Annotated in this window: 48 protein-coding genes, 3 tRNA genes and 1 riboswitch (1 of these 52 only partly in view); of the genes, 21 read left to right on the top strand and 30 right to left on the bottom strand. The window is 71.7% G+C overall.

What is annotated here, in order from left to right; all coding sequences use genetic code 11:
* The 3 genes from J2S22_RS10305 to J2S22_RS10295 all read right to left on the bottom strand — a co-directional run.
* Positions 1–87, bottom strand: partial view of a hypothetical protein gene (locus J2S22_RS10305; protein WP_272778997.1) — the 5' end (the start) only. It extends 219 nt beyond the left edge of the window; only the first 87 of its 306 coding nucleotides appear in the window; its start codon is at positions 85–87; its stop codon lies off the left edge, out of view.
* A 206-nt stretch (positions 88–293) separates the two neighbouring features.
* Positions 294–827, bottom strand: coding sequence for an isochorismatase family protein (locus tag J2S22_RS10300; protein WP_272778998.1), 534 nt, complete (start codon positions 825–827; stop codon positions 294–296).
* A gap of 165 nt (positions 828–992) precedes the next feature.
* Entirely contained in the window at positions 993–1,352 is a 360-nt protein-coding gene (locus tag J2S22_RS10295) for a hypothetical protein (RefSeq protein ID WP_272778999.1), read from the bottom strand.
* A 206-nt stretch (positions 1,353–1,558) separates the two neighbouring features.
* Here J2S22_RS10295 and J2S22_RS10290 point away from each other — a divergent pair, with 206 nt between their 5' ends.
* Complete coding sequence (locus J2S22_RS10290) at positions 1,559–2,449, top strand: SMP-30/gluconolactonase/LRE family protein (RefSeq protein ID WP_272779000.1); 891 nt, start codon at positions 1,559–1,561, stop codon at positions 2,447–2,449.
* Positions 2,450–2,506: 57 nt separating this feature from the next.
* Here J2S22_RS10290 and J2S22_RS10285 read toward each other — a convergent pair whose 3' ends face one another.
* Complete coding sequence (locus J2S22_RS10285) at positions 2,507–3,391, bottom strand: HpcH/HpaI aldolase/citrate lyase family protein (RefSeq protein ID WP_272779001.1); 885 nt, start codon at positions 3,389–3,391, stop codon at positions 2,507–2,509.
* Positions 3,392–3,404: 13 nt separating this feature from the next.
* Entirely contained in the window at positions 3,405–3,890 is a 486-nt protein-coding gene (locus tag J2S22_RS10280; RefSeq protein WP_272779002.1) for a MaoC family dehydratase, read from the bottom strand.
* A 138-nt stretch (positions 3,891–4,028) separates the two neighbouring features.
* On the opposite strand from J2S22_RS10280, the gene J2S22_RS10275 reads away from it, so the two are divergent.
* Together J2S22_RS10275 and J2S22_RS10270 are read left to right on the top strand one after the other, a co-directional pair.
* Positions 4,029–5,126: a transglycosylase SLT domain-containing protein gene (locus J2S22_RS10275; protein ID WP_272779003.1), complete on the top strand. Its 1,098-nt coding sequence runs from the start codon at positions 4,029–4,031 to the stop codon at positions 5,124–5,126.
* A gap of 221 nt (positions 5,127–5,347) precedes the next feature.
* Positions 5,348–6,514: a DUF2336 domain-containing protein gene (locus J2S22_RS10270; RefSeq protein ID WP_272779004.1), complete on the top strand. Its 1,167-nt coding sequence runs from the start codon at positions 5,348–5,350 to the stop codon at positions 6,512–6,514.
* Between the two features lie 83 nt (positions 6,515–6,597).
* Here the strand turns inward: J2S22_RS10270 and J2S22_RS10265 are convergent, their stop codons facing one another.
* From J2S22_RS10265 to J2S22_RS10255, 3 genes are all read right to left on the bottom strand, one after another.
* Positions 6,598–7,209, bottom strand: coding sequence for an Hpt domain-containing protein (locus tag J2S22_RS10265; protein ID WP_272779005.1), 612 nt, complete (start codon positions 7,207–7,209; stop codon positions 6,598–6,600).
* A 13-nt stretch (positions 7,210–7,222) separates the two neighbouring features.
* On the bottom strand, positions 7,223–7,771 hold the full coding sequence (locus tag J2S22_RS10260) for a response regulator (protein ID WP_272779006.1): 549 nt from the start codon (positions 7,769–7,771) through the stop codon (positions 7,223–7,225).
* A 146-nt stretch (positions 7,772–7,917) separates the two neighbouring features.
* Complete coding sequence (locus J2S22_RS10255) at positions 7,918–8,700, bottom strand: NAD kinase (protein WP_272779007.1); 783 nt, start codon at positions 8,698–8,700, stop codon at positions 7,918–7,920.
* A 65-nt stretch (positions 8,701–8,765) separates the two neighbouring features.
* On the opposite strand from J2S22_RS10255, the gene cutA reads away from it, so the two are divergent.
* Positions 8,766–9,101, top strand: a complete 336-nt coding sequence (gene cutA, locus J2S22_RS10250) for a divalent-cation tolerance protein CutA (protein ID WP_272779008.1) — start codon at positions 8,766–8,768, stop codon at positions 9,099–9,101.
* Between the two features lie 195 nt (positions 9,102–9,296).
* Positions 9,297–9,499, top strand: a riboswitch (cobalamin riboswitch).
* Positions 9,500–9,686: 187 nt separating this feature from the next.
* Positions 9,687–11,870, top strand: a complete 2,184-nt coding sequence (locus tag J2S22_RS10245) for a TonB-dependent receptor (protein WP_272779009.1) — start codon at positions 9,687–9,689, stop codon at positions 11,868–11,870.
* 218 nt (positions 11,871–12,088) lie between these two features.
* On the opposite strand, the gene J2S22_RS10240 is transcribed toward J2S22_RS10245, so the two are convergent.
* The 5 genes from J2S22_RS10240 to J2S22_RS10220 all read right to left on the bottom strand — a co-directional run bounded on the left by J2S22_RS10240 (position 12,089) and on the right by J2S22_RS10220 (position 19,846).
* Positions 12,089–15,490, bottom strand: coding sequence for an acyl-[ACP]--phospholipid O-acyltransferase (locus tag J2S22_RS10240; RefSeq protein ID WP_272779010.1), 3,402 nt, complete (start codon positions 15,488–15,490; stop codon positions 12,089–12,091).
* Between the two features lie 537 nt (positions 15,491–16,027).
* Positions 16,028–16,267: a hypothetical protein gene (locus tag J2S22_RS10235; RefSeq protein WP_272779011.1), complete on the bottom strand. Its 240-nt coding sequence runs from the start codon at positions 16,265–16,267 to the stop codon at positions 16,028–16,030.
* Between the two features lie 345 nt (positions 16,268–16,612).
* Positions 16,613–18,016: a TIGR03808 family TAT-translocated repetitive protein gene (locus J2S22_RS10230; RefSeq protein ID WP_272779012.1), complete on the bottom strand. Its 1,404-nt coding sequence runs from the start codon at positions 18,014–18,016 to the stop codon at positions 16,613–16,615.
* A 68-nt stretch (positions 18,017–18,084) separates the two neighbouring features.
* On the bottom strand, positions 18,085–19,182 hold the full coding sequence (locus J2S22_RS10225) for an NADH:flavin oxidoreductase/NADH oxidase (RefSeq protein WP_272779013.1): 1,098 nt from the start codon (positions 19,180–19,182) through the stop codon (positions 18,085–18,087).
* A 118-nt stretch (positions 19,183–19,300) separates the two neighbouring features.
* On the bottom strand, positions 19,301–19,846 hold the full coding sequence (locus J2S22_RS10220; protein ID WP_272779014.1) for an EF-hand domain-containing protein: 546 nt from the start codon (positions 19,844–19,846) through the stop codon (positions 19,301–19,303).
* A 247-nt stretch (positions 19,847–20,093) separates the two neighbouring features.
* Between J2S22_RS10220 and J2S22_RS10215 the strand changes: the two genes are divergently transcribed.
* From J2S22_RS10215 to J2S22_RS10190, 6 genes are all read left to right on the top strand, one after another.
* Complete coding sequence (locus tag J2S22_RS10215) at positions 20,094–20,678, top strand: hypothetical protein (RefSeq protein WP_272779015.1); 585 nt, start codon at positions 20,094–20,096, stop codon at positions 20,676–20,678.
* Between the two features lie 141 nt (positions 20,679–20,819).
* A complete protein-coding gene (locus J2S22_RS10210; protein ID WP_272779016.1) occupies positions 20,820–21,410 on the top strand; it encodes a Tll0287-like domain-containing protein in 591 nt (196 codons plus the stop codon).
* A gap of 54 nt (positions 21,411–21,464) precedes the next feature.
* On the top strand, positions 21,465–22,187 hold the full coding sequence (locus J2S22_RS10205; RefSeq protein WP_272779017.1) for an SDR family oxidoreductase: 723 nt from the start codon (positions 21,465–21,467) through the stop codon (positions 22,185–22,187).
* A gap of 261 nt (positions 22,188–22,448) precedes the next feature.
* Positions 22,449–22,745 (top strand): hypothetical protein, encoded by a 297-nt coding sequence (locus J2S22_RS10200; RefSeq protein WP_272779018.1) that lies wholly within the window; start codon positions 22,449–22,451, stop codon positions 22,743–22,745.
* 342 nt (positions 22,746–23,087) lie between these two features.
* Positions 23,088–24,098, top strand: coding sequence for an ATP-dependent DNA ligase (locus J2S22_RS10195; protein WP_272779019.1), 1,011 nt, complete (start codon positions 23,088–23,090; stop codon positions 24,096–24,098).
* Between the two features lie 84 nt (positions 24,099–24,182).
* The gene (locus tag J2S22_RS10190) at positions 24,183–25,577 is read left to right on the top strand and encodes a sensor histidine kinase (RefSeq protein WP_272779020.1); all 1,395 of its coding nucleotides are present in this window, start codon (positions 24,183–24,185) and stop codon (positions 25,575–25,577) included.
* A 9-nt stretch (positions 25,578–25,586) separates the two neighbouring features.
* Here J2S22_RS10190 and J2S22_RS10185 read toward each other — a convergent pair whose 3' ends face one another.
* The 4 genes from J2S22_RS10185 to J2S22_RS10170 form a co-directional block, all read right to left on the bottom strand.
* Complete coding sequence (locus J2S22_RS10185; RefSeq protein ID WP_272779021.1) at positions 25,587–26,309, bottom strand: MgtC/SapB family protein; 723 nt, start codon at positions 26,307–26,309, stop codon at positions 25,587–25,589.
* 104 nt (positions 26,310–26,413) lie between these two features.
* Complete coding sequence (locus J2S22_RS10180) at positions 26,414–27,691, bottom strand: carboxylate-amine ligase (RefSeq protein WP_272840507.1); 1,278 nt, start codon at positions 27,689–27,691, stop codon at positions 26,414–26,416.
* Positions 27,692–27,953: 262 nt separating this feature from the next.
* Positions 27,954–29,774, bottom strand: coding sequence for a malto-oligosyltrehalose trehalohydrolase (treZ, locus tag J2S22_RS10175; RefSeq protein ID WP_284701359.1), 1,821 nt, complete (start codon positions 29,772–29,774; stop codon positions 27,954–27,956).
* A 266-nt stretch (positions 29,775–30,040) separates the two neighbouring features.
* Positions 30,041–30,304: a hypothetical protein gene (locus tag J2S22_RS10170; RefSeq protein WP_272780865.1), complete on the bottom strand. Its 264-nt coding sequence runs from the start codon at positions 30,302–30,304 to the stop codon at positions 30,041–30,043.
* A 384-nt stretch (positions 30,305–30,688) separates the two neighbouring features.
* On the opposite strand from J2S22_RS10170, the gene J2S22_RS10165 reads away from it, so the two are divergent.
* Positions 30,689–30,764, top strand: a tRNA-Thr gene (locus J2S22_RS10165).
* A 201-nt stretch (positions 30,765–30,965) separates the two neighbouring features.
* Here J2S22_RS10165 and lpdA read toward each other — a convergent pair.
* The 5 genes from lpdA to J2S22_RS10140 all read right to left on the bottom strand — a co-directional run bounded on the left by lpdA (position 30,966) and on the right by J2S22_RS10140 (position 36,949).
* Positions 30,966–32,387 (bottom strand): dihydrolipoyl dehydrogenase, encoded by a 1,422-nt coding sequence (gene lpdA, locus J2S22_RS10160; RefSeq protein ID WP_307155823.1) that lies wholly within the window; start codon positions 32,385–32,387, stop codon positions 30,966–30,968.
* 204 nt (positions 32,388–32,591) lie between these two features.
* Complete coding sequence (locus tag J2S22_RS10155) at positions 32,592–33,584, bottom strand: Bug family tripartite tricarboxylate transporter substrate binding protein (protein ID WP_272779717.1); 993 nt, start codon at positions 33,582–33,584, stop codon at positions 32,592–32,594.
* Positions 33,585–33,656: 72 nt separating this feature from the next.
* Positions 33,657–34,640, bottom strand: coding sequence for an alpha-ketoacid dehydrogenase subunit beta (locus tag J2S22_RS10150; RefSeq protein ID WP_272779716.1), 984 nt, complete (start codon positions 34,638–34,640; stop codon positions 33,657–33,659).
* Positions 34,637–35,617, bottom strand: coding sequence for a thiamine pyrophosphate-dependent dehydrogenase E1 component subunit alpha (locus J2S22_RS10145; RefSeq protein WP_272779715.1), 981 nt, complete (start codon positions 35,615–35,617; stop codon positions 34,637–34,639). The genes J2S22_RS10150 and J2S22_RS10145 overlap by 4 nt, the downstream gene beginning before the upstream one ends.
* Positions 35,618–35,734: 117 nt before the next feature.
* Positions 35,735–36,949 (bottom strand): dihydrolipoamide acetyltransferase family protein, encoded by a 1,215-nt coding sequence (locus J2S22_RS10140; protein ID WP_272779714.1) that lies wholly within the window; start codon positions 36,947–36,949, stop codon positions 35,735–35,737.
* A 337-nt stretch (positions 36,950–37,286) separates the two neighbouring features.
* Here J2S22_RS10140 and J2S22_RS10135 point away from each other — a divergent pair, with 337 nt between their 5' ends.
* The 4 genes from J2S22_RS10135 (at position 37,287) to J2S22_RS10120 (ending at position 42,138) form a co-directional block, all read left to right on the top strand.
* Positions 37,287–39,200, top strand: coding sequence for a sigma 54-interacting transcriptional regulator (locus J2S22_RS10135; protein WP_272779713.1), 1,914 nt, complete (start codon positions 37,287–37,289; stop codon positions 39,198–39,200).
* Positions 39,201–39,256: 56 nt separating this feature from the next.
* Positions 39,257–40,246: a lipoate--protein ligase gene (gene lplA / locus J2S22_RS10130; RefSeq protein ID WP_272779712.1), complete on the top strand. Its 990-nt coding sequence runs from the start codon at positions 39,257–39,259 to the stop codon at positions 40,244–40,246.
* 196 nt (positions 40,247–40,442) lie between these two features.
* Positions 40,443–41,231 (top strand): molybdate ABC transporter substrate-binding protein, encoded by a 789-nt coding sequence (gene modA, locus J2S22_RS10125; protein ID WP_307155822.1) that lies wholly within the window; start codon positions 40,443–40,445, stop codon positions 41,229–41,231.
* Between the two features lie 148 nt (positions 41,232–41,379).
* Positions 41,380–42,138: a phosphatase PAP2 family protein gene (locus tag J2S22_RS10120; RefSeq protein WP_272779711.1), complete on the top strand. Its 759-nt coding sequence runs from the start codon at positions 41,380–41,382 to the stop codon at positions 42,136–42,138.
* 3 nt (positions 42,139–42,141) lie between these two features.
* Here the strand turns inward: J2S22_RS10120 and J2S22_RS10115 are convergent, their stop codons facing one another.
* Positions 42,142–43,707 (bottom strand): ArnT family glycosyltransferase, encoded by a 1,566-nt coding sequence (locus J2S22_RS10115; RefSeq protein ID WP_272840609.1) that lies wholly within the window; start codon positions 43,705–43,707, stop codon positions 42,142–42,144.
* Between the two features lie 80 nt (positions 43,708–43,787).
* Complete coding sequence (locus J2S22_RS10110; RefSeq protein WP_272779710.1) at positions 43,788–45,428, bottom strand: MFS transporter; 1,641 nt, start codon at positions 45,426–45,428, stop codon at positions 43,788–43,790.
* Between the two features lie 318 nt (positions 45,429–45,746).
* On the opposite strand from J2S22_RS10110, the gene J2S22_RS10105 reads away from it, so the two are divergent.
* The 3 genes from J2S22_RS10105 (at position 45,747) to J2S22_RS10095 (ending at position 47,667) form a co-directional block, all read left to right on the top strand.
* A complete protein-coding gene (locus tag J2S22_RS10105; protein ID WP_272779709.1) occupies positions 45,747–46,268 on the top strand; it encodes a hypothetical protein in 522 nt (173 codons plus the stop codon).
* Between the two features lie 132 nt (positions 46,269–46,400).
* The gene (locus J2S22_RS10100; protein WP_272779708.1) at positions 46,401–46,970 is read left to right on the top strand and encodes a hypothetical protein; all 570 of its coding nucleotides are present in this window, start codon (positions 46,401–46,403) and stop codon (positions 46,968–46,970) included.
* A 22-nt stretch (positions 46,971–46,992) separates the two neighbouring features.
* Positions 46,993–47,667: a class I SAM-dependent methyltransferase gene (locus J2S22_RS10095; RefSeq protein WP_272779707.1), complete on the top strand. Its 675-nt coding sequence runs from the start codon at positions 46,993–46,995 to the stop codon at positions 47,665–47,667.
* A gap of 90 nt (positions 47,668–47,757) precedes the next feature.
* On the opposite strand, the gene rlmB is transcribed toward J2S22_RS10095, so the two are convergent.
* Positions 47,758–48,708, bottom strand: coding sequence for a 23S rRNA (guanosine(2251)-2'-O)-methyltransferase RlmB (rlmB, locus tag J2S22_RS10090; protein ID WP_272779706.1), 951 nt, complete (start codon positions 48,706–48,708; stop codon positions 47,758–47,760).
* Between the two features lie 300 nt (positions 48,709–49,008).
* Between rlmB and J2S22_RS10085 the strand changes: the two genes are divergently transcribed.
* Positions 49,009–49,093 (top strand) — tRNA-Tyr (locus J2S22_RS10085).
* Positions 49,094–49,300: 207 nt separating this feature from the next.
* Here the strand turns inward: J2S22_RS10085 and J2S22_RS10080 are convergent.
* The 3 genes from J2S22_RS10080 to J2S22_RS10070 form a co-directional block, all read right to left on the bottom strand.
* Positions 49,301–50,467: a diguanylate cyclase domain-containing protein gene (locus tag J2S22_RS10080; protein WP_272779705.1), complete on the bottom strand. Its 1,167-nt coding sequence runs from the start codon at positions 50,465–50,467 to the stop codon at positions 49,301–49,303.
* A gap of 629 nt (positions 50,468–51,096) precedes the next feature.
* Positions 51,097–51,300 carry a hypothetical protein gene (locus J2S22_RS10075; protein WP_272779704.1) on the bottom strand — a complete coding sequence of 68 codons (204 nt, stop codon included), beginning with the start codon at positions 51,298–51,300 and terminating at the stop codon, positions 51,097–51,099.
* Between the two features lie 367 nt (positions 51,301–51,667).
* Positions 51,668–51,844, bottom strand: coding sequence for a hypothetical protein (locus J2S22_RS10070; protein WP_272779703.1), 177 nt, complete (start codon positions 51,842–51,844; stop codon positions 51,668–51,670).
* 587 nt (positions 51,845–52,431) lie between these two features.
* On the opposite strand from J2S22_RS10070, the gene J2S22_RS10065 reads away from it, so the two are divergent.
* A tRNA-Gly gene (locus tag J2S22_RS10065) sits at positions 52,432–52,505 on the top strand.
* 306 nt (positions 52,506–52,811) lie between these two features.
* Here the strand turns inward: J2S22_RS10065 and J2S22_RS10060 are convergent.
* Both J2S22_RS10060 and J2S22_RS10055 read right to left on the bottom strand, forming a co-directional pair.
* Complete coding sequence (locus J2S22_RS10060) at positions 52,812–53,570, bottom strand: outer membrane protein (RefSeq protein WP_272779702.1); 759 nt, start codon at positions 53,568–53,570, stop codon at positions 52,812–52,814.
* Positions 53,571–54,300: 730 nt separating this feature from the next.
* The coding region (locus J2S22_RS10055) for a YDG domain-containing protein (RefSeq protein WP_307155821.1) at positions 54,301–55,959 on the bottom strand (1,659 nt) is incomplete at its 5' end.

The raw sequence follows: 55,959 nt of genomic DNA, 5'->3' as shown, positions 1-55,959 counted from the left end.
TCGGTTGCGTTCGATGGTGCTCGCCGCCAGCGCGGCGGCCACGAACCCGCCGACCGAGGCCAGCAGGATCCAGTCCAGCACGATCATGCTCAGCCCCCCGACGAGCGTGAATCGTTAACCATGCCATGGTCGGCCGGAACTCGGGCGCCATTCGTGAGGGATCGCGGCGGCGGCGTGGAAGTTCGGCGACGCGATGGCCGCCCGGCGGCGGCACCGTGGTCCGGCAGGGCGACTTCAAGGCCGCGGTCCGGCGATGGAATTCCGGGAAACCGAATGAGGCGTGCGGCGCCCGCCTACTTCACCAGCGCCGCCACCTCGCGGAAGCGCGGGTGCTCGGCCGACTCCAGCCACTCGAACACCACCATCTCGGTGGTGACGATCTCGGCGCCGTGGCGCTCCATCCGGCGCAGCGCCGTCTCCTTGCTCTCGGCGCGGCGCGAGCCGACCGCGTCGCGCACCACATAGACCTGGCGCTTCTTGGTGAGCAGCCCGAGCACGGTCTGGCAGACGCAGACATGAGCCTCGCAGCCGGCGATCACCAGGGCATGGGCCGGGGCGAGGGCGGCGATGAAGCCCGGCGCCGGCACCGAATCGAAGGTCGACTTGGTCACCACCGGGTGGCCGCCGGTCGGCAGCGCCGCGACGGTCCGGCCGAGGCCCTTGGGGTTCTGCTCGGTGAACACCACCGGGATGCCGATCAGGGCGGCGGCGTCGAGCAGGCGGCGGGCATTGGCGATCGCCGTCTCGCTCTCGGCGATGGCCGGCATCAGCCGCTCCTGGAAGTCGACGACCACCAGGGTCGAGCGCTTGGAGTCGATGGTCGGCACGACACTCTCCGCGGCCAGGGCGACCGGTCGGCCGTGCTCGGTCCCGATCGGTCGATCCGGCCACCATCCAGAAATCCGAGCGCCAAATCTAGCCCCGAACAAGCGGATGCGACACCCCGTGTCGAACGGATCGGTGCGTGCCGGGCGATCGGCGGCCGCGGCGGCTCAGCGCCGCGGCACTGCCAAGTCGCCGCCGTCGCCGTCGATGTCCAGGAAGGCGCGGATCTTCTCCACCACCTCGGTGGCGTTCCCTTCGTCGGTGCTGGACAGCGAGACCAGCTGGCCGGTGGCGAGATGCAGCACCGGAATGTGGAGATGGGTGCCGGAGGCGGGGTCCTTGACCTCGCTGACGGTGACGTCCTCGACCGCGTCGAGCGGCGCCTCGATCGGCGAGCGCGGCCACAGCAGGACCTTGCGCTGCACCCGCAGGGTGCCCTCGGGCTTGTCGAGGATGCAGGTGACGGCGTTGGCGAATCCGCTCGATTGCAGGGCGAGACGGCTGGCGCGATCCTCGACCACTCTCATGGACGGCTCCCTGGCGAGGTGTTTGCGGGATGCCGCGGCGCGGCCGGGGACGGGGCGCGACCGGCGCGGCGCTGTCCAGAGGAAACCGGCCGGCCCCGGGAACGTGCCCGGCTCCGGCCGCCCCCGTACGATGGCGTACGCTCCTTCCGAAGCCGCTGCTGCCGGGCTACTCTGCGGCCCCGCCCGCAGCCGAAGCGACATCCGTCATGACCTGGTTCGCCCCGCCCGCCGACATCGAGAGCCGCGTCTTTGCGCGCCTCCCCGACAACTTCAGGACTCCCCGGCCGACCGAGTGGGGGGTCGCCAACAAGCCCGGCGTGTCGATCGACAGCTTCCTGGAAGGCCCGTGCTGCGCCCCGGACGGCACGCTCTACGTCGCCGACATCCCCTACGGCCGCATCTTCGCGATCGACGGCAGCGGGCGGTGGAGCCTCGTCCACGAGTACGACGGCTGGCCGAACGGCATGAAGGTCACGACCGACGGCAGCCTGCTGGTCGCCGACTATCGGCGCGGCCTGCTGCGCATCGATCCGGAGAGCGGCACCATCCACCCGGTGTGCACCAGCGTGAACAGCGAGAGCTTCAAGGGGCCCAACGATCTCGCGCTGCTGGCCGACGGCTCGGTGCTGTTCACCGACCAGGGCCAGACCGGCATGCACGACCCGAGCGGCCGGCTCTATCGTCTGTGGCCGGACGGCCGCCTCGACCGGCTGGTCGGCAACGCCGCCTCGCCCAACGGCGTCGCCGTCGCCCCGGCCGGCACCCACGCCTATCTGGCGCTCACCCGCGCCTGCCAGATCTGGCGGGTGCCGCTCGCCCCGTCGGCGCTGGCGTCGAAGACCCAGGTGTTCGCCCAGCTGCCCGGCGGCGTCTCGGGGCCGGACGGCCTCGTCGTCGACGCCGCCGGCCGGGTGATCGTCTGCGATCCCGGCCACGGCAGCGCCTGGGTGCTGTCACCGCTCGGCGAGCCGCTCTACCGGGTGCGCTCCTGCGCCGGCCGCACCCTCACCAATGCGGTGCTGCGGCCGGACGGCCGCACGCTCCTGATGACCGAGTCCGAGAGCGGCCAGATCCTGGAGGCCGTGCTGCCGCGGTGACGATCGCCGTGTCCGCCGCGCCGACGGCCGCGCGGTGCGCCGCGCCGGCTGTCACGGTCACACCGCCTCCTCGATCTCCTTCATGCGGGCGAGCAGGGCCTGGGCGCGCGCCAGATGGGGGCGGTCGAACATGACGCCGCCGAGGCCGACCACGCCGGCGCCGGGCTGCGCCGCGAAGGCCTCGACGATCGCCCGGGCCTTTTCCACCGCCTCCGCGGTCGGGGTGAACACCGTGTTGATCACCGGCACCTGGTCCGGATGGATTGCCATCTTGCCGGTGAAGCCGTCGCGCCGCGCCTCCTCGCATTCGCGCCGCAGCTTCGCCTCGTCGCGGAAGTCGACCGCCACCGTGTCGATCGCCTGCACCCGGGCCGACGCCGCGGCGGCGAGGCAGAGCGCGCGGGCGAGCCGGAAGGCGTCGAGGAAGCGCCCGTCGGCGTCGCGGTTCTGCTCGGCGCCGAGCTCGACGGCGAGATCCTCGGCCCCCCAGGTGAGGCCGGCGAGGCGGCGGCTCGACGCCCGGTAGCTGCCGGCGACGAACAGCGAGGCGGCCGTCTCGGTGGCGATGGCGTAGACCGTGACGTGGCCGTCGGAGAGGCCGGCGACCGCCTCGCGCACGGCCAGCTTGGCGTCGAGGTGGATGACGGCCTGGCCGCCCTCGGCCTTGGGCAGCATCACGGCATCGGGCCGGGCCGGGATGACGGCGTCGAGGTCCAGGTCGGTGAGGCCGGTCTCGAGCCCGTTCACCCGCACCAGGATGCGGGGCCGCGTCGGCCACTCCGACACGGCGGCGACGAACTCGGCGGCGGCGGCACGGGCCGAATCCTTGCGGTCGGCCGAGATCGAGTCCTCGAGGTCGACGATCACGGCGTCGGCGCCGCACTCCATCGCCTTGGCGAGCTTCTTCTCGGCGTCGGCCGGGACGAACAGCAGGGAGCGCATCTTCGGGGTCTCCTCAGGCGGGGCGCTTGAGCATGAAGGCCTGGCGCCGGCATTCGGCGACCAGCTTGTCGTTCTGATTGAAGCCGCGGTGGTGGAACTCGACGATCCCGGCGTTCGGCCGCGACGACGATTCGCGCTTGTTGATCACCTCGGTCTGCGCCCGCAGCGTGTCGCCTTCGAACAGCGGATGCGGGAAGATCACGTCGGTCATGCCGAGATTGGCGATGGTGGTGCCGACCGTGAGGTCGGAGACGGACATTCCGATCATCAGGCCGAGCGTGAACAGCGAGTTCATCAGCGGCCGGCCCCACTGGGTCTCGTTCTCGCAGAAGTGCCGGTCGATGTGCAGCGGCTGCGGATTCAGGGTCATGTTGGAGAACAACATGTTGTCCATCTGGGTCACGGTCCGCCGATAGCGGTGCTCGACGACCTCGCCGATGACGAAGTCCTCGAAATACAGTCCGCCGCGCGGGTGCCGGACGGCCGTCGCGTGGGACATTCCTCTCGCTCCCTCCTGGCTGTCGGCGCCCCCCGGCCGGGCCCGGCCGGCGGCGCCGATTCATAATTTGTTTACCATAAAGGGCGCAGCCTCGGACGTGTCTCACGACCCGACTCGGGCCCGCTCCGCAGGTTGCTCTTGCCAGTTTCCGGCACCAACGCCTCGACCTCCGGATGGGCCGTCAACGACGCCATCCGAAGCGCGTCGCGGTCCACCGGCACCAGCTTCACCTATCTTCTGGCCACTGCGAAGGTCGAATCGGACTTCAACCCTAACGCCGCGTCGACAAGCTCGTCGGCCCGCGGCCTGTTCCAGTTCATCGACCAGACCTGGCTGATGATGCTGAAGGAGGCGGGCGCCGCGCTCGGCTTCGGCCGCTACGCCGACGCCATCGGCAAGACCGCCTCGGGCCGCTACGAGGTGACGGATCCGGGCCTGCAGCAGGCCGTCATGGAGCTGCGCAGCGACCCGCAGGCGAGCGCCGCCATGGCGGGCGCCTTCACCCAGCGCAACGCCCAGAAGGTCGAGGCGCTGATCGGCCGCACGCCGACCGACGGCGAGCTCTACATCGCCCATTTCCTCGGCCCCGGCGGCGCCGCGCGGCTGATCACCGAGGCGGGCCGCAATCCCTCCGGCATCGCGGCCGAGACCTTTCCCAACGCCGCCGCCTCGAACCGCTCGATCTTCTACGAGCGCGACGGCACGCCGCGCAGCTTCGCCCAGGTCTACGGCGTGCTGGTCGGCCGCTACGACCGGGCGCTCGGCGGCGCCACCCAGGGGACCGCCACCGCCGCGGCGCAGCCGGCGCGGCCGGCGGCCGCGGGCGAGCGCCTCGATCCCGAGCTGTTCACGCCGGCGACCTACGAGCCCGAGGCGGCCCGCACCGCATCGACGGCGCCGCTGTTCCACAGCCTGTTCCAGAGCGATCCGGCGCGCGGCGCCGTGTCGAGCTATGTCAGCGAGCTGTGGTCGACCCGCCCGCATGTCGCGGCGGCGCTGTCGGGAGCGGGCGGCTACCCGGCCCCGCCGCCCGTGACGGCGACCAGGGCGGCGCCGACTGCCACGACACCGGCCGCCGCGACGGCCGGGACGCCGCCGGCCCCGCCGGCGCCGGCCACCACGGTCGCCGAGCAGGCCGCGCCGGCCGCGCTCACCGCCACCGACCCGAGCCGCGCCTCCGAGCTCTTCTCCGCCCCCGGCACCAATGCCGGCGGCCTGTTCGGCCGGCGGGGGTAGGGCGCGCGTCCGCGGCGGACCCGCTGCGCCCTCCGCCGAGCGCCGCGGACGGTCTCGCTCCGTTAACAATTCGGCAACGAACGCAAAGATTTATGGTGAACCCTTTGTTAAGGGCGCGCCGGTAGGCTGAGGTCTGTCGGGACTCGCCGGCCGTGTGGCCGGTTCCGGCCGGATCCCTCGAGAATTGTCCGTGCCGCCCTCCGTCGCGTTCGGGAAGTGACATGATCGTACGCCAGTTCCTGCAGTGGGTCCGTACCGCGCCCGCCGGCGAGCGGGCCGAGGCGACCAGCGCGCTCGCCCGCGCCTACCTCTATTCCGACCTGCCGGACGACGAGCGCGCCGCCATCGAGGGCGTGCTGGTGATGCTGGCCGACGACGTCTCGCCGCTGGTGCGCGCGGCGCTCGCCGGCGCGCTGGCGCCGAGCGCGGAGGCGCCCGCCACCGTCGTCCACATGCTGGCGCACGACCGCCCCGACATCGCCGCCGTGGTGCTGGCGCGCTCGCCGCTGTTCATCGACGCCGAGCTGGTCGATCTCGTCGCCACCGGCGGCGACACCGTGCAGGCGGCGATCGCCGGCCGCATGCCGCTGCCGCGGCCCGTCGCCGCCGCCATCGCGGAGGTGGCGACCGCCGAGGCGTGCCTGGTGCTGGTCGAGAACCCGCAGGCCGCGATCGCGCGGCTGTCGTTCGACCGGATGATCGAGCGCTTCGGCCATCTCGGCGCGATGCGCGAGGCGCTGCTCGCCCGGCCCGACCTGCCGGTGGAGAGCCGCCAGGCGCTGATCGCGCGCCTCTCGGCGACGCTCGCCGCCTTCGTCTCCGGCCGCGCCTGGATGAACGACAGACATGCCGAGACGGCCGCCCGCGAGGCCTGCGAGAAGGCGACGGTCGCGCTCGCCGCCGAGGTCGGCGAGGAGGCGGCGGGCCCGCTGGTCCGCCACCTGCGCGTCACCGGCCAGCTCACCGCCGGCCTGGTGCTGCGGGCGCTGCTGTCCGGCAACATCGCGCTGTTCGAGGAGGCGCTGGCGGAGCTCGCCGGGCTGCCGCTGCGGCGCGTCCGCCTGCTGATGTACGACCGCACCGGCGTCGGCTTCCGGGCCGTGTTCTCGCGCGCCGGCCTGCCGGCCTCGACCTTCCCGGCGTTCCGCTTCGCCCTGGAGGCGTGGCGCGAGGGGCCCGATCTCGACGGCTCGGCACGGCTGCACCGCCGCATGGTCGAGCGCGTGCTGACCGCCTGCGGCCAGTCCGACGTCGGCGAGGTCGAGCCGCTGCTCGCGCTGCTGCGCCGCTTCGCCGCCGAGGCCGCCCGCGAGGAGGCGCTGATCGCCTGCGAGAAGCTGGAGCAGGAGGTCGTCGCCGAGCTGATGCGGATCCGGATGGCGGCGTAGGCCGGTTGCGGAATCGAAGTCGTCCGGGGGAGGGGGAAGGCGCGGTCCGCGCCCGGCCCGCCTTCGTTACGGTCCGCCCTGCGCTACGGCCCGTCGGCGCGCGGCACGGTCGGCGGGCTCAGCACCTCGTCGTCGTCGGGCAGGCGGCCGCCGTTCTCGCTCTTGAGGAACGCGTCGACGATCTCGCGCAGCCGCGCCGTCAGCGCGTCGGCGACGATCTCGGCCCGGGTGGTGCCGTGCTCGCGCACGATCGCCCGCACCGCGTCGACGTGCTGGTCGACGAGGGTGAGGGGGATGCGGCGGGTGTCGGTGGTGCGCTCGATCAGCCGGCACAGGCTCGCCGCCGCCGTGGCGGCGCGCGGGAAGCCGAAGGTCGCGGCCTCGCCCTTGATGTCGTGGGCGGCGTGATAGAGCGCCTGCCGCGTCTCGGCGTCGAAGCCCTTCGCCCGCACCGCCTTGCGCGCCGTGTCGAGGCGCTCGCACTCGCTGTCCATCCAGCCGGCGAACTCGCCCGAGAGCGCGGCCAGCGCCCGCTCGGCGTCGGCGACCGGATCCGGCAGGCCCTCGGCGGAGTTGCGGGCCCACGCCTTGCGCAGCAGGTTCTTCGGCACGATCACGGCGTGGTCGCCGAAATTGGTGACCTTCGGAGCGTCCGGCTTGCCGGTCTTCCTGCCGCCCCGTCGACCGGAGGTCATCGCAAATCCCCGCTCACTCGCTGATCTTGACGCGCTCGAGCAGCGCCTGCTGCGGGATGATCTCGGCCTTGGCCGTTCCCTTGCGGCGCTCGACGCCGACATAGTTCGGATTCACCAGCCGCCGCCGGTCCGGCCCGAAGAAGGTCTTGGTCTTGATGAACGGGCGCGGGTTGACGACGACGGTGAGGACGCGCTGGTAGAGCGCGTTGGCCGAGATCGGCTTGACCAGGAACTCGGTGACGCCGCAATCGCGCGCCGCCATCACGCGCTTCTTCTCCGAGTGGCCGGTCAGCATGATGATCGGCACGAACGGATTGGCGTTGGCGCCCGGCTGGCGGATCATCTGGGTGAGCTCGAGGCCGTCGAAGATCGGCATCGCCCAGTCGGTGATCACGATGTCCGGGATGTTGTGGGTGAAGGCCTCGAGTCCGGCGGCGCCGTCCTCGGCCTCGTACACCTCGCGCGAGCCGAATCCGTGCAGCAGCGTGCGCAGGATGCGGCGCATGTGCGCGTTGTCGTCGATCAGGAGAAACCGCAGCCGGTTGAAGTCGATGCGGATCATGGCTCACGCGCACGGAACAGAGGTCCAGAAGTCGCGGCGATCCTGACGCGGAAGATTTAAGGAAGGGTTTAGGTTAATCCGGCGCGGCCCGGGGCTGCGGCGGCATCTGGGCGCGCCCCGCCGACGCGGGCCGCGCGGCGGTCGCCTCAGTGGCTGAACTGCTCGCGCAGAATCCGCTCGTCGAGGCTGTGGCCGGGGTCGAACAGCATCAGCATGTCGATGGCGTGGTCCATGCGGATGTCGACATGCTTCACCGAGCGCACCTCGTCGTGGTCGGCGACGGCGGCGACCGGGCGCTTGTCGGCCTCCAGCACCTCGATGGTGACCACGGCGGTGTCGGGCAGCAGCGCGCCGCGCCAGCGCCGCGGCCGGAACGGGCTGATCGGGGTGAGCGCCAGGAGCGGCGAGCCGATCGGGATGATCGGGCCGCCGGTCGAGAGATTGTAGGCGGTGGAGCCGGCCGGCGTCGCCACCATGATGCCGTCGGCGGTGAGCTCGCGCAGCCGCTGCTTGCCGTCGACCATCACGTCGAGGCGGGCCGCCTGATAGGTCTGGCGGAACAGCGACACCTCGTTGATGGCGCGGTACTCGTGGCCTTGGCCGGCGAAGTCGAGCGCGCGCATCACCAGCGGATGGATGACGGTCGCCTCGGCGGCGTGCAGCCGCTCCTTGAGGCCGTGCTCGTGGTACTCGTTCATCAGGAAGCCGACGGTGCCGCGATGCATGCCGTAGATCGGCTTGCCGGTGCTCATGAAGACGTGCAGGGTCTTGAGCATCAGGCCGTCGCCGCCCAGCGCGACGATGACGTCGGCGTCCTCGGGCTCGGCGTTGCCGTAGCGCTTCGCCAGCCGCTCCAGGGCGGCGTGTGCCTCGGGCGTCTGGCTCGCCACGAAGGCGATCCGCTCGATCTCGGCGGGCAGGCGGGTCATGCGCGGCTCGTGCGGCAGCTGGTGCGGTCCAGGCGCCGCACCGCCGCCGGCGAGAAGGAGTGGCGATGGAACGCGTGGTGTTCGTCTATACGACGTTTCCGGGGCTTGTCGAGGCGGAGGAGACCGGACGGGCCCTGCTGGAGGCGCGGCTCGCCGCCTGCGTCAACATCCTGCCCGGCATGGTCTCGCTCTACCGCTGGGAGGGGGCGATCGAGCGGGCCGAGGAGGTGGTGATGGTCGTCAAGACCCGCGCCTCGCTCGCCGAGCCGGTGCGCGCCGCCGTGAAGGAGCGCCATTCCTACACGACGCCGGCGATCCTGGTGCTGCCGATCGAGAGTGTCGACCACACGTATCTCTCCTGGCTGCTCGCCGAGACCGAGCAGGACGACAAAGCCGACTGAGCCGCGCGACCTCTTTGGCGCAGCATCGCCCCTGGCTCCGCTCGTCCCCGCTGGCGCGCGGATGAGCGGAGGAGGGGGCGGCTTCGGCCGGCCCCGCTCGACGGTCGGCCTCGGGGTGTGTACGGCGGGCAACACCTGCCCGCCTAATGCGTCCGGGTCGGGAGCTGTACGCTTGACGCTCGGGGGGCGTGCGCCCGAATGTGACGCCGTGCTGGTTCTCCGCGGGCGACCGCGGAGAGGAAAGAGGGAACACGGGACGCGGCTCCGGCCGCGAAGCCGTGGCTGGTCCCGCAACTGTGAGCGGCGAGCCGCATCCGACACGGCCACTGGGAAACCGGGAAGGCCGGATGCAGCGACGACCCGCGAGCCAGGAGACCTGCCGGCACGGTCACCCAACCGGTGGGCGGGAAGCCCCATACGGAGCGGTCTTTCGCAGCGGTGACACCGTGACCGGCGCGGGGACCGCAATGCGCGTACGTCTCTTCGAGCAGCAGCACGTCGAACGGCCCGTCCGGCCGCTCGGGCGTTCTTCGCGTCGGCTCATGCAGCACCAACCGCATGACGCTTCAGCGAAGGACGACCGGAATGATTCGTCTCGACCGATACACCCCTAGGGCGGCCCGCGCCGCCGGCCTCGGAATGCTGCTGGGCAGCAGCGCACTGATCGGCAGCAGCGCGCTGCTCTGCGGCGCCGCGCTCGCCCAGCAGGCGACCACGACCGAGGCGACGCTGCCCGACCTCTACGTCACCGCGACGCGTCTCGACGGCGGCTCCGGCGGCATCGCCGGAGCGTCGACCACGGTCGTCACGGCCGAGGAGATCGAGCGGTCGCCCGAGCAGACCATTCCCGGAATCCTCTCGCGCGTGCCGGGCGTCCAGGTTAGCAACATGTACGGCGGCGTGAACGGCGCGCGGTCCACGGTCGACCTGCGCGGCTTCGGCGCCACCGGCATGTCGAACACCCTGGTGCTCGTCAACGGCCGCCGCGTCGACGTCCCCGACCAGCAGGGCTTCGACTGGGGCTCGATCCCGCTCAACAGCATCGAGCGGATCGAGGTCACGCGCGGCAACAGCGGCGCGGTGCTGTACGGCGACGGCGCGGTCGGCGGCGTCATCAACATCGTCACCAAGGCCGGGGCGGGGGCGACGCCGAGCGCCCGGGTCGAGACGGCGTTCGGCTCCTACGGGCAGGTCGAGGGCCGCGCGTCGGCGACGATGGCGAGCGGCGCGCACGCGCTCGCGCTGTACGGCAACGCCGTCCGCTCCGACGGCTATCGCGACAACAACGCCTATCACCAGACCAACGCCGTCGCCGACTATCGCTACACGCGGGAGTGGGGGAGCTTCTATCTCACCGCGACGGGCAGCGACCAGCATCTCGGCTATCCGGGCGCCCGCCGCGTCGACCCGTGGAACGGCGTCAACCAGCTCGGCACCGACCGGCGCGGCACCGACACGCCCTACGACTACGGCAACCAGCAGCAGGCGAGCGCCACGGCCGGCCTGACCTACGATCTGCTGCCGGGGATCGAGCTGATCCTCGACGGCGGCGTGCGGGCCAGGAAGCAGCAGGCGGGCTTCTTCGTCTCCTGCTTCGACTACACGTCCAACGTCTCCGTCCCGGGATGCGCGCGCACGCCGACCAGCTACATCGACTCGACGCTGGTCACCTCGTCGGTGACGCCGCGCCTGCGCGTCGACACCAGCGTGCTCGGCGTGCCGTGGAAGGCGACCATCGGGGTCGACTACTACTACACGGACTACGGGTCGCCGCGGAGCTACTTCGAAGGCGCCGCGCCGATCCACACCTACGATCTCGCGCAGACCTCGCTCGCCGCCTACGCGATGAACACCGTCACGGTGCTGCCGAGCACCGACCTGTCCTTCGGCGGGCGCGTGCAGCGGACCCGCGTCACCGCGACCGACAGCCTGAACACCGCGGCGCCCGGCTACTATGTCTGCGACCCGGTGTGGGGCTGCTACGCCAACGACCGGCCGCAGGCGAGCCCGCTCGACCAGACGCAGACCAACCACGCCTATCATCTCGGCTTCGAGCACCGGTTCAACACGATGCTGACCCTGTTCGGACGCACGGCCCAGAGCTTCCGGGTGCCGAACGTCGACGAGCGGGTCGGCAGCTCGCCCTACTACGCGGTGGGGAACTTCGACCTGGAGACCCAGACCTCCTACGACTACGAGGGCGGGATCCGCGTGTCCGCCGGCCCGCTGTGGATGCAGTGGAGCGTCTACGACATGTATCTCGACAACGAGATCTTCTACAGCCCGGCCACCTTCACCAACATCAATCTCGATCCGACCCGGCGCTACGGCACCGAGGCGATGGCGACGTTCCAGCTCAACGAGGCGGTCAAGCTCAAGGCCGGCGTCGCCTACACGCGCGCCGTGTTCCGCGAGGGCGACTACGCCGGCAACGACGTGCCGCTGGTGTCGCGCAACACCGCGAGCGCCGGCGTCGTCTGGTCGATCCTCGACAAGCGCCTCGTGTTCAACGGCGACGTCCGCTACGTCGGCTCGCGCCGCATGGACAACGACTCGGCCAACCGTCAGCCGCTGATCCCGTCGGTGGTGCTGGTCGACGTCAAGCTGGGCGGCGAGTGGGACCGTTACTTCTGGTCGGTCGCCGTGCAGAACCTGTTCGACGAGGATTATTTCGACTACGCGATCGCCTCGGCCTCGACGATCGGGATCTACAACGCCTATCCGCTCGCCGGCCGCACCTTCCTGGTGCGGGCCGGGGCGAATTTCTGACCGCGGACGGCTGCTCGGTCAGGCGGCCTCGCCGCTCTGCCTTGCTTCCCTCTCCCCTCGCGGGAGAGGGTGGCTCGGACCGAAGGTCCGAGACGGGTGAGGGGGCGGTCCGCAAGCTCCGAGCCCGCGGCGGCCCCCCTCACCCCGGCCGCGCACGTCGTGCGCGCCCGACCCTCTCCCGCTAGGGGGAAGGGTCGGCGACGCGGCTCGTCGTGCCGCTATGCCACGCCCTCCAGCTTGGCGCGCTCGCGCACCATCTGGACGACGGCGAGGTTGTCGACCTTGCCGGAGCCGAGCAGAGGCATCGTCTCGACATGGACGATCTCGGCCGGGATCAGCATCTCGGAGGCGCCGCGCCTGCGGGCGAAGGCGATGAAGTCGGACCGGCTGGCGCCCTTCTGGGTGGTCAGCATGATCAGCTTCTCGCCCTTGCGGGCGTCCGGCACGGTGGCGACCGCGTGCAGGGCGTCCGGCCACAGGTCGGACGCGATCGTTTCCACCGCGGCGAGCGAGATCATCTCGCCGCCGACCTTGGCGAAGCGCTTGGCCCGGCCCTTGATCGTCACGTAGCCGTCGGCGTCGATGGCGACGATGTCGCCGGTGTCGTGCCAGCCCTCGTGCGGCGGCTCGATCACGCCGGGATTGTCGACCTTGAGATACCCGACCATCACGTTGGGGCCGCGGATGAACAGCCGGCCGCCCTCGTCGACGCCAGGGACCGCGTCGAGCCGCGCCTCGATGCCCGGGAACAACCGGCCGACCGTGCCGAACTTGTTGAACATCGGCGTGTTGAGGGCGATCACGGGCGCCGCCTCGGTGACGCCGTAGCCCTCGAGGATGCGCACGCCGAACTTCTCCATGTAGGTCTTGCGGGTCGCCTCCTTCACCGCCTCGGCGCCGGCGAAGATGTAGCGCAGCGACCGCAGGTCGTAGGGATTGGCGGTGCGGGCGTAGCCGTTGAGGAAGGTGTCGGTGCCGAACATGATGGTCGCGTTGGTCGCGTAGACCAGCTCGGGCACCAGCCGGTAGTGCAGGGGCGAGGGATAGAGATAGACGTGCACGCCGTTGACCAGCGGCAGGATGAACCCCGCCGTCAGGCCGAAGGCGTGGAACACCGGCAGCACGTTGAACAGCTTGTCCGAGTAGCCGAAGTCGACGATCGCCTTGGCCTGGGCGGCGTTGGACAGCACGTTGCGGTGCGACAGCACGACGCCCTTCGGCACGCCCTCCGAGCCGGACGTGAACAGCACCGCGGCCGGATCGGTCGGCTGGCGGGCGACCATCGGCTTCTGGAACTCGCGCAGGCCGCGGAGCTTGTCGAGCGTCGTCACGGTCGGCCGCACGTCCTCCAGCCAGACGATGCGGTAGTCGGGCTTGAGCGCCGCGATCACCGGGCCGAGCCGCCCCTTCTCGATGAAGGTGCGCGACGTCACCACGGTGGTCAGGCCGGCCGCCTTGCAGGCCGCCCTGATGTTGGTCGGCCCGGCCGAGAAGTTGAGGATCGCCGGCACGCGGCCCGCCCACATCAGGCCGAGCAGCGTCACGGCGGCGCCGTTGGCGTTGGGCAGCAGCACGCCGATATACTCGCCCGGACCCGCATAGGCGCTCAGCTTGCGGCCCAGCACGGCGGCGCCGACCAGCATCCGCTTGTAGGAGAGGGCGCCCGACACCGGATCCTCGATGGCGATGCGGCCCATGCCGTGGAACTGGGCGGCGTGCACCATCGCCTCGGGCACCGTCACGTCCATCTCGGTGGTGCGGAAGATGAGGTCCGACATCACCCGGTAGAGCGCCGCGCCGGCGGCGACGCGCCGCTTCTTTCCGCGCAGCTCCTCGGGCACCGAGATCCGGACCGGCGGCAGGATGGTCAGCGAGATCTTCGGGAACCAGCGGCGGCGGACCTGGTGGTCCTTCAGCCGCGAGAACGGCGTCTGCTCCAGCCCCTTGATGCGCACCGGCAGCACCATGGCGCCCGACTTGTCGGCGATCAGCCCGGCGCCGTCGTAGATCTTCATCAGGCTCCCGGTGACCGTGATGCGGCCCTCGGGGAAGATGATCAGGCTCTCGCCGCCCTGCACGGCGTGGATGAGCTGGCGGGTGCCCCACGGATTGGTCGGGTCGATCGGCATGGCGCGGGTGAAGCGCAGGAACGGCTTCACCCACCAGCGCTCGGCGATGTGGCAGTCGATCGCGAACACCGGGTCCTTGGGCAGCACCGAGAGCGCGAAGGGCGCGTCCAGGAAGCTGACATGGTTGAGCGCGATGATGGCGTTCGACCCGGCCTTCTCGAGGTTCTCGAGCCCGTGCACCTCGGCCCGGAAGAAGGCGCGGAACACGGTGGAGAGGAAGTCGCGCACCGGGTTGGTCGGCAGCGTCTTGAAGATCGCCCAGCCGACCACGAGATTGGCGGCGCCGAGCAGGATGAACAGCATCGACGGCGCCAGCCCGGCGAGCTGCAGCAGCGCGACGAACAGGCCGGCCGCCACCATGAAGGCGGCGTTGAGCACGTTGTTGGCGGCGATCACCCGGGCGCGGTGGTCGGGCCCGGCCCAGGCCTGCATGGCCGAGAAGGCCGGCACGATGAACAGGCCGCCGGCGACCGCCATGCCGAACAGGTCGAAGCCGACATGCAGGCCGCGCACCGAGCCGAGCACCTCGCCGATGCCGCGCCCCGTCACCGGGCTCGCGACGCCCGACATCCACCATCCGAGGTCGATGCACAGGATGCCGAGCAGCGCCGCGCCCAGCACGGTCGGCAAGAGCACGATGCGGCCCGAGGCGAGCCAGGCGGCGAGCGCCGAGCCGGCCGCGATGCCGATCGAGAACACCGCGAGATAGACCGTGATCACCTCCTCGGCGGCGCCGAGCGTGGTCTTGATCAGCGGCGGCATCAGGGAGAGCGCGATGGCGCCGGTGAGCCAGAACCAGCTCACCACCAGGGCGGCCCACCACAGCCGCCGGTCGGCCCTCAGCTCGCCCATCAGGCGGGTGGTCGAGCGGACGATGTTGGGATCGATCCGCAGGGTCGGCGCGCCCTGGCCGGTGCGCGGGATCAGCAGCGCGGCGAGCCAGCACAGGATGGCGACCACCATCATCAGGCCGGCGAAGGAGGCCGGGTCGCCGCCGTCCTTGGCGGCGAGGCCGCCCACGATGGTGCCGAGCAGGATCGCCAGGAAGGTCGCGGCCTCGACCAGCGCGTTGCCGGCGGGCAGCTCGGAGCGCTCCAGATGGTCGGGCAGGATGCCGTACTTGATCGGCCCGAACAGCGCCGCGATCACCCCGACCAGGAACAGCGCGACGAACAGCAGCGCGATCGAGTGCAGCCAGAAGCCCAGCACGGCGAACAGCGCCACCGGGATCTCGGCGAGCTTCAGCCAGCGCGCCACGATCGCCTTGTCGTAGCGGTCGGCGATCTCGCCGCCGATCGCCGACAGCACGAAGAACGGGAAGATCAGGGTGGCGCCGGCGAGCGTGATCAGGGCCTCCGAGTTGGAGCCCGTCATCCGGTAGAGGATCAGGAAGACCAGCGAGTTCTTGAGGAAGTTGTCGTTGAAGGCACTGAAGAACTGGCACCAGAACAGGGGCGCGAACCGTCGGGTGGTCATCAGGTGCGAGAACATCGGCGGTCCTGTGCGATGGCCCGGCCGACGGTCGGCGGCGGCCGGGCTCTTGATCGGGGCCGTGGAGTTAGCCGGGTTTTACGGCGTTCGGCAATACCGCGGCGTAGCGCGAGGACATGGAGCGCCGATGTCGCCGACCGGAAGGCCCGGCGCCGTGCGCGGCGCCGCGGCTGCCCCGCGGCGACGGGGCGGCGGCCCGACCGTTCCGCTCAGCGGAATGAGCCTGCCGGGCTCGCCGCCGCATCCCGATGCGCGACGCGTCGACACGTTTCTCTCGGGTTGCATCGCTTTCGCGTCGATGTCATGCCCCGGGCACGCGACCATCATGCCCTCGGTCGCACCAACGGGCTCGCCGCGGGACGGGGACGGCCCGGGACGGGCACACCCCGGGAGAGGCGCTGCGCGACAGGCACGCGAACAGGATGCACGGACGATCGGGAGCGAATGGCGCGGAGGGCCGAATGGCGCGATGCGACGCCGCGGCAGGCCGGGCGGCCTGCCGGACCGACGTCGATCGTCGTGTGGCGTGGCCTGCCGTCAGGCCGCTTCGGCGCACTGCGGAACGCAGTGCAACTCGCCGAGCTCCGGCTGGAACTTGACCCAGGTGCTGAACCCGGTTCCGCAGGCCTCGCAGGTCCACATGTGCCGCACGACGCGGTCGGCGATGTGGTGGGACTCGTCGGGCGCGACGAGCAGATAGGAGCATCGCGGGCAGTGCTGCTTTCCGAAGAGTGGCCTCTCGGGCCCCCGCACCTCGAGGCCGCCGCTGTTCATCATGATCTTCCTCCCTGTCGACCGCCGGCGGTGGCGCGGCCACGGCACCGGCATCCGTATCGCGGCTCGAGGGTGCCGCACGGACACAGTACGGATTCCGGCCCGGCGCCTGAGGCGACGACCGAAATCCCCCGTAGCGTTGCCATTTTTTTGGAAGACTGCCAGCCGAGGCGATGTTCGACTGCAGCTTGGACTTTAGTCTAACAGATGAGCCGGGGATTGTGCCAGCAAGAAATCACTGGTGAACGCGGAAATCTGCTCTCGATCGTCGCAGCGGGCTAGTATCAGGTGCTTGCTGCAATGCAGTTTTTCGTCGCGTTGCCACGACGAGCCGGCGGTCCGGCGGGCTCACGAAACCTTATTACCACTTACTGAGAGATGCGGATAACGCTCGGCGCCGCCGGCCGCCAGATCTTCGGTCACCGGAACCTTGTGGTCGAGCCCCAGGATGGCGCCGCGCCGGCTGCCCGAGATCACGTTGTTGGCGACGAGGGTGCTGCGGGCGCCCGGCACCACGGTCACGCCGATGCCGATGCCGCACTCGCGCACCACGTTGCCGGTGAGGGCGACGTCGCGCAGGTAGCGCCCCCAGCCGGCCGCGATGCCGACCGCCGTCGCCCGCTCGACCACGTTGCCGGTGACGGCCGTGTCGGCCTCGACCGAGATGCCCACCCCGAGCAGGAACTCGGGGTCCGGATTGACCGGGCCGGGGGCGAGGTTGCGCAGGATGTTGCCCTGGACGACGGCGACCCGTCCGCCGCTGGCGTAGTTGGCCACCGAGACGCCCATCTGGGCGCCGTCGACGATGTTGCCGGCGATCACGGCGGCCTCGAACTCGAACTCGGAATAGAGCGCCGTCTCGCCGACCCGGGTGACCGTGTTGCCGACGATCTGCAGATTGGAGGCGGAGTTGCCGCGCACACCGGAAAAGGCGCAGTCGGCGATGCGGTTGCCGCGCACGATCACGCCGTTGGCCCGGAACACGTTGATGGCGTTGCCGAACTGGCCGGTGCCGCCGGACCGGTTGCGGATCCCGGTGAGGCGGTTGTCGACCACCAGCGTGCCGTCCTCGCCGGCTTCGAAGCGCAGCACCTGGATGCCGGCGTTGCCGGCGCCGGCGATCACGTTGCGGGCGATCACCAGACCGCGGCTGTCGCGGGCCTGGATCGCGACGTCGCCGGCATCGGCGATGCGGGTGTCGGCGACCGTGCCGGCGCAGGCGTAGAGATAGGCCGCGGTGCCGTCGGCGCCGGCGATCGTGCAGTCGGTCACGGCGAGCGCGTCGACCCGCTCGCAATGGAGGAGGGCGCGGTTCTCCGGCAGCGGCCGGCCGTTGCCGTCGAGCACCAGGCCGTCGAGCGCGACGCGCCCGACCCGGTCGGCGGAGAGCAGCGAGGCGCCGCCGAGAAACACGAGCTTCACCGCGCCGGGCGTCCCGACCAGCCGGGCGCCGTCGGGCAGCCGCACGCCGCCGACCCTGTAGACGCCGGGCGGCAGCGCCAGCGGCGCGCCGGTCGCGGCCGTCCGGTCGAGGGCGCGCTGGAGCACGAAGGTCTGGTCGTCGGGGCTGCCGGGGCGCAGCCCGAGCGTCGCCGCGTCGACGCCGAAGGCGGAAACCGGTCCGCCCCCGGCGGCTCTGGGGGGGCGCGGCTGGGCGGCGGCGGGCGCTCCGGCGATCGTCAGGCCGGCGACGCCGGCGAGCCCGCCCAGGAGGGCGCGGCGGAGCGGGTCGGGCGGCGGCTGGTGCGGCATCCCGACAGCATAGCCGCCCCGGGTTGCGAATAGCTACCCGGCGCGCCCGCGTCGCCGGTCGCGCGGGCTCAGCCGCGTGCCGCCGGGGCCCACAGGCTCGGACCGGCGCGGAGATACTGGGGCGGGCGGCGGGTCTCGGCGCCCAGCGCGCGGGCGGCGTGCCAGCCCCAGTGCGGATCGTCCAACATGGCGCGGGCGAGCGCCACCATGTCGGCCTTGCCCTCGGCGACGATCGCGTCCGCCTGCTTCGGATCGACGATCAAGCCGACCGCCCGGGTGGTCAGGCCGGTCGCGTGGCGCACCGCCTCGGCGAGCGGCACGTTGTAGCCGGGCGTGGTCGGGTTGCGCGCGTCGGCGGTGAGGCCGCCCGAGGAGACGTCCACATAGTCGTAGCCGATGTCCTTCAGGGCACGGGCGAAGACGATCGCCTCGTCGATGTCGATGCCGCCGTCGAGCCAGTCGCTGCCGGTGATGCGGGCGCCGAGCGCCACGTCGCGCGGTACGCTCGCCCGCACCGCCTGGGCGATCGCGAGCGGAAACCGCATGCGGTTCTCGCGCGAGCCGCCATAGGCGTCGGTGCGCCGGTTGGAGACCGCCGACAGGAAGGCGTGGACCAGGTAGCCGTGGGCGGCGTGCAGCTCGACCGCGTCGAAGCCGATCCGCACCGCCCGCGTCGCTGCCTGGGCGAAGGCGGCGACGACCCGCTCCATGTCGTCCTCGGTCATCGCCTGGGGGACGTGCCAGCCCGGCCCGAAGGGCAGCGGCGAGGCGGCCTCGGTCGGCCAGGCGTCCTGGTCGGCACCGAGCGCCTTGCCGCCCTCCCAGGGCCGCTGCGACGACGCCTTCCGGCCGGCATGGGCGAGCTGGACGCCGAGTCGGGCGGTGCCGATCCGCCGGCAGTGGGCGACGACGCGGGCGAGCGCCGCCTCGCAGGCGTCGGAGTACAGGCCGAGGCAGCCATGGGTGATGCGGCCGCGCCGCTCCACATGGGTGGCCTCGACGACGACCAGGCCGGCGCCCGAGTTCGCCAGCATGCCGAGATGCGTCATGTGCCAGTCGGAGGCGCAGCCGTCGTCGCCGCTGTACTGGCACATGGGCGCGACGACGATCCGGTTGTCGAAGGTCCGGCCGGCGATCTCGAGGGGGGTGAACAGGGCACTGGTCATGGGGGTGAACTCGATCGGGGTAAGGGCATGCGAAGAGGGCCGCACCGGCGGCGCGGCCCTCTGGTAGCACAGGCGCCGGCCGTCCCGGCAAGCGGCGCGGCGTCGACCGCTCCGGCGGTCAGAACGGAACGCCGATGCTGCCGCCCATGCCGCCGCCGCCGAGGCTGGGCCGCATGCTCGGTCCGCCGCCGCTCCCGCGGCCGCGGCCCTCGCCGCGCAGCTCCTCGGCCGTGACCCGGCAGTCGCCGTTGTGGTCGAAGCGGGCGAACAGCGGGCTCTTGCGCTCGATGAACTCGGCGCGGGCGATGCGGCCGTCGCGGTTGTCGTCGAAGTAGCCGAACTCGGCGTTCTTGAACGACGGGTCGGCGCGGCGGATGCCGTCGAACTCCTTGCCGTCGACATAGCCGTCGCGGTTGAGGTCGGCGGTGTTGAAGATCCGGGTGGCGTACTGTTTCCACTCGTCGCAGGTGAACACGCCGTCGCGGTTGGCGTCCCAGGCGGGCGCCGACTGGCGGACCGGATCGGTGCCGGGCCGGTTGATCGCGCGGATGTCGGGCGGCGGCCGCTCGCCGACGCCGGGCAGGCCGGGGGCGCCGCCGGACGACTGGGCCGAAGCGGCCGTGGCGGTCGCCAGGCACATCAAGGTCGCAAGCACGTATCGCATGAAAGATCTCTCCCGCCCGTCGGGGCCGACTGACGCCGCCAAGGCGGCAGCAGTTTGGCGAAATCCCGGCCGCCACCCCGGGCAGCCCGCGTGCAGCGAGCCCGGCCGGGGCCGCCGGGTCGCGGGTGTCAAGCTGGCGCGACATCTCGGATCATTCCCAGCTTGACAACCCGGCGGCCGGAAGCGCGAGGATCCCGGTGCCCGCCGGCAGGATCCTGCGCCGGCGACGGCGCGATGGGACGACCAGATGATCCGCTTGATCTCCTTCTTCTTCACCGTCGGCGCCTCCGCCTTCGGCGCGGCGCTCGTCGCCATTCAGGGCCTGATGTTCATCCGCGGCGACGGCGGCAACGCCCTGGTGCTCGGCGCCGCGCTGGTGGCCATGGTGGTGGGGCTGGTCGGCCTGCGGGCCGACATCCGCCGCAGCAAGGCCGCCGCCGAGGCGATGCGGGAGGGCCGCTTCCCCGACCAGTGGGCGCCGCCGCGCGGCACGCCGAAGCGCAACGCACCGGTGGCCCGGGCCGTCCAGCTCGCCGCCGTGCCGGCCGATCCGGTGCCGGTGGTCCCGGCCTCGGGCGGCGCGCCGATCGCCGACATCCTGGCGGCCGAACGAGCCCGCACCGACGCGTTCTGGCGCGACGGGGTGGCGCGGCTCGCGGCCGAGGCCGAGGCACACGGGATCGGCGACGGCAGCGCCGTGCTGCTCGACCTCGCCGCCCGCGATCTCGCCCGCACGCTCGGCGCGCGCCCGGTGGCCCGCATCCTTCGCGAGGCGTCGGACCGCTACGCCGCCGAGGCGGAGGCGCCGATGCGCGACGCCGGCGCCGCCTGAGCCGGTCCGCCCGTCCGCGCCGGGCCGCACCTGGCCACCGCGCCCGATGCGGCCGGTGACTCCGTCACAGACCGGGGCCCGGCTTCGCGCCATGCTGCCTGCTGGGCCGGACGACAACCCTCCGGCGAGACGGAGGCGCGGATGGTCGTCACGGTGAGAGCCCTCGTGGTCGCGGCGGCGGCGGTCGCGGCCGTCGCGTTGTTCCTGGCGGCCGAGCGCGAGCGGGCGGCGCGCGAGACGCGGCTCGCCGCCGAGGCCGGCAGGGTCGCGGCCGACTACGGCGCGACGCTGCTCGGCGCCGTGAAGGGCGCCATCGAGACCTCCGGCCTGGTCGGCGCCATCGGGTTCTGCAAGGAGCAGGCCCCGGCGATCGCCGCCGAGCAGTCGCAGCGCACCGGCTGGCGGATCGCCCGCACCAGCCTGAAGCCGCGCAATCCGGCCTCCGCCCCCGACGACTTCGAGCGCGCCGCCATGGCGGACTTCGCGGCCCGCATCGCCCAGGGCGAGGCGGTCGCCGCCCAGATGCGCAGCGCCACCGTGGAGACCGCGGAGGGGCCGCTGTTCCGCTTCGTCAAGGCGATTCCGACCGGCGAGCCCTGCCTCGCCTGCCACGGCGCCACGCTGAAGCCCGACGTCGCCGCCGCCCTGAAGCAGCTCTATCCCGAGGACACCGCCACCGGCTTCAAGGCCGGCGACATGCGGGGCGTGTTCACGCTCGCCCGCCGACCGTAGGATGTCACCGCATGCCGGGCCGCCGCTCGGGCGGCGCCGGCCAGCGGGGGCGCCATGACGGTCTCGTACGACTTCTCCGGCCGCCGGGCCGTGATCACGGGCGGGGCGCGCGGTCTCGGACGCGGCGTCGCCGAGCGGCTGCGCGCCGCCGGGGCCACCGTGGAGGCATGGGACGTCGACCCGGTGCCGGTCGAGGGCATCGTCCCGGTCGGCGTCGACGTCACCTCGGCCCACCAGGTCGCCGCCGCGACCGCCCGGGCCGTGGCGGCCGGCGGCATCGACATGCTGGTGCTCGCCGCAGGCTATGGCGGCACCCGCCGGCCGGTCGAGGCGGTGACCGAATCCGAATGGCGCCAGGTGATCGACGTGACGCTCACCGGCGTCTTCCAGGTGTGTCGCGCCGTGGTGCCGCACATGCGGCGGGCCGGCCGCGGCCGCATCGTCACGGTCGCCTCGCTGGCCGCCAAGGAGGGCCGCGCCGGGCTCGCCGCCTTCTCGGCGGCCAGCGCCGGCATCGTCGCCTTCACCAAGGCGCTCGGCCGCGAGCTCGCCGACACGCCGGTGCGGGCCAACTGCATCGCCCCGGCCGGGATCGACACCGAGTTCGTCCGCGCCATGGCGCCGGCCGTGGTCGAGGCCATGGTGGCGCGCAGCCCGATGAAGCGCCTCGGCGACGTCGCCGAGTTCGCCGAGCTGGTCGCTTGGCTGTGCTCGGACGCCTGCAGCTACAACAGCGGCGCCGTGTTCGATCTCTCCGGCGGGCAGGCGAGCTTCTGAGCGGCCGCCACGTGCCGACCGCGCGCGAGCCTGAGGCCTGCCGTGGCGGTGCCGCCCGTCCGGCCGACCTCTTTCGATAATCTTGACGTCCGACGGAACCGGCCGCGCTCTCCGCAGTTGTAGTCGGGAGTTCGGCCCGGTCCGAGGGGGACACGCCGTCTTCCCTCGCGTTCTCGACCGGCCGCAGTGTTCTCGCGGACCCACGCCGATCCCGTCCGGCCACAGGGCCCGACGGCGGCGCCTATGCACGGGAGGTGGACCATGAAGACCCTGACCCTTCTGCTCACGCTGGCCGGTCTCGGCATCGGTGCCGCGAACGCCGAGACGCTGGACGTGCGCCAGCTCATCGATCAGCGCTGGATGGCGGCGGCGCCGACCGGCGAGAGCTGGACCTGCCCGACCGCCGACGCCGCGACCATCCAGGCCGCCTTCGAGGGCCAGGGGGCAGCGGACCTGACGGTCGCGCTCAACGACGATCCGCGTCCCGACGATTTCCGCGGTCCGATGGCCGCCGACATTCCGGTGCTCGCCTTCGGCAGCGAGGCGACCCCGCAGTAGACCGGCGCGCGGGCACCGCCCGCGCCCGACCGTGACGCGTGCCACGAGCGGCGCGCGCGGGCAGCACAGGCCCGCGGGCGCCGTTTCCATGTCGGGGGTCCCGCCGTCGGCCGTCGCGCCGTCGCCGTCGCCATGACGGGCCGGCGGAACGTGGCGTGATGCCTCCCGTTGAGTCCCGTCGACAGTCGATCAGACAGGACCGCAATGCCCGCACGCGGAGACCGCGGCGTGAGCCGCAGCAGACGACGGGCGGCCGATGCCGTCCGGGCACCGGCCGTTCCGGCGCCGGCCGGGCCGGCGTCACCCGCCGGTGCCTCGGTTTCGCCCGACGCGCTCCGGCCGATGGAGGCGAAGGCGGTCGCGGCACTGCCGGACGAGCCCGGCTGGCAGTACGAGCCGAAATGGGACGGCTTCCGCTGCCTCGCCTTCTGCGGAGTCGTCGACGACGGAGCCGTCGACCTGCGGGCGCGCTCCGGCAAGCCGCTCGGCCGCTATTTCCCCGAGATGGTCACGGCCCTCGCGCCGCTCGCCGCGCGCCGGGTCGTGCTCGACGGCGAGCTGGTGATCCCGCAGGGCGACAGCCTGTCCTTCAATGCGCTGCAGATGCGCCTGCACCCGGCCGCGAGCCGCGTCCGCAAGCTCGCCGCCGAGACGCCGGCGCGTCTGGTGCTGTTCGACATGCCGGTCGGGCCGGGCGGGGAGAGCCTGCTCGATCGTCCGCTCGCCGAGCGCCGCGCCCGGCTCGAGGCGTTCTTCGCGGCGCAGGCCGGGCCGGCGCTGCGGCTGTCGCCAGCGACCCGGGATCGCGACGAGGCGGAGGCGTGGCTCGCCCGCGCCGGCGGCGCGCTCGACGGCGTCGTCGCCAAGCGTCTCGACGACGGCTACCGGCCGGGCGAGCGGGCGATGCTGAAGGTCAAGCGGCGCCGGACCGCCGACTGCGTGGTCGGCGGCTTCCGCTACGCGACGGGAGGCCGGATCGTCGGCTCGCTGCTGCTCGGCCTGTACGACGCCGCCGGCCGGCTCGATCACGTCGGCTTCACCGCCTCGCTGCCGCGCGACGAGCGGACGGCGCTGACGTCGCGGCTGGAGGCCCTGATCGCGCCGCCCGGCTTCACCGGCCGCAGCCCCGGCCCGAGCCGGTGGAGCAACGGCGAGGTCGAGGCCTGGCAGCCGCTGCGGCCGGAGCTGATCGCCGAGGTCGGATATGATCAGGTGACGGGCGACCGCTTCCGGCACGGCACGACGCTGCTCCGCTGGCGTCCCGACAAGGCGCCGCATCAGTGCCGGTTCGATCAGCTCCAGGTCGAGGCGCGTCCCGCGCGTCTCGTCGCGGAGCTGTTTCGCGACAGCTGAGGTTTTTGATCGCCGGCCATCGTCTGGCACGATGGTGTCGTGTTAGGACGTCGTGCTGCTTCCAGACGTGGCGCGAGGTCGTCGATGCCGTCACGACGTTTACGGAATGCCGGGTCGGCCGTCGCCTGGGCGGTCTTCGTCGCCGCCGCGTCGGTCACGGTCGCGGCGGGCCTGCGTGTACTGCTCGGGCTAGTTCTTTCGACCGATTTGTCCTTCACCGCGATGCTGCCGGCCGTCGTCGTCGCGGCGCTCGCCGGCGGCCTCGGCGCCGGCCTGCTCGCCGCGATCCTGGGCGGCGTCGTGAGCCAGTGGGCGTTCGTCGAGCCGTACTTCGTGCTCGCGGTCCCGAGCTTCAGGGATGCGGGCAATCTGATCGCCTATGCGATCCTGTGCATTCTGGTGCTGTGGGCCGCCGGCCTCTACGAGCGCGCCCGCCGCCGGGCCGAGAGCAACGCCGCCGCCGCCGCCCGGCTCGCCTCGATCGTCACCAACAGCACCGACGCGATCATCGGCTTCGACCGCGCCGGCATCGTCGAGGACTGGAACACCGGGGCCGAGCGCCTGTTCGGCTATGCCGCCGCCGACATCGTCGGCCGGCCCGCCGGCGTGCTGTTCGGCGCCGACGGCGAGCCCGACGCCGGCGGGGCGCGCCGGCTGCTCGCCCGCGACAGCGCGCAGTTCGCCGCCGTCTGCATCACCCGTGACGGGCGCCGGATCGACGTCGCCGTCGCCACCGGGCCGGTGCGCCTCGCCGACGGCACCTGGATCGGAGTCGCCGCCATCGTGCGCGACATCAGCCGCGAGGTCGCCTCGGAGCAGGCGCTGCGCGACGCCAACCGGCACAACATTCTGCTGCTGTCCGAGATCCATCAGCGCACGCGCGACACCCTGCAGACGGTCGCCGGCCTGATCTGGACCTGCGCCCGCGAGGTCGAGGACGAAAGCGCGCGCCGCCGCATCACGGCGCTCGAGCAGCGCGTCGGGGCGATCTCCCGCATTCACGACCAGCTTCACCGCAGCGCCGACTTCGGCACGATCGAGATCGGCGCCACGCTGCGTCAGCTGGTCGGCGACCTGGTCGGCATCGCCGGCCGCCCGGCCGACATGGAGATCGTCGGCACCACCGAGGTGCGGCTGCGCAGCGATCTCGCCGTTCCGCTGATCTTCGCCACCACGGAGCTCGTCACCAACGCGCTCACCCATGCGGGCAGCGCCCGGCCGACCGTGCGGGTGCGCTGTGGGCGCGACGACGGCGCGCTGGTCATCCGGGTGTCGGACAACGGCCGCGGGCTGCCCGAGGGCTTCGAGATCGGCCGCGGTCGCGGCCTCGGCCTGCGCATGGCGACGAGCGCGCTCGACCAGCTCGGCGGGGTTCTGCGGGCGCTGCCGGGCACCACGGGCGCGGCTTTCGAGATCCGGGTGCCGCTGACGGCGGAGATCGACGCGAGCCCGACCGCTCCGTCCGCCGCCGCCGGGTGAAGGGCCGGGTCAGTCGGCCGTCCGCATCGCCCACGACGCGTGATCGACGCCGGGCAGGGTGCCGATCGCGTCGACGATCTCGTCGAGCTCGCCCGGCCGTGCCGACGAGCCGGCCAGCGTCACGGCGAGCTCGAGCGAGTCCTCGGTCTGCTCCGCCACCGCGGTGCCGCGCACCGCGTAGCTCTTGGCGTCGAGCCGGTCGAGCAGGGCGCCCCGCACCACCGGCATCTCCTCGGGCGACACCGTGATCCTCAGCTCGTAGGTGGCCTCGGTGGTCGCCTCGTCGAGCGGCTGGCGGTTGATCCGGTCGACCAGCGGCCGCAGGGCCGTGTTGGCCATCAGCACGAACACCGCGATGACCACCGCCTCGCCGATCAGGTCGGCGCCCGCCGCGCCGCCGGCCGCCGCGGATCCCCACAGGGTCGCGGCGGTGTTGAGGCCGCGGATGTTGAGGCCTTCCTTCATGATCACGCCGGCGCCCAGGAAACCGACGCCGGACACCACATAGGCCAGCACGTGCACGGCCGCGGCGGTGCCGTTCAGCCGCATCCCGATGTCGACGAAGGCGGCGGCGCCGACCGCGACCAGCGCCGCGGTGCGCAGACCGGCGGTGCGCTGGCGCCACTGGCGCTCGGCCCCGATCGCGGTGCCGAGCACGAAGGCGGTGGTCAGGCTCACCAGGGTGTTGGCGAACTGGGCGACGTCGAAATTGGTCAGGGCGGCGACGCTCATGCGGGCTCCGGCCGGCGGCGACGGGAGAACTCGCCGAGCTTCTAACCCAGCACGGAGATTCGCAGAACGCGCCGCGTGTGCCGGCGCCGGTCACGCCGGCGGGTTCAGCCGCCGGGGACGGGCAGGGGCGTCCCGCCGGGCTGGATCGAGCAGGCGGAGACGGCCGGCAGGATCTCGGCCGGGCCGCGCCGGCCGGACCGCGTCTCCTCGACCAGGGCACGGGAGACCGCCCGCAGCGCCTCGCGATGGCCGGCGATCTCCGCGTGCCGCTCGTAGACGGCGAGCTGCGCGTCCGCCGATGTGCCGTCGGCGACGATGCGGCTGCACCGGGCGAGCTCGGCCGTGCAGCCGAGGATCTCGGCGTCCTCGGCCGTCTCGTGCAGGAGCCGTTCGAGCAGCGCCGCGACCGGCTCCGGTCCGTCGCGGGTCACGAAGCTCGTCTGCACGCCGTAGCGCTGCGCCCGCCAGAGATTCTCGGCCGCGAAGGCGGCGGCGAGAGCCGGGCTGTCGCCGCCCTCCGGCGCGGTGCGATACAGCCGGCGCGCCAGCACCCGGTACAGCGCCGCGATGGCGATCGCGTCGTCGAGCCGCGGGCAGGCGTCGGGCGCGCGCAGCTCCAGCGTCGGATGGCTCTCGGAGGGGCGCATCGCCCACCACAGATAGGAGGCGTCGGGGATCGCGCCGGCCCGCGCCATCGCCTCGACATAGGCGCGGTACTCGGCCTCGTCGGCGAAGGCGACCGGCAGGCCGGTGCGCGGCAGCTCGCTGTAGGCGGAGAGCCGGTAGGCCTTGAGGCCGGTGCGGATGCCGGCCCAGAACGGCGACGAGGCCGACAGCGCCAGGAGCAGCGGCAGCCACGGCAGCATGCGGCCCATCAGCTCGACCCGCCGGGCCGGGTCCGGCAGGGCGACGTGCACGTGCAGGCCGCACAGCATGTCGCGGCGGCCGATCATCTGGAGCTGGTCCATCACCCGGTCGTAGCGCGGTGCCTCGGTCTGCTGCGCGTCGCGCCGCCAGTCGGCGGTGGGATGCGTGCCGGCCGCCAGGACCGCCAGCCCGTGCTCGCCGGCGATCTCGGCGACGGAGTCGCGCAGCTCGGCGAGCTCGCGGCGGGCCGCCCCGAGATCGTCGTGCACGCCGCTGACGATCTCGATCTGGGCCTTCAGGAATTCCGGCTTGGCGCGGCCGCCGGTGGCGGCCGCGGCGCGGGCGAAGAAGGCCTCCGGCACCTGCGCCGGCACGGCCAGGCTGTGCGCCTCGACGAGGAAGAACTCCTCCTCGAGGCCGACCGTGAAGGACCCCGCGGCCGGGGCGGCGGCGCGCGGCGCCGGACGGTCCGGGCGGGTTCGGGTCAGGGCCGGGATGATGCGGAGCTTCGTCATGACGATCCTGTCGGTCGCGGCGCCGCGGACCGTCGGTCGCGGGCGTCGAGGGCTGCGGTGTCGTTACGAAACGTGTCGGCTGCGTCCGCAGCCGGTGCGACGGCCCGATCCGGCGGCGCGGCCCGCTTCGTGCGGGTCTCGGCATGCGGTTCCGTGGCCGCGGGGGCGTGAAGGTCGCGGGTCAACGTGCGACGGCGGGAAGCGTTCCACGCCGCGCCGCGATCGTGATCACGTCGGATCCGGTGAAGGTGTCATGGCACCGTTATGGGGCGGTGCCGTCGTCGATCGCCCACACCACGCTCCACGGACCGAGGCCCTGCGGGCCGACCGTCCCCTCGGTCCACAGGCGCCGGCCGGCCGGAAGGCCGATCTCCGCGCGCGGGCCGGATGCGAGATTGGCGACCAGCCGCAGCGTGCCGTCGCGCAGCATCCAGTCGACCGCGACGGTCCCCGGACCGAGGACGGTCCATCGCCCGGCGCCCGCTCCGGCGAGCCGCGGCACGATCTCGCGATGCCGCACGGCGAGGAGGTCGCGATAGACGGCGAGCCAGCCGGCGTGCTCCGGCTGCGCGAGGGCGCTCCAGTCGAGCTTCGCCGACAGGAAGGTCTCGGCGAGCGTCGGATCGGGGATGCGGTCGCGCTGGGCGGGATCGTGGAACTCGGGAAAGCGGGCGAACTCGGCGCGGCGTCCCTCGCGCACCGCGCTCGCCAGCGGCTCGGTGAAGTCGCAGAAGAACGGGAAGGGTTCCGTCGCGGCCCATTCCTCGCCCATGAACAGCATCGGCACCTGAGGGAGGAGCAGATAGACGGCGGTGACCGCGCGCACCGCCGCGGCCGGCGCGAACGCCGTGATGCGGTCGCCGAAGGCGCGGTTGCCGACCTGGTCGTGGTTCTGGACGAAGGACACGAAGGCGGTGGTCGGCAGATCCGCCGACGGCTCGCCGCGCGGCGAGCCGCGATACGGCATCTCCTCGCCCTGGAACGCGAAGCCCTCGGCCAGCGCGCGGCCGAGCTTGTCGGTGTCGCCGGCGTAGTCGGCGTAATAGCCGGCGCACTCGCCGCTCGCGGCGCAGTGCAGGACGTGATGGACGTCGTCGTTCCACTGCGCCGTGTAGAGCGACGCGCCGCCGTCGGCGTCGCGGGCCAGCAGATGCGCCTCGTTCTCCTCGTTCTCGAGGATCAGGTGCACGTGGCGCTCGGGCGCCGCGGTGCGGGCCGCGGCGGCGATCGCGTGGAGGACATGCTCGTCGCTGTCGTCCAGGATCGCGTGCACGGCGTCGAGCCGCAGCCCGTCGAAACGGAACTCGTCGATCCAGTGGAGCGCGTTCTCGATCACCAGGGCCCGCACCATGTCGGCCCCGTCGCTGTCGAAGTTGACGGCTGCGCCCCACGGCGTGTGGTGCCGCTCGGTGAAGATCGGCGCATAGGCGGCGAGGTAGTTTCCGTCCGGCCCGAAGTGATTGTAGACGACGTCGAGCAGCACCATCAGGTCGCGGCCGTGCGCGGCGTCGATCAGCGCCTTGAGATCCTCGGGCCGCCCGTAGCCGGCGTCGGGGGCGAACGGCAGCACGCCGTCGTAGCCCCAGTTCCGCCGGCCCGGGAAGTCGGCGACCGGCATCAGCTCGATCGCCGTGACGCCGAGATCGACGAGATGGTCCAGCTTCTCGATCGCGGCCCGGAACGTCCCCTCGGGCGTGAAGGTGCCGACATGCAGCTCGTAGACCACGGCCTCGTGCCACGGCCGGCCGTGCCAGCCGGCCGTCGTCCACGCATAGGCATCGGGATCGATCACCTCGCTCGGCCCGTGCACGTCGTCGGGCTGGAAGCGGGATCCGGGGTCCGGCACCGCGAGACCGTCGGGCAGCAGGAAGCGGTAGCGCGTCCCGGGGCCGGCGTCGGCGACGAACGCCTCGTGCCAGCCGTCCGCACCGGGCGTCATGGCGATCCGGCGGCTCGTCTCCGGCAGGTCGACGTCGATGCGGTCGTGACGGGGAGCCCACAGGCGGAATCGCACGCCGCCCCGATCGAGCTGCGGCCCGAACCGCGGGGCAGGGCGGGTCGGTGTCGGCCTGCCGCCGGACATGCGCGTGCGGGAGGACGAGGAGCCGAGAGACGTGATGGACATGAAACCCGTCGAGTGGATGGTTGCCGGTGTGCAACACCCCGTGGCGCACTATCGTTCCGTGCAGCGCCCTGCGAGAGCCCGGCGGGACGACGACGACAAAGCCCATGCGGCGACGGTGACTGCGGGCGGCAGTCCGCCGGCCGGCTCGAAGGGTCGCAGAAATCGAGGTCGGGCGAAAGCGGCCGGGCGAGCCGGGCGCTGCCCGAAGGCCGCGGCCCGACGTCTCAGGTCACCCGACGGATCGCGGCGGCGAGCTCGAGAACGATCAGCAGCGTCAGCATCGCCGTGACGGCGGCGAGCGGAAGGCAGAGCGCCTGCGCCAGCCAGGACCCCGCCTCGACGACGGTCGTCGCCGCCAGGCCGGCGAACAGCACCGCGAAGGTGGCGCCGACCAGGCTGTTCATGCGTTCGACCGCGTTGCTGCGAACCGGGTTGCGCGTGATGGTCTCGACGAGGGCGGTCCCGTAACGGCGGGCGAAGTCTCGCATGCGGCGTCTCCGTGGCGAACGCGACGCGCGGCGGCGCATCACCGCCGCGCTCGCATCCATGATCGTCGAACGACAGAGCATGATCCGGGTTCCTCGAGCGGAACCGAAGACGAGCCGAGTAGAGAAGGGATGTCGTCCTTGTGACGAACGTCAACTGATCCTGACGAATACTTCGGAGCGGCGGATTGACACAGTCGTCGCGCCCTTCGCCCGCGGACATCGCTTTGGCCGCCGGCGGGGTGGCCGCCGGTCGCCGGTGGCGCGTCCGGCCTCGGCCGACGTGGCGTCGCGCAGCGCGCTTTGGTATAGAGCGCGAGGTCGCCGGGCGGCCGGGCCGCCCGTGCGGCCGAATCCGCGCCGCGACCGCCGCCGAATCGTCGGCGCGCCGGCTTAGCTCAGCTGGTAGAGCACCTGATTTGTAATCAGGGGGTCGGGGGTTCGAATCCCTCAGCCGGCACCAGAAGACGACTTCTTCAAAAATTTCAACGAGTTGCTTCACCGGGGCGGCGCCCGGGCGGGCGCGTCTCGCGGCGGTTCGCCGGGCGAGGGGGCTCGGGTGCCGGCGGCCTCGACCGGTCGCCGGAAGGCCTTCGGGGCGCCGGCCTCGAGCCGCGACGGATGCGAGTCGCAGGCGCGCCGCCGGCCGACCGTCTCCCCGGCGTCAGGCGTTGAGCACGCGCCCATAGGCGTCGAGCACGGCTTCCTTCATCATCTCAGACAAGGTCGGATGCGGGAAGACCGTGTGCATCAGCTCTTCCTCGGTCGTCTCAAGATTCATCGCGACGACGTAGCCCTGGATCAGCTCGGTCACCTCGGCGCCGACCATGTGGGCGCCGAGAAGCTGGCCGGTCTTCTTGTCGAAGATCACCTTGACGAGGCCCTGGTCCTCGCCGAGCGCGATCGCCTTGCCGTTGCCGGCGAACGGGAAGCGGCCGACCCGGATGTCGCGCCCCTGCTCTTTCGCCTTGGCCTCCGTCAGGCCGACCGAGGCGATCTGCGGCGTGCAGTAGGTGCAGCCGGGGATCTTCGCCTTGTCGAGCGGATGCGGGTGCAGGCCCTTGATCGCCTCGGTGCAGATGACGCCCTCGTGCTCGGCCTTGTGGGCCAGCATCGGCGGGCCGGCGAGGTCGCCGATCGCGTAGAGGCCCGGCACGTTGGTCCTGCCGAGGCCGTCGGTGACGACGACGCCGCGCTCGATCTTCACGCCGAGCTTCTCCAGCCCGAGATTTTCCACGTTGCCGACGACGCCGACCGCGGAGATCACCCGGTCGACCGTGAGCGTCTGGGTGCCGCCCTTGCCGTCGTCGATGGTGGCGGTGACGCTGTCGGCCTGCTTGTCGAGCCTGGTCACCTTCGCGCCGGTGAGGATCCTGAAGCCCTGCTTCTCGAACTGCTTGCGCGCGAACGCCGCGATCTCGGCGTCCTCGACGGGGAGGATCTGCGGCAGCACCTCGACCACCGTCACCTCGGCCCCCATGGTGCGGTAGAACGAGGCGAACTCGATGCCGATCGCGCCCGAGCCGACGACGAGGAGCGACTTCGGCATCTTCTCGGGGACCATCGCCTCGAAATAGGTCCACACCAGCTTGCCGTCCGGCTCCAGGCCCGGCAGCACGCGCGGCCGCGCGCCGGTCGCCAGGATGATGTGCTTCGCCTGGTAGCTGCCCGGGCCGAGCGCGCCCTTCGGCGCCTCGGTCTTCGCGGCGGCCACCGTGATCTTGCCGGGCGCGTCGAGGGTCGCGGCGCCCCAGATCACCGAGACCTTGTTCTTCTTCATCAGGAAACCGACGCCGTCGGCGAGGCGCTTCGACACGCCGCGCGAGCGCTTCACCACGGCGGCCGGATCGAAGCTCACATTGTCGGCCTTCAGGCCGTAGGCCTCGGGGTGCTGCATGTGGTGGTAGATCTCGGCCGAGCGCAGCAGCGCCTTGGTCGGGATGCAGCCCCAGTTCAGGCAGATGCCGCCGAGATGCGACTTCTCGACGATCGCCGTCCTGAAGCCGAGCTGCGCCGCCCGGATCGCCGTGACGTAGCCGCCCGGGCCGGAGCCGATGATGATGACGTCGAAGGTGGTGTCGGACACGGGTGAAGTCCTGTCATGCGGCCGACCGGCACCGCCGGGGCCGATCGGCCGAGCCTGAACGGGGGTGGGGGGACGCCGGCCGCCGGGCTCCGGCTGCGGGATCGTCAGGAGCGCGGCCGAGCCGGACGGAAACCCGTCCGGCCGGCCGTCGGGGGCACCGTCAGGCGGAGCGGATCCGCCGTGACGGGCCCGGAGAGCGCCGGCTCACTGCGCCTTGGCGCCGGAGATGCGCACCACCTCGGCCCACTTCTTGCGCTCCTGGTGGAGGAAACGCTCGAGCTCCTCGCCGGTCATCAGCTGGGGCGTCGCCCCGAGCGCGATGGTGCGGGCCCGGAATTCGGGATTCTCGATCACCTTCGCGGTCGCCGCCTTCAGACGGTTCACCACGTCGGCCGGGGTGTTGGCCGGCGCGAACACGACGAACCACGAGCCGGCCTCGAAGCCCGGGATGACGGTCTCGTCCACGGTCGGCACGTTCGGCAGGCTGTCGAGGCGCTTGCTCGAGGTGACCGCGAGCGGCCGCAGCAGCCCGGCCTGGATGTGCGGCAGGCACGACGGCAGGTTGTCGAACATGAGATCGACGTTGCCGGCGATCATGTCGTTGAGGGCCGGCCCGGCGCCCCGATAGGGAACATGCACCATGTCCACCTTCGCCCCGACCTTGAACATCTCGCCGGAGAGGTGGATGGAGGTGCCGGCGCCGGACGACGCCATGTTGAGGGCGGTGCCGGACTTCTTGGCGTCCTCGACGAACTGCTGGACCGTCGTCGCCTTGACGCGCTTGGGGCTGACCACCAGGACGTTCGGCACGCTCGCCACATGGGCGATCGGGATGAAGTCCTTGTCGGGGTCGTAGCTCACCTTGTCGTAGATCGCGAGCGCGATCGCATGCGTGCTGATGGCGCCCAGCAGCAGGGTGTAGCCGTCGGGCGCGGACCGGGCCACGGCGGTGGCGCCGACCGTGCTGCCGGCGCCGGGCCGGTTGTCGATGATGACCGACTGGCCGAGAACGGCCCCCATGTAGTGGGCGTACAGGCGCCCGATCGAGTCGGTCGTCCCGCCCGCCGCGAACGGCACCACCAGCGTCACGGCACGCTGCGGGTAGTCCTGAGCCGAAACCGGCGCGACGCCGGCGGTGAACGACAGGGCGAGCGCGACGAGACCGAAAGCGCAGCGCACGGCAGACTTCACGATCATGACGAACCTCTGATGCTGAATGACACGGCTATCAATTCATTCGACCATCCGCCACCGATGCTCCGTCGTTCCTCAGGCGAAGCGTCGGCCGAGCATGCGCTTCGCCTGGGCCACGATCTGCGCCGGCTGGGGCAGGAACGCGTCCTCGAGCGAGGCGCTGAACGGCACCGGGCAGTCGGGGGCGGCGACGCGCTCGATCGGTGCGTCGAGGGCGTCGATGGCGTGCTCGGCGACGATCGCGGCGATCTCGGCCCCGATGCCACCGGTCTTGCAGGCTTCGTGGGCGACGAGCAGGCGGCTCGTCTTGATCACGGAGTCGAGGATCGTGTCCTTGTCCAGCGGGCTGATCGTGCGCAGGTCCACGACCTCCGCCTCCACGCCCGTCTTCTCCAGCTCCTTGGCGGCCTGCAGCGCCTTGCCGACCAGGGCGCCGCACGCGACGATGGTCAGGTCGCGACCCTCGCGCCGGATCGCCGCCTTGCCGATCGGCGTGACGTGGTCGCCGTCCGGCACCTCGCCGCGCGCCCCGTAGAGCATCTTGTGCTCGAGATAGATGACCGGGTTGGGATCGCGGATCGCGGCGAGCAGGAGGCCCTTGGCGTCCTCGGGCGTGGTGGGCATCACCACCTTGATGCCCGGGACATGGGCGAACATGGCTTCGAGATTCTGGCAATGATGCATGCCGGACCGCATGCCGCCGCCGAACGGCGCCCGCAGGACCATCGGCACGCTCATCTCGCCGTCGTAGGCGTAGCACATCTTCGCGGCGTTGTTCAGGATCTGGTCGAAGGCCAGCGGGATGAAGTCGGCGAACATGATCTCGAGGACGGGACGCATCCCCATCATGGCGGAGCCGATCGCCGCGCCCGTGATGACGACCTCGGAGAGCGGCGTGTCGAAGACGCGATCGGGACCGAACTCGTCGAACAGGCCCGCCGTCACCTGCAGGGTCCCGCCGTAGGCGGCCACGTCCTCGCCGAGCACGAACACGCGGGAATCGCGGCGCATCTCCTCGGCCAGCGTCTGGCGCACGGCCTCGCGAAGGGTGATCTTCATCGGTCGGTCCTCGGTTCGGCGTAGACGTGCAAGGCGGCCTCCTCGGGCGGCGGCAGCGGGCTCTGCTCGGCGAACACGATGGCGTCGTCGACCTCCGCCGCGACCCCGGCCCGGATGTCGTCCAGGGTCGCCTCGTCGGCGAGCCCGTTGGAGAGGAGATGGTCGCGGAGCCGCTTGATCGGGCACTTCTCCCGCCAGGCCGCGATCTCCTCGGCCGGCCGCAGGTCGCGCGGGTCGCGTTCCGAATGGCCGAGCCACCGATAGGTCTTGCATTCGATGAGCGTCGGGCCCTCGCCGGCGCGCGCCCGCGCATAGGCCTCGCGCGCGGCCGCGAGCACGGCGAGGACGTCGTTGCCGTCGACGACGACGCCCGGCATGCCGTAGCCCTGCGCCCGGACCGCGATGTCGCGGACCGCGCAGTGCACGTCGAGCGGCGTCGAGATGGAGTAGCCGTTGTTCTCGCAGACGAAGACGACGCCGAGCTTCATGACGGCGGCCATGTTCATGCTCTCGTGGACGTCGCCGCGATTGCTGCCGCCGTCGCCGAAATAGGCGACCGCCACGTAGTCCTTCTTCTGCAGCTTGGCGGCCAGGGCGACCCCGACGGCGATCGGCAGATGGGCCGCGACCACCCCGGACCCGGCGACGACCCCGACCTTGGGATCGCCCATGTGATGCGACGTGTTCTTGCCGCGCGCCGCGCCCGTCACCTTGGCGAACGCGCCGGCCATCATGGTGCGCGACGAGATCCCCTTGAAGATGAAGGCGCCGCGGGTGCGCAGCGACGGCAGGATCTGATCGTCGATGCGCAGGTCGAGGACCGTCCCGGCGGCGATCGCCTCCTGGCCGATGCCGGCATGCGGCAGCTCGGGCAGCGGCGTGTGCTTGTGATAGTCCGTCATGCGCTCTTCCGTGATGCGGGAGAGCAGCATCCACTCGTACAGCTTCAGGAGATCTCGTGTGTCCAGGTGTTCCATGACGGCTCTGCGTCCTCGTTCGGCATCGGCGGAGAGGCGGGGGCGGCAGGCGAGGGGGACGGGGGACGCCCCACGGTGCGGGCTGAACGGCGCGCGGCCGCGCGCCCCGCGAAGCGGCTATTTCGTCTTCAGCCCCAGCATGTCGTCCGGATGCTCCAGATAGTGACGCACCTGCTGCAGGAACTTCACCGCGGTCTCTCCGTCGATGGAGCGGTGATTGTAGGTGAGCGACAGGTACATCATCAGCGCCGGCACGATGGCGTCGCCGCGCACCACCGGGGTCGGGGCGATGCGGCCGAGCCCGAGCACGGCGCTCTGCGGGTGGTTGATGATGGGCGTGAAGAGGACCGAGCCGAACACGCCGGAATTGGTCACCGTGAACGTGCCGCCCTCGAAGTCGCGGGCGCCGAGCTTGCCGGCCCGGCCGCGCTCGGAGAGATCCGCGAGGTCTTCGGCGATGGTCAGCAGGTTCTTGCGGCCGGCGTCCGGGATGACCGGGGTCAGCAGGCCCATCGCGGTCGCGACGGCCACGCAGACATTGATGCGCTTCTTGAGGACGACGCGGTCGTCCTCGACGAGCGCGTTCATGACCGGATAGTCCTGCAGCGCCTTGGCGGCGGCGAGGACGCAGAACACCGTGTAGGAGACCGGCAGCACCGCGCGCATGGCCTTGACGGCGCCCATGTCGACGTCGGCCACGGTGGTCACCTCGGCCGCGGACCGCTTCGACAGCATCAGGTTGTCGGCGATGGCGCGACGGATGCCCTCGAACGGCACCACCGTGTCGTCCGCCTCCACCGCCACGGGAGGCGGGGCGGCTCTCGACGCGGCCCGGTCCGACGGTGCGGGCCCGGCCGGCGACGCGGCGCGGCGAGTCGCCGCGTCCTCGACGTCGGCCTTCACGATCATGCCGTTCGGTCCGGTGCCGGAGACGGCCGAGAGATCGATGCCCTGCTGCGCCGCGATGCGCTTCGCCAGCGGCGAGGCGCGGGTCCGGCCGTCGGCGGCGGCATCGGCCGGTGCCGGCGCCGCGGCGGCGGCGGATGCGACGGGCGGCGCATCCGCGGGGGCGGGCGCGGCGGCGTCGCCACCCGCAGCCGCCTCGGCCTCGCCGTCCGCCGCGATGGTGCAGATCACGTCGCCGACCAGGACGATCTCGCCTTCGGGCGCCGCGATGGACCGGATCACGCCGGACGCGGCGGCGCCGAGCTCGTCGACGGCCTTGTCGGTCTGGATCTCGACCAGCGCCTCGCCTTCGACCACGGCATCGCCGACCGCCTTCAGCCATTTGACGATCGTGCCGTCCGTCATCGTCATGCTGATCTGCGGCATTCGTATCTCGACCGCCACGACGCACCTCCCGCATGCTCCGCCCGGCGAGGCCGGACCGGATGAGCAGCTTCGCCAGCTCCGACGACCGGTCTCGCGTCGTCGGGGCACGGCCCGCCACGTTCACGGGTCGATGACCGCAAGTCCCATGCCAGTGAGATTCCAGCGTGTTCTCGCGACTTTTCGCTGGTCCGGGGATGGTGTGTCCTGTATTGGCGTCCTGATTTTGCGCAAAGGGCGCCGCGCTGGCCGCATTCAGGACGGACCGGCCCGGCGCCGTCGTCACGGCCCGTCATCAGCAAGACTACGGATGCGGCGCCGGCGAGGGGGCTCGACCGCCATGGACGCCAAGACCCATTCGATCGTCATCATGTGGGCCGGCGTCATCGACGCCGGCGCGATGGCGGATCAGGACAACATCCGGATGTTCCAGAGCGTCGGCGTCGACGACGTGCCGGCGATCATCGGCCAGCTCGATTTCTCCACGATCAGCGCCGTGATCAGCGCGCCCGGCATCGCCGCGGAAACGCGCCGGCTGATCCCCGTGCCGCTCGTGATCGCCTATCCGAACTACATCGACATTCTCGAGACCGTGAAATACGCGGAGGCGCGCCGCACCCTGGAGAACAAGAAGATCGCGCTCATCCTGCACGAGGACAACCGCATCGACGAAGGCCGGCTGCGACACTTCATCAACCGGACCATCGATCTCTTCACCTACAGGACCAAGGCGGACATGCGCCTGGTCTTCGAGAGGCTGGCGCGACACGACTACGCCCTGGTCGTCGGCGGCCCGACCGCCGTCGGCATGGCGGCCGGGTTCGACCTCGACGCCGTGCAGCTCGTCTACCGCGAGCAGGCGCTGCAGGACGCGGTCGAGAAGACGCGCGAGATCCTGTCCCTGATGGACAAGGAGATCCGCCAGCGGGAACGCCTCGACGCGATCATCGACATCATTCCGGAAGGACTGCTGGAGACCGACGCGGCCGGCACGATCGGGCTGTGCAACAAGCGGGCGCTCGAGATGCTCGGCCTGTCGCGCGACCAGGTGCTCGGCGCCAATGTCTGCCAGCTGCTCGGCGATCCGACCTGGGAGAAGGTCTACGGGCAGGACGCCGTGCAGGTCGACACGCTGTTCACCTACAAGCGCAACAGCTTCTTCTCCACCCGCCAGCCGATCCAGGAGGGGGGACGGACGATCGGCTCGGTGGGAACCCTGCAGGAAGCCGCGAAGATCCAGGGAATGGAGAGCAAGTTCCGGCTCCAGAGGTCGCGCGGCCTGGTGGCGCGCTACACGTTCGACGACATCGTCTGCGAAAGCCCGATCATGCGCGAGATCGTCGAGCGCACCAAGATCTACACGCGCTGCGACACGACGATCCTGATCGAAGGCGAGACCGGCACCGGCAAGGAGATCTTCGCCCAGAGCATCCACAACGCCAGCGCCAGGAAGCACGGGCCGTTCGTCGCCATCAACTGCGCCGCGCTTCCGGACACGTTGCTGGAAAGCGAGCTCATGGGCTACGACGAGGGGGCGTTCACGGGCGCCCGCAAGGGCGGCAAGACCGGCCTGTTCGAGCAGGCCCACAAGGGAACGATCTTCCTCGACGAGATCAACCAGCTGTCGCCGTCGCTGCAGTCGAAGCTGCTGCGGATCGTCCAGGAGAAGACCGTGCGGCACGTCGGCGGCGAGAGCGTCATCCCGGTCGACGTGCGCATCATCACGGCGACCAACGAGAACCTGAAGGGCAAGATCGCGGCGCAGACGTTCCGCAGCGATCTCTACTACCGCATCAACGTGCTCAACATCACGCTGCCGCCACTGCGTGAGCGTCGGGCCGACATCCCGGTGCTGCTGCGCCACTTCGCCCGGAAGCTCGCCGGCGGCGGCCGCGACGTCGAGCGGCACGCGGAGGCGATGCACGCCCTGGTGCGCGACTACGACTGGCCCGGGAACATCCGCGAGCTGCAGAACTTCGTCGAGCGCTACCTGGTGCTCTGCGAGCGGGTCGACCGGCTGGACCGCTACTTCTTCCACGAGTTCCAGAGGGCGGCGCATCCGGCGCCGCTCCCGGCCGACGCCACGCTCGTCCAGGTCCCGCTCGGGACCCTCGACGACATGCAGCGCGAGCTCATCGAGGCGGTCGTCGCCCGCTGCGACGGCAACAAGTCCAAGGCGGCCCAGCTCATGAACATCAGTCGGAACACGCTTCATCAACGGATGAAGGGCAGAACGGAGAAGCGGGGGCGCTGAGGAGAGGGGCCGGTCCTCCCGGCGCGTCCGACGTCATCAGGAAGCAGGTTCGTGCGATGCACTATCTCGAGAGCGACTCCGTCGATCCGCGGTTCAACCTCGCGCTGGAGCAGGTCGTCTTCGACAGCCTGGATCCGGCGCAGGACTGCTTCATGCTGTGGCGCAACGACAATGCCATCATCGTCGGGAAGCACCAGAACACGGCGGCCGAGATCAACGCCGAATACGTCCGGCAGCGGAACATCCACGTGGTGCGGCGGCTGTCGGGGGGCGGGGCGGTCTATCACGATCTCGGGAACGTCAACTTCACCTTCATCACGGCGGCCGGCGGCGACCGGCCGCTCGACTTCGGCGCGTTCTGCCGCCCGGTCGTCCGGGCGCTGGCGGCCCTGGGTGTCACGGCGGAGATCAGCGGCCGCAACGACATGACCATCGGCGGCAGGAAGTTCTCGGGCAACGCGCAGTACCGCAAGCGCGGCCGGGTGCTGCACCACGGCACGATCCTGTACGATTCCGATCTGTCCGTCCTCGGCAAGGCGCTGATGGTGCCGAAGGACAAGTACGAGTCCAAGGCGGTCCAGTCGGTGCGGAGCCGGGTCTGCAACATCAGGGACCACATGGCCGCCGACCTCGGCGTCGAGCGCTTCATGGAGGAGCTGCGCGACGCGATGTTCAGGGAGTTCGCGATGGAGCCGCATGCGTTGAGCGCGGCCGACCGCGACGCGACGCGGCGCCTGCAGCGCGACGTCTACGACACCTGGGCGTGGAACTTCGGCGAGTCCCCCGCCTACAGGATTCGCAAGGAGCGGCGCGTGGACGGCTGCGGCAAGATCGAGGTGCACATGGACGTGGAGCGCGGCACGATCCGGCGGATCGCCTTCTTCGGCGACTATTTCGGCGACGGCGACAGCGCCGAGCTCGGACGTCTGCTGGAGGGGGCCCGCCTGGAGAGGGGCTGCCTGCGCGAGACCCTCGCCGCGATCGCGATCGGCGACTACTTCCACAATCTCGATCCCGAGGCGTTCGTCGACATCCTCACGGAATGAGGCGGGCGGCACGGGCGAGGGCCGGAGGGGCGGCCGGCGTCGGCGCGGCGCGCCGGCGGGCCGGCGGAGGCCGCGTGCGGCTTGACCCGCCCGGGCGCCCGTAGCTATATCGATATGAATACAGCAAGACGTCCGTGCCGCGGCTCCGATCCAGGCCGCTCCGGGGGACCGGCCGTCGCCTTTCAGGAGCCCTTTCATGGTCCGTATGGTCGTCCACGCCCTGGTCGCGGCGGTCGTCGCCTGGTCGACGGCGATGCCGGCGCGCGCCCAGGAGAGCGCCCCCGTCACGGTGTTCGCCGCCGCCTCGCTCACCAACGTCCTCAACGACATCGGCAAGGCGTTCACGGCCGAGACGAAGATTCCGGTGCGGTTCTCCTACGCGGCGTCCTCGACGCTCGCGCGCCAGATGGAGCAGGGCGCCCCGGCCGACCTGTTCGCCTCCGCCGACCTCGCCTGGATGGACTGGTCGCAGGAGCGCAAGCTGATCGATCCGAAGACCCGCGTCAGCCTGCTCGGCAACCGCCTCGTGGTGGTGGCCCCGGCCGACGGCAAGATCGCCAAGGTCGATCTCACCCGGGACGGCCTGAAGGCGGCGCTCGGCGACGGCCGGCTCGCCACCGGCGCGGTCGCCTCGGTGCCGGTCGGCAAGTACGCCAAGACGGCGCTGGAGACGCTCGGCCTGTGGGGCGAGGTCGAGCCGAAGCTCGCCCAGGCCGAGAGCGTGCGGGCCGCGCTGGTGCTGGTCGCCCGCGGCGAGGCGTCGCTGGGCATCGTCTACGAGACCGACGCCAAGGCCGAGCCGCGCGTCAAGGTGGTGGCGGTGTTCCCGGCCGATTCGCACCCGGCGGTCGTCTACCCGTTCGCCCTGACGGCGGTCGCCAAGGGCGATGCGCCGGCCAGGTTCCTCGCCTTCCTGTCGCAGCCCGCGGCCCGGGCCGTGTTCGAGGCGGGCGGCTTCACGGTGCTGAAGCCCGCCGGGCACTGACGGAGCGATCCGGCGGACCCGGGCCGCGGCGTCGCGCCGCCGCCGCGGGTCTTTCGCCCCGGCGCCGGACTTGCTTTAACGGCGGCGGCCGGGGAGGGCGTGGCGACGCCGCGCTCCGGCCGTGCCCATCAGGCCCGCCGGAGGTTGCATGTCCCGCCCGTCCGCCACGCCCCTGCGGGTTCCCGCCGGGGCGCTTTCTCCCGCGACGCCGCCGGGCCGGCGCGCCGCGCTGGCGCTCGCCGCGATCCTGGCGGTCGGCGCGGTGGTCGGGATCGTGTTCGGCCTGTGGCCGAGGCTCGACCTCGCCGTCACGTCGCTCGTCTGGGACGAGGCCCGGCGCTTCTTTCCCTACACCTACACGCAGGCGCTGCAGACCATCCGCGACGTCAACGACGGCCTCGTCCGGGCCGTCGCGGTGGCGGCCGGCGTGGTGCTGATCCTGTGGCTCGCGGCGCCGCGCGTCGCCGCGGCGCGGCTGCCGCGGGCGCTGTCGCTGCGCGCCGCCGCCTTCGTGCTGGCGACCCTGGCGGTCGCCCCCGGCCTGATCATCAACGGCATCCTCAAGCCGCATGGCGGGCGGCCGCGGCCGATCGAGGTGACGCAGTTCGGCGGCACGCTCGACTTCGTGCCGTGGTGGAGCCCGTTCGGCCGCTGCGACTCCAACTGCTCGTTCGCGTCCGGCGAGATGTCGAGCGCCATGTGGCTCCTGTCGGTGGCGGTGCTGCTGCCGGCGCGCTGGCGGCCGCTCGGCGTCGCCGCGGTGCTCGCCTGGGCCCTGGCGGTCGGCGGCGTGCGCATCGCCATGGGCGGGCACTTCACCTCGGACGTGCTGATGTCGGCGGTGCTGACGGCGCTGACCGTCTGGGTGCTCCACGCCTTGATCCTGCGGCCGGGGCGGGCCGCCTGACCCTCACGGGAACGGGCAGACCGCGAGCGGCGGCAGCGGGTCCTTCGGGCCGGTCAGCCGGAACGCGTGGAAGCCGCGCGGCCCGCCGGTGCCTTCGCCGGTGCGGGTGAGGCCGAGGGGCTCGACCGTGTCGACATGCGGCCGGATGCGCGCGACGTCGCGGCAGGCCGTGATCATCACGACCGGGCCTTCGGTGCGCGGCCCGTAGGGCCGGCCGAGGTCGAAGGACGGGATCTCCTCGGTGCGCCACGAGAGCACCGGGATGGTCTGGTCGCGCAGATAGTAGAGCAGGGCGCCGAGGTCGCCGCGGGAATCGCTGACGATCGCGCCGGCGCCGGCGGCGCGCGCCGCGGCCCCGGCCTTCTCGGCGAAGTCGCGCCAACCGAGCGTGCGGGCATAGGGGTTCGGGTTCTTCAGGAACGGCAGCGCCACCCTGTCCGCCACCACGTCGCCGACCATCAGCAGTGCCTGCGTCACCGCGCCGATGGCGAGGCTCGCGCCGATCCAGCCCCACGCCCGCTCGCGCACGAGATGCGCGGCAGCGACGACGACGCCCGACACGAAGGCGACGGCGGCCCAGTTCGCATAGGCGTGCACCGTCACGGCGAACGACGTCACCAGGGCGATCGGGAACAGCGAGAAGGCGATCATCAGCCGGTCGGGCTCGGCGAGGCGCCCGCGGACGAGCCGCACCGTGACGACGATCATGGTGCCGAAGATCACCGGGCCGAACACGCCGAACTGTGCGCCGAGGAACTCGAGTGCCCGCAGGACGCTCCAGCGCACCTCCTCGCCGATGATGAGGCCGCCGGTGTGCCTGAAGGTGATGAAGCCGGTCGAAGCGTTCCACAGGAGATTGGGCGACACCACGACGAGGGCGACCAGCAGCGCCACCCACGGATGCGGCCTGCGCAGCAGGGCGCGGGCGCGCGGGCTGAGGATGGCCGCGAGGGCGATGCCCGGCACGATGTAGACCATGGCGTACTTGGCCAGCAGGCCGAGGCCGGTGGCGATGCCGAGCAGCACGGCGTGGCGCCAGCGCGGCGCCTCGACGAGCTTCACGAAGGCCCACAGCGCCACGGCCCAGAAGAACAGCAGCGGCACGTCGGTCGAGACGATGCGCGAGGAGAACGCCGCGCCGGTGGTCAGCGCCGTCATCAGCGCCGCCCAGAAGCCGGTCCGCTCGTCGTAGAGGGCGCGGCCGATCGCGTACACCATCAGGCTGGTGCCCAGATAGAACACCGGCGCCGGCGCCCGCACGCACCATTCGGCGTCGCCGCACACCCGTTCGGCGCCCCAGATGATCCAGGCGAGCAGCGGCGGCTTCGAGTAGTAGCCGAAGGCGAGGTTCTGGGCCCACGACCAGTACTGCGCCTCGTCGTAGAAGAGGTCGACCACCGACAGCCGCAGGCCGATCAGCCGCAGCGCCGTCAGCGCGCCGAGGATCGCCAGCAGCAGGGGAAGCCGCGCCAGCGGCTCGCGTTGCGCGAGACGGCCGGGTGCGGCCGGCGGCCGTACGGCGTCGATCGGGGTCTTCAGGGGCAAGGCGTTCGGCATGGTCACGGGCACGCGGGGTCCGAGGGTCGACCCGTCTAGCAGCCGGGGCAGGGCGATTCAATGAAGGGCCCGCCGGCGCCGCCCCGGACGGCTCATCCCCGCCGCGAGATCTCCACCCCCGACCCGGTCGCGATGTCGACGTCCTTGGTCTCGCGCAGGAACACGGCACCGATCAGGACGGTCATGCCGGCGACGCCGATCGGGTACCAGAGGCCCGCATAGATGTCGCCCGTCGAGGCGACGATCGCGGTGGCGAGCAGGGGCAGCATGCCGCCGAACCAGCCGTTGCCGATGTGGTAGGGCAGCGACATCGAGGTGTAGCGGATGCGGGTCGGGAACATCTCGACCAGGAAGGCCGCCATCGGCGCGTACACCATGACCACGTAGAGCACCATGACGAGCAGGACGAGCTCCGCCGTCACCCAGTCGACCTTGCTCGGATCCGCGTAGGTCGGATAGCCGGCGCCCTCGAAGGCGGCCTGCCAGCGCGCCTGGCTCCAGCCCGCGACCGTCGTCTCGCCGATGGTCAGGGTCACGGGGCCGCCCGGCACGTCCACCTTGTGGAACGAGACGCCGAGCTTGGTGACGAAGTCCTGGGCGCGGTCGCAGTCGGAGAAGTCCGACCACGGGCCGACGAACACGTGCACCCGGCAGGTGGCGCGGTCGGCCGAGACGCTGACCGCCGAGCGCTCCTGGAAGGCGACGAGGTCGGGGTTCACGGCCCGGGTGAGCACCTGGAACAGCGGCATGTAGGTCGCGGCGGCGAGCAGGCAGCCGAGCAGGATGATCTTCAGCCGGCCGATGCGGTCGGACAGCCAGCCGAAGGCGATGAACAGCGGGGTGCCGATCAGCAGCGACACGCCGACCAGCAGATAGGCGAGCAGGTAGTCGAGCTGCAGGGTGATCTGCAGGAAGAACAGCGCGTAGAACTGGCCCGTGTACCAGACCACGCCCTGGCCGGCGGTGGCGCCGAGCAGCGCGAGCAGGACGTACTTGTTGTTCGGGTAGCGGAAGAAGCTCTCGGTCAGCGGCGCCTTCGAGCCCTTGCCCTCCTCCTTCATGCGCTGGAAGATCGGCGTCTCGTTGAGGCGCAGCCGGATCCAGATCGACAGGACGAGCAGGAGCAGCGACACGACGAACGGGATGCGCCAGCCCCAGGACGCGAAGGTGTCGGCGTCCATGTAGATGCGGCAGGCGCCGATCACCAGGAGCGCCAGGAAGAAGCCGAGCGTCGCGGTGATCTGGATGAAGCTCGTCGCGAAGCCGCGGTTCTGCGGGCGGGCGTGCTCGGCGACATAGGTGGCAGCGCCGCCGTACTCGCCGCCGAGCGCCAGCCCCTGCACCAGCCGCAGCGCGACGAGCAGCAGCGGCGCGGCCCAGCCGATGGTGTCGAAGGTCGGCAGCAGCCCGACCATGAAGGTCGCCGCGCCCATCACGAAGATGGTCACCAGGAACGTGTACTTGCGGCCGACCAGGTCGCCGATGCGGCCGAACACCAGGGCGCCGAACGGCCGCACGAGAAAGCCCGCCGCATAGGTCGCGAAGGCGGAGAGCAGGGCGGCGGTGTCGTTGCCGGGCGGGAAGAACAGCGCGGCGAAGAACGGCGCCAGTGTGGCGTAGAGATAGAAGTCGTACCACTCGAACACGGTGCCGAGCGACGAGGCGAAGATGACGAACTTCTCGTCCTTCGTCATGCCGGCGCCGCGCGCCGAAATCCGGGTCCTGCCCACCATCTGGCCCCTCGGTGTTTCCGCGTCTCGCTGCTTGTCGTTGGGGCGGGCCGGTACGGCCGCTCGCCCGCCCCAGCTTTATGACGCGCCGCCGGCCAAGTCTCTCCGGATCTTCGCGGGTTGGTCGAAAGTCGAACCGGGCGGGGCCGGTGCGGGCCGGCGCGGCGGCCCCGCCGCGCCGCTACGGTCTCTTAGGGTTACCCGGCGAAATGGCCCGGGAACACCGGCGATCCCAGGGAATTCTTGATCGTTGTCGGATGTGCTGGAGCCGTGCGCCGGCGGGTTCGCACGGCCGACGGGGCGATCGGGGCAGGAGGGGGCATGACGTCGCAGGCGAGGATCATCGGATGGGCGGGGCTCGTCGCCGTGACGCTCGCGGCCGCGCCGCTGCCGGCGGTCGCCCAGGACAACGGGCCCGTGATCGTGATTCCGGGCCGGCAGGACGTGCCGGTCTTCGTCAACGGGCGCGAGGCATCCTATGCGGTGGTCGACGGCGACTGGGGGCTCTACCGGCCCGGCTGGTACGGCCCGTCGGTGATCCAGCCGCTGTGCTGCAGTCCGCAGCCGCGGGTCGCCCGCCATCGCCCGTGGTATCCGAGCTCGGGAGAGCTGCCGCGGGTCGGCCGGCTCGAATACGATCCCGACAAGAACAAGCCGCCGAAGCCGGCACCCGAGTTCCACGAATCCTGGTCGGCGAAGTCGCAGGACAATCCGGCCACCATCATGCCGCCGGACTATTCCTACGACATGCCGGGCGTCGTGGTGACGCCGCCATGGGGCGGGCCGGGGCCAGGGCCGGAACCGGGGCCGCGTCCGCGACCGCGGCCGCCGCGGCCGCGATGACGATCCGGGGAGCGACCGCCGGCGCGGCTTGCGCCGCGTCGGGTCGCGCGTAGAGTTCCCGGACGGTGGCAGGCGAGTCCGCCACCGGGACGGCCACAGGGAACGGGCCAGAAGGGACGAGTCATGCGTCGGATGGGACAGGGTCGGAGCATTCGGGGGCTCGACGTCGCGGCGGCCGCCGCGTGCGTGGTCGCGATCGCGGCGGTGGCCGCGCCGGCCGTCGCGCAGGAGGGCTGCTGCGCCGGCGGTCCGGTCGTGGTGTACGGCGCCGCGCCGGTGCCGCCCGTGGTGCCGCCGACCGGCTATCTGCTCGATCCGTCCGACGCGCGGCCGCCCATGTACGTGGTCGACCAGGGCCCGCTCTATCGCGGCCCGGGCATCTACGCGGTGCCGACCTATTCGGAGGGCGGCTACGCCTGGTCGCTGCGCTATCCCTACACCTACGGCCCGGTCCACCGCGCCTACAGGCGGCCCTATTACGGGCCGCGGCGCTACGGCTATGTCGGTCCGGGGGACATCGGGCCGAGCCCGCGGGTCGCCGGGGCGCCGCCCTTCGGCGCCTACGAGGTCCGCCCGGCACCGAAGGCCAAGGTGATCGACGTGCAGAAGGTCGCCCGCGCCGAGGTGGTCGACGGCCCGGCCGCGACCGGCACCGTGGCGCCGAAGCCCGGCACCGAGCCGCGCCGGCGCGGCCAGCGCTGAGGGCCGCTCCGGCAGCACCCCCGTGGGCTACTATCTCCGGCAGGGCCGGATCCTGGTCCATCATGCCGTCTACGACCGCGCCCTCGACGCGCTCGAGCGGTGGCCGAGCGGGCGCAGCCGCACGGTCGCGGCGGACGACATCGCCGGTCCGCCCGGCCGTCTGCAGGACCGCCGCTACGAGGCGTTCCCGCGGTTGCCGCTTCTGTGGTCGCTCGCCGCGCTCGGCATCGATCCGGCCGGCACCACCTTCGTCGACTACGGCGCCGGGCGCGGCCGCGCCCTGCTGACCGCGGCGCGGCTACCCTTCGCGCGCTGCATCGGGGTCGAGTATTCCGCCAGCCTGCACGCCGAGGCCCGCGACAACATCGCCGCCCATCCGCCCGACCGCCTCGCCTGCCGCGACGTGTCGGTCGTGCACATGAACGCCGCCGACTTCGTGCCGCCGGCCGGCGACCTCGTGCTGTTCTTCTACAATCCGTTCGGACTCGAGGTGCTGGAGCGGGTCGCCGACCGCATCGCCGAAGCGGCGGCGCGCGAGCCGCGGGCGATCCGCATCGTCTACGTCAATCCGCGCCGCTGGGCCCTGTTCGCCGGCCGGCCCGCGTTCCGCCGCCAGCCCATCCCGCTCGCGGCCCGGGCGAAGCTCGCGCTGCTCGGCGCCGGGCCGATCGACTTCTTCGCGGTCGGCCCCGCCTGACCGGCAGGCGCCGGTGCCGCGCCGCCGCCGCGGCGGCCGCCGGCCCCGCGCGCCGCCGCCGGCGGCCGGGCGCCGCACCGGCGTGACGGCTCAGCCGCCGGCCTTCAGCCGGGTGTGGGCGACATAGAGGGCGAGCGCCGTCGCGTTCGACACGTTGAGGCTGGTGATCTGCCCCGGCAGGTCGATGCGGGCGACCGCGTCGCAGGTGGTGCGGGTGAGCTGGCGCAGGCCCTTGCCCTCGGCGCCGAGCACCAGGGCGAGCGGGCCGCGCAGCGGCGTGTCGGCGAGGTCGGCGGTGCCCTCGCTGTCGAGCCCGACCGTCATCCAGCCGTTGTCCTTCAGCGTGGTGAGCGCCCGCGACAGATTGCCGACCGTGACGATCGGCACGATGTCGAGCGCCCCCGAGGCGGCCTTGGCGAGCACGCCGGTCGCCTCCGGGCTGTGGCGCGCCGTGGTCACCACGGCGGCGACCGCGAAGGCGGCGGCGCTGCGCAGGATGGCGCCGACATTGTGCGGGTCGGTGATCTGGTCGAGCACCAGGATCAGGCCCTCGGCCGGCAGGTCCTCGATGTCGGGCGACTGGAGCGGCTCGGCCTCGGCGAGCAGGCCCTGGTGCACGGCCTCGGGCCCGACGATGGCGGCGATCTGCTCGGGCCGCACCAACTCGGGGGCGACCGGGGTCGGCACGCCCTCGTCGGCGAGGCGGCGGGCCGCGTTCTCGGTGGCGAGCAGGCGGAGGAAGCGCCGCGCCGGATTTTCCAGCGCCGCCTTCACGGTGTGCCAGCCGTAGAGGATCGCCGGGCCGTCGCGGTCGCGCGGCTCCGGCCGGAAGCCGCGCCGGCCGCCGCGCGGGCCGTCCCGGTGGGGACCGTCCTTGCGGGGACCGTCCTTGCGCGGCCAGGGCGTCGCCTTGCCGCCGGCGCGGGGCCCCTCCGGGCGCCACGGGCGCTTGCCGGGCTTTCCGGGGCCGGAGGCGCCGGACTTTCCGGGGCCGGAGGTGCCGGAACGGAACGGCTTCTTCGGGCGATCGTGGTCGGGCATGGCGGGTCCGGCGTGGGAAGAACGGCTGCCGACTGCATAGAGCATGTCGGGGCGCCTGTCGGGCGAAAATCTGGCCCGGCCTCGCGGAACGGGGCTGCGCCGGCCGGCCGGGGCAGGGGAACCGCAGCGCCGCGCGCGGCGTCGCCGCCGCCCCGTCCGGGCCGCCGCATGGTCCGGCCGGGACCGGGTTTTTCGTGTTGACACCGGGGGGATGGCCACCCATAAGACGGCCCGACGCGCGGCGCCTGCCCGGTCTTCCGGAGCGAGGCCGTCTCGGCGACGAGACGCCGACCGCGGCGTGGGGGAGTGTCCCGAGCGGCAAAGGGGGCGGACTGTAAATCCGCTGGCTATGCCTTCGTAGGTTCGAGTCCTACCTCCCCCACCATTCAGTCGCTATCATGCTGAAATATAACAGCATTTTCCTCTTTCAGGTCGGCGTGGCGGGTCGGCGATCGTTCCGAATCCGGCTGCTCCAGCCCGGCGCCATGGCGATCGTCATCCGCTCGCCCGTCCTCTCGGTGTGGATGCGGATGACGCCGGCCCTGAGGTGCGGGGGCCCGAGGCGATCGCGTCGCCGCCGGGACCCGCTCGCTCACAGCATGGACGGGTCGAAATAGCGGTAGACGCCTTTTCCTGCCGCTTTGGCGGTGTAGAGAGCGCGGTCGGCGCGGACCAGAAGACTGTCCGGAGTCAGCCCGTCGTCCGGTGCACAGGCGATGCCGGCACTGAGCCCGATCATGAAGTCCGCATCGCCGTATCTGAACGGCTCTTCGGCGACGGCGATCAGGCGCTGGGTCAGGTCCGCGGCCATGGTCCGGTTCACGGTCAGAATGAAGGCGAACTCGTCGCCACCGAGGCGGGCGACCGTGTCGTCGCTGCGCAGCACGGCGCGGAACCGCGTGGCGATCTCGCGGAGGAGAGCGTCACCGGCAGCATGCCCGAGATTGTCGTTCACCTGCTTGAAGCCATCGATGTCCATGTAGAGAAGCGCGAAGCAACGACCGGTGCGCCGCGTGTTCTCGACGGCCTCGAGCAGGCGTTTCCCGAACAGGTTCCGGTTCGGCAGGCCCGTGAGTTCGTCGGACATCGCGAGCTGCGCCAGTTGCGCTTCCAGCGCCTTGCGCCGGCCGATGTCACGGACCGAGGCGACATAGCCGTTCGGGGCGCCCGTCGGGCGGTCGAAGGTGAGGCGCAGCGAGGCTTCCAGCCACACCCACGAGCCGTCCCGGTGGCGTTGGCGCTGCTCGGTCACGCCGACGTCCAGGCGCCCGGCACGGACATCCGTCATGAGACATCGGAACGCCGGCAGGTCGTCGGGATGGGTCAGCTCGACGGCTCTGCGCCCGACCAGCTCCTCCGGCGCGTAGCCGAGAAGCGTCTTCACCGAGGGCGAAACGTAAATCCGGTTTCCGTCGAGATCGCCGCGAACGATCGTGTCGGTCGAGGTCTCGGCGAGAAGCCGGAACTCGGCTTCGCGGTCCGTCGCGTCTCGTGCGGCCGTCGACAGGCTCACCTGCTGTCGCGCGATGGCCCCGAGGTCGTCCAGGCGCCGAAGGCCCTCGACCGACCGGGCGCGCGGGCGCGTATCGAACAGGACCAGCCGGTCCCTCCCGTCCGGGCCGAGCGACACCGCGGCGACGAAGCGCAGGGCCGGCATTCCGGCCACGCCCGGGTGCCCGGCCAGGGCGGCGTCCTTCAGGACGTCTTCGATCCAGACGATCGGTCCTCCGATGTCCAGCCGGCCGACCGCGGAGGTCACGGCCGCCCATGTGGCTCGGTCTTCCGATGCGGCGAGATCGGTCCAGCAGGGTCCGTCGTGTCCCAGCCGGAGACAGGCGGCCGGAACGTCGAACAATGCGCGAGCCGTCCGGCAGAGCGGGCCGAAATCGAGGTCCGGACGAAGTGTCCGTCGATCTCGCGCGTCGCGCGCTCCCGATCGTTCGGGCCCCCGTGTCGCGCCACCCCGCATCGGCCGATGACCGTACTTCGACAAAGCTCTCGACCCGTCCATCTATCCCGGGAACCATGCAGCCATTGTCCTTAAGTTTCGTTGCAGTCGACGGACCGGGTCGTGTGGACCTCCGGCGGGTCGATCGGGCCTTCGGGAGGCCGGGGGCTCGCGCACCGTCCCGGGGCTCGCCCGGCCGCGCTGCGGTCCGCCCCGAGGCCAAGGCTGCCGGCGTTGCCGCTCTGCCGTCACGACGACGGCCCACGGCCCCGCCCGCCGGAGCGCCTGCCGCATCAGCGGACCTGCGACACGGCGTGCGGCGTCGGACTCCGCTCGGTCCCGTTGGATTCGATTGTCAGCGAAAATATTGTCTAGCCAAAGCGTTGCGGCGAGTCTCTGAGGCGCCGTGTCAGGTTCGCGACAGGGCGCCGGCGCTCGACTCAGCCGGTCGGCGGGGCGTCGGCCCGCACGGCGTCGGCGACCGCGAGCCAGGCGTCGTTGAGGGCCGGGCAGGAGATCACCCCGTAGACCCCGCTGGGGCACTTCTCCCACTCGCCGTCGGCGATCGAGACGGGCGACAGGCTGGCGGGGACTTCGGCCGCGAGACCGCAGCGGGCACAGCGCATCGTGATCTCGTCCGGCATGGGAATCTCCTCGTGGGCGGCGGGGGCGGCGGGGGCGGCGGGGCGAGGGGTCTTGCGGCGGCCGCCCGGTTGGTGAAGGTGCCCGTCCGCACGGCGCCGGACGCCTTTGTCCCACCGAGGCTTTGAGGAAAGGTTGAATCGATCCGCGACTCGCGGGCCCGTCCCGGCGGGTCCTGAACCGCGGGACCGGCCGGCCTGGTCGCGGCCGGCGCCCGGGCGTGGATCGCCCCGCGGGCTTCCGGTCGCCCTGGCGTGGCGGGCGGGCGAACCGATCGGGCCCGGCCTCGCGAGGGCGCGGTCCGCCTGGCGCGGAGCGCGCTCGTGCCGTGCCGCTGCGGGCGCGCCGTCGCGCGCCCGTCGGCCGGGTTCAGCAACGGTGCGCCGTGCGGGTCGCGCCGCCCTCGGCGCTGTCGATCAGGCCGAAGGACTTCAGCGTCTCCCGGGCCCGTTCGGACACCGCGTTGGGGTGTCGCCGGAACGTGTCGAGGATCGCCAGGACCGCGGTGGGCGGGTCGTCGGGAAGGGAATGATGCGTCGGAGCCATGGGGGTGTCTCTGGTTATTGGGTCTCGTTTTAGTCGCGTCTGCTGTCGACAGGTTCTAGGGTGGCCATCCGTTACCTGGATCCCGAGTGCCGTCAAGTCGTGGCAGGTCTGCGTTCCGCGCGGCGAAGAGATCGGGCCGGCGGAAACACGTTTCGCCTCAAGCACGCATGCACTCGATGCATTCCCACTGTGCGAAGACTTGCACAGCTCGGTAAAACAGGGCTTACGGATCTCGTCTACGTTCGGGCACAGTTTTGGACCACCGGCGTCCGATTCCGGTTTTATTTGCGGTGCAGCGTGAGCTGCCGCGGATGGTCGCCGCGATGCGGCGGTCGTCGAGGCGGGGCGGTGGATGAGGGGCGGTCGATTGGTGCATGACCGGCGTTCGATCCACGCCACGGCAGCCCAGGTCCTGCGGGCGATCCCAGGTCCTGCGGGCAGGTCCCGGGCCTTGCCGGCAGGGATCGAGTCCCAGGTCCTGCTGTGTCGTCGTGCCAGGGTTGAAGTCGTCCCGCCCTTGTGCGAGAAGCCGGCGAGCCCCGCGCGGGGCCCGATCGCGTCCCCGGCCTCCGGGCGACGGCGTGTCGGCGGGTGTAGCTCAATGGTAGAGCAACAGCCTTCCAAGCTGATGACGAGGGTTCGATTCCCTTCACCCGCTCCAATCCCGTCCGCTTCGTCCGAGTGGCGTCCTTGAAGATTCTGTCGAGAGCGATCACGAACTCGGCTTCGTGATTCCGGCCCGGCTCGCTGCCGGGGTCTCGGGGGACGTCCGGTGCGAAGCGGACGACCCGGCCGCGGAGGGCGCCTCGGCGGGTGAGGCGACGGCTCCTTCGCGGGTCGCGCATCGGAAAAAGCCGATGACGCCGCGGCAATGATGGAACCATACCGAAATAAAAAGCGGCCCCGGGACAGACAAAAGCCCCGGCCGGATGGCCGGGGCTTTGCAGAAAGAGGGGGACTCGGGAAATCAGTACTTCGCGAGGACCGGGGCGGCGCCCCAGTCGAACTTGTAGTTCACGCCGATCTTGCCGATGTGCTGCGTGGCATCGAGCGTCGAGCGGTAGCCGCCGGCGCAGACGCCGCTGTCGCAGTAGGTGATGTCCAGCGTGTCGGCGCCGAAGTTCAGGTAGTTGTACTCGGCCTTGACGGTCCAGTTGCCGGTGAGCGCATATTCGAGGCCGAGGCCGAGCAGGACGCCGTTGAGCGTGGCGCTCGCCGAGCCGTCTCTGCTGGTCAGGCCGGCGTAGCCGTAGCTCGACGCATAGTCGAACTTGCCCCAGGCCCAGCCGAGCTTGCCGTAGACCAGCGCGCGATCGAACGCGACGCCGATTCGGGCCGCCACGTCGTAGGTGTACTTGCTCTTCAGCTCGGCGGAGTACGTGTAGTCGTCGTAGCTGAGCTCGCTCGTCCGCTTGACGCCGGACCACGCGCCCTCGCCCTCGATGCCGAGGACGAGCATGCCGACCTGATAGTTGCACCCGATCTGGCCGCCCGCGATGGCGCCGACGCCGGTGCGGTCGGTGACGCTGTCGTAATAGAAGATGCTCGAGTAGTCGGCCACCGAGCCTTCGAGGCTGCCGGCGCCGACATGGGCGCCGATGTAGCAGCCCGTCCAGCTGAAGGCCGGCGCCGGCGCGAACGGGCGCGCCTTCACGGGCAGATCGGCAGCAGAGGCGGCACAGGTCAGCGCGAGCCCCGCGGCAGTCGCGAGCAGAATCCGTTTCATGTTTCTCCCACCCTCCAAAAAGTCAGGATGCATGTAACCTAATAGAGTCTTCCGGACCTGTGGTGATAAAAATAACACAGCGACAAATATAAGGTTTTCCGTAGAAATATATAACCTAATAGAATACCGCTTATTGACGTTGCGAATAATGCCCCTGCCGGCTCGCGGCGGGACCGGCGGAACGGCCGCGGCTGCGACCGACGATCGGACCGTCGGAGGCGCGCGCCGGCGCCGGCGGTCGAGTCGCAGAACCGGCCGGGGACGCTCACCGCGCCGCGGACGAGCCGGGCCATCCGGGATCCCGATCCGGCCCGCGCGCAGGGTCTCGGCGGAGTGGTCGCGCACGGGGGAGCGGGGGTGATGGTTCAGCCGGCGGCCGGGCGGCGGCGGACGGCCGCGTTCGGTCCGGCACGCCGCGCCGACGCGGCGGCGGACGGGATCCCGGTCGATATCCTGCGCCGGCCGGCGGCCGCGGGCGGCGACCGCCGATGATCCGCTCGAGAGGCGGGCCGAAGCGGTCGTCCCGCGATCGCCGCGTGGGCGGCTCGGGGAACGTCCCCCGAAAGGCGGCGTCTCGCCTCCGGGAATCACGATCGCGCGAATCCGGTCTTCGACCGTGCAGGGACTCGAGGGGCCGGCACCGCCGGTGCGGCGAAGACGAAACGTGCCGGACGGCCGGCCGCACGAGGCCGGTCGCGCCCGCACCGTCCCGGCGCGGGCGCCGTGTCGCTCACCGATCGCGGACGATCGCGATCGACACATAGCCGGTCGGCACGAAGGTCCGGAGCGCCGCCCAGGCCTCGGCCGGCGGCGGGAAGCCGGGCGGCGCGACCGCCGGCGCCTCGGCGCCGAGGGCGCGCGGCTGGCGGGTCTGCGGATCGAGCACCGCGGTCACGCCGCCGACCGTGCGGGTGCGCGCATCCCAGGCGAGCACCACCTGCAGGCCGGTGCCGGGATCGTTGGCGAGGAGGCCGGTGCCGTCGGGCGTGAGGCCGATCACCAGCATCCAGACCGGGCCGGAGGTGCGCTGCGGTGCGGCGCTGGCGAGCATCACCGGACCGGCGGCGAGCAGGGCCGGCAGATCGAGGCCCGCGGCGAGCGGGAACCCGGCCGCGTCCGCGGTGGTGCGCGGCGTTCCGGCGCGGTCCACCAGCCGCACGCCCGGCACCGTGGCCCAGCGCGCCGCACCGTCCGACCACAGCCGGTCGACCGCCGGAGTGCCGGGCTCGCCGGCGAGCGCCCGCGCCACCATGGCCGCGATGGTCGCCTCACCGGCATCGGGCGCATAAGGCGGGAGGGCCGCGTCCGTGTACTGCGACTTGTCGAACTGGGAGATCGGCACGAACACGAGGTCGCCGCCGCTGCCGGTGGCGACGTCCTGGCTCGGTGCCGTCGTGGTGGCGACGGTGGTCTGACGCGCCGGCCGGGCCGCCGCCGTGCGGCCGGGCAGGGCGGCGCCGGCCGTCGTCAGCACGACCGGAGTGGCGGCCACGGCCTGCCAGCTGATGCTCACCGGGGCCGGCGTCGCGGCGACGCCGGGGGCCGTGTAGCGGCTGGTCGGATAGTCGGCCGTGGTCGGCTCCGCGGTTCCGCCGGTGATGGTGAGGTCGGCCCCGACATAGGTGACGGCGTAATTCTCGGCGCCGAGCGTGCCGACCAGGATCGCATAGGTCCCGGCCGTCTCGCCCGGCGTGCGGGTGAGCGCGCCGGTCAGCGTGTCGGTGCCGTAGAGCGTGCCGGTCACCTGATAGGTCAGGGCAGGGTCGGCCTGGCCGACCTGCTTGGTCTGCGGGTCTGCCGTGACGACGAGGGTCGCCGCCGTGATGTCGGCCGTGGTGACGAAGGCCGTCGAGGCGAGCACGTAGTTGCCGGCATCGGCGCCCGAGATCGCGTAGGTGCCGGTGACGGTCTTGGCGGTGCCGACATTCTTGTCGGCGTAGGTGGTGCCGCCGAGGGTCAGCGTGACGGCGTCGCCGTCGACGAGGCCGGCGAGGCTGCCGTTGCCGGTGACGGTGGCCGCGGTGGTGCCGTCGTAGACCTTGCTGCCGGCGACCGTGCCGGTGGTGGCGAGCGTCAGGGTCGCCGCGGTGATGTCGGCCGTCGTCGTGAAGGCCGTCGAGGCCAGCACGTAGTTGCCGGCATCGGCGCCCGAGAGCGCGTAGGTGCCGGTGACGGTCTTGCCGGTGCCGACGGTCTTGTCGGCATAGGTCGTGCCCGTGAGGCTCACCGTGACGGTATCGCCGTCGACGAGACCGGCGAGGGTGCCGCTGCCCGTGACGGTAGCCGCGGTGGTTCCGTCGTAGACCTTGCTGCCGGCGACCGTGCCGGCGGTGGCGAGCGTCAGGGTTGCCGCGGTGATGTCGGCTGTGCCGGTGAAGCTCGTCGAGGC

Source organism: Rhodoplanes tepidamans (assembly GCF_030813915.1).
Classification (GTDB): Bacteria; Pseudomonadota; Alphaproteobacteria; order Rhizobiales; family Xanthobacteraceae; genus Rhodoplanes; species Rhodoplanes tepidamans.
Note: the sequence above shows the minus strand (reverse complement) of the source record. Positions and strands in the feature narration are given on the sequence as shown.

Excerpts from the sequence above, each read along its gene's own strand:
- rlmB (WP_272779706.1), bottom strand. The coding sequence starts at position 48,708 with ATGCCCGACCACGATCGCCCGAAGAAGCCGTTCCGTTCCGGCACCTCC.
- J2S22_RS10280 (WP_272779002.1), bottom strand. The coding sequence starts at position 3,890 with ATGTCCCACGCGACGGCCGTCCGGCACCCGCGCGGCGGACTGTATTTC.
- treZ (WP_284701359.1), bottom strand. The coding sequence starts at position 29,774 with ATGTCCGGCGGCAGGCCGACACCGACCCGCCCTGCCCCGCGGTTCGGG.
- J2S22_RS10180 (WP_272840507.1), bottom strand. The coding sequence starts at position 27,691 with ATGACGAAGCTCCGCATCATCCCGGCCCTGACCCGAACCCGCCCGGAC.
- J2S22_RS10190 (WP_272779020.1), top strand. The coding sequence starts at position 24,183 with ATGCCGTCACGACGTTTACGGAATGCCGGGTCGGCCGTCGCCTGGGCG.
- lplA (WP_272779712.1), top strand. The coding sequence starts at position 39,257 with ATGCACTATCTCGAGAGCGACTCCGTCGATCCGCGGTTCAACCTCGCG.
- J2S22_RS10235 (WP_272779011.1), bottom strand. The coding sequence starts at position 16,267 with ATGATGAACAGCGGCGGCCTCGAGGTGCGGGGGCCCGAGAGGCCACTC.
- J2S22_RS10150 (WP_272779716.1), bottom strand. The coding sequence starts at position 34,640 with ATGAAGATCACCCTTCGCGAGGCCGTGCGCCAGACGCTGGCCGAGGAG.
- J2S22_RS10195 (WP_272779019.1), top strand. The coding sequence starts at position 23,088 with ATGGAGGCGAAGGCGGTCGCGGCACTGCCGGACGAGCCCGGCTGGCAG.
- J2S22_RS10200 (WP_272779018.1), top strand. The coding sequence starts at position 22,449 with ATGAAGACCCTGACCCTTCTGCTCACGCTGGCCGGTCTCGGCATCGGT.
- J2S22_RS10230 (WP_272779012.1), bottom strand. The coding sequence starts at position 18,016 with ATGCCGCACCAGCCGCCGCCCGACCCGCTCCGCCGCGCCCTCCTGGGC.
- J2S22_RS10120 (WP_272779711.1), top strand. The coding sequence starts at position 41,380 with ATGTCCCGCCCGTCCGCCACGCCCCTGCGGGTTCCCGCCGGGGCGCTT.
- J2S22_RS10155 (WP_272779717.1), bottom strand. The coding sequence starts at position 33,584 with ATGATCGTGAAGTCTGCCGTGCGCTGCGCTTTCGGTCTCGTCGCGCTC.
- modA (WP_307155822.1), top strand. The coding sequence starts at position 40,443 with ATGGTCCGTATGGTCGTCCACGCCCTGGTCGCGGCGGTCGTCGCCTGG.
- J2S22_RS10245 (WP_272779009.1), top strand. The coding sequence starts at position 9,687 with ATGATTCGTCTCGACCGATACACCCCTAGGGCGGCCCGCGCCGCCGGC.
- J2S22_RS10135 (WP_272779713.1), top strand. The coding sequence starts at position 37,287 with ATGGACGCCAAGACCCATTCGATCGTCATCATGTGGGCCGGCGTCATC.
- J2S22_RS10185 (WP_272779021.1), bottom strand. The coding sequence starts at position 26,309 with ATGAGCGTCGCCGCCCTGACCAATTTCGACGTCGCCCAGTTCGCCAAC.
- J2S22_RS10210 (WP_272779016.1), top strand. The coding sequence starts at position 20,820 with ATGGTCGTCACGGTGAGAGCCCTCGTGGTCGCGGCGGCGGCGGTCGCG.
- J2S22_RS10240 (WP_272779010.1), bottom strand. The coding sequence starts at position 15,490 with ATGTTCTCGCACCTGATGACCACCCGACGGTTCGCGCCCCTGTTCTGG.
- J2S22_RS10285 (WP_272779001.1), bottom strand. The coding sequence starts at position 3,391 with ATGCGCTCCCTGCTGTTCGTCCCGGCCGACGCCGAGAAGAAGCTCGCC.
- J2S22_RS10110 (WP_272779710.1), bottom strand. The coding sequence starts at position 45,428 with ATGGTGGGCAGGACCCGGATTTCGGCGCGCGGCGCCGGCATGACGAAG.
- J2S22_RS10205 (WP_272779017.1), top strand. The coding sequence starts at position 21,465 with ATGACGGTCTCGTACGACTTCTCCGGCCGCCGGGCCGTGATCACGGGC.
- J2S22_RS10100 (WP_272779708.1), top strand. The coding sequence starts at position 46,401 with ATGGGACAGGGTCGGAGCATTCGGGGGCTCGACGTCGCGGCGGCCGCC.
- J2S22_RS10255 (WP_272779007.1), bottom strand. The coding sequence starts at position 8,700 with ATGACCCGCCTGCCCGCCGAGATCGAGCGGATCGCCTTCGTGGCGAGC.
- cutA (WP_272779008.1), top strand. The coding sequence starts at position 8,766 with ATGGAACGCGTGGTGTTCGTCTATACGACGTTTCCGGGGCTTGTCGAG.
- J2S22_RS10215 (WP_272779015.1), top strand. The coding sequence starts at position 20,094 with ATGATCCGCTTGATCTCCTTCTTCTTCACCGTCGGCGCCTCCGCCTTC.
- J2S22_RS10105 (WP_272779709.1), top strand. The coding sequence starts at position 45,747 with ATGACGTCGCAGGCGAGGATCATCGGATGGGCGGGGCTCGTCGCCGTG.
- J2S22_RS10145 (WP_272779715.1), bottom strand. The coding sequence starts at position 35,617 with ATGGAACACCTGGACACACGAGATCTCCTGAAGCTGTACGAGTGGATG.
- J2S22_RS10140 (WP_272779714.1), bottom strand. The coding sequence starts at position 36,949 with ATGCCGCAGATCAGCATGACGATGACGGACGGCACGATCGTCAAATGG.
- J2S22_RS10220 (WP_272779014.1), bottom strand. The coding sequence starts at position 19,846 with ATGCGATACGTGCTTGCGACCTTGATGTGCCTGGCGACCGCCACGGCC.
- J2S22_RS10170 (WP_272780865.1), bottom strand. The coding sequence starts at position 30,304 with ATGCGAGACTTCGCCCGCCGTTACGGGACCGCCCTCGTCGAGACCATC.
- J2S22_RS10070 (WP_272779703.1), bottom strand. The coding sequence starts at position 51,844 with ATGGCTCCGACGCATCATTCCCTTCCCGACGACCCGCCCACCGCGGTC.
- J2S22_RS10290 (WP_272779000.1), top strand. The coding sequence starts at position 1,559 with ATGACCTGGTTCGCCCCGCCCGCCGACATCGAGAGCCGCGTCTTTGCG.
- J2S22_RS10265 (WP_272779005.1), bottom strand. The coding sequence starts at position 7,209 with ATGACCTCCGGTCGACGGGGCGGCAGGAAGACCGGCAAGCCGGACGCT.
- J2S22_RS10075 (WP_272779704.1), bottom strand. The coding sequence starts at position 51,300 with ATGCCGGACGAGATCACGATGCGCTGTGCCCGCTGCGGTCTCGCGGCC.
- J2S22_RS10060 (WP_272779702.1), bottom strand. The coding sequence starts at position 53,570 with ATGAAACGGATTCTGCTCGCGACTGCCGCGGGGCTCGCGCTGACCTGT.
- J2S22_RS10295 (WP_272778999.1), bottom strand. The coding sequence starts at position 1,352 with ATGAGAGTGGTCGAGGATCGCGCCAGCCGTCTCGCCCTGCAATCGAGC.
- J2S22_RS10225 (WP_272779013.1), bottom strand. The coding sequence starts at position 19,182 with ATGACCAGTGCCCTGTTCACCCCCCTCGAGATCGCCGGCCGGACCTTC.
- J2S22_RS10260 (WP_272779006.1), bottom strand. The coding sequence starts at position 7,771 with ATGATCCGCATCGACTTCAACCGGCTGCGGTTTCTCCTGATCGACGAC.
- J2S22_RS10270 (WP_272779004.1), top strand. The coding sequence starts at position 5,348 with ATGATCGTACGCCAGTTCCTGCAGTGGGTCCGTACCGCGCCCGCCGGC.